The organism is Pontibacter sp. GD13, from assembly GCF_058216355.1.
Genome location: NZ_JBYZMQ010000016.1, coordinates 1 through 47,054 on the forward strand (window position 1 = coordinate 1; position 47,054 = coordinate 47,054).

42 protein-coding genes are annotated in these 47,054 nt (G+C 50.7%); 18 read left to right on the forward strand and 24 right to left on the reverse strand.

The features are described from left to right. Positions 1–165 precede the first annotated feature (165 nt). The 3 genes from AC4BAN_RS16385 to lepB form a co-directional block, all read right to left on the reverse strand. Positions 166–708, reverse strand: coding sequence for an STM3941 family protein (locus tag AC4BAN_RS16385; protein WP_490565496.1), 543 nt, complete (start codon positions 706–708; stop codon positions 166–168). Positions 709–843: 135 nt separating this feature from the next. After that, positions 844–1,437, reverse strand: a complete 594-nt coding sequence (locus AC4BAN_RS16390) for a hypothetical protein (RefSeq protein ID WP_490565497.1) — start codon at positions 1,435–1,437, stop codon at positions 844–846. A gap of 954 nt (positions 1,438–2,391) precedes the next feature. Next, a complete protein-coding gene (gene lepB / locus AC4BAN_RS16395) occupies positions 2,392–3,489 on the reverse strand; it encodes a signal peptidase I (RefSeq protein WP_490565498.1) in 1,098 nt (365 codons plus the stop codon). A gap of 248 nt (positions 3,490–3,737) precedes the next feature. On the opposite strand from lepB, the gene AC4BAN_RS16400 reads away from it, so the two are divergent. Then, positions 3,738–4,352, forward strand: coding sequence for a putative quinol monooxygenase (locus AC4BAN_RS16400; protein WP_490565499.1), 615 nt, complete (start codon positions 3,738–3,740; stop codon positions 4,350–4,352). Between the two features lie 78 nt (positions 4,353–4,430). On the opposite strand, the gene AC4BAN_RS16405 is transcribed toward AC4BAN_RS16400, so the two are convergent. From AC4BAN_RS16405 to AC4BAN_RS16415, 3 genes are all read right to left on the reverse strand, one after another. Further along, on the reverse strand, positions 4,431–5,693 hold the full coding sequence (locus AC4BAN_RS16405) for an APC family permease (RefSeq protein ID WP_490565500.1): 1,263 nt from the start codon (positions 5,691–5,693) through the stop codon (positions 4,431–4,433). Between the two features lie 344 nt (positions 5,694–6,037). Then, positions 6,038–6,283 carry a hypothetical protein gene (locus tag AC4BAN_RS16410; RefSeq protein ID WP_490565501.1) on the reverse strand — a complete coding sequence of 82 codons (246 nt, stop codon included), beginning with the start codon at positions 6,281–6,283 and terminating at the stop codon, positions 6,038–6,040. A 15-nt stretch (positions 6,284–6,298) separates the two neighbouring features. Next, positions 6,299–6,430 (reverse strand): hypothetical protein, encoded by a 132-nt coding sequence (locus AC4BAN_RS16415; protein ID WP_490565502.1) that lies wholly within the window; start codon positions 6,428–6,430, stop codon positions 6,299–6,301. A 213-nt stretch (positions 6,431–6,643) separates the two neighbouring features. On the opposite strand from AC4BAN_RS16415, the gene AC4BAN_RS16420 reads away from it, so the two are divergent. After that, positions 6,644–7,618, forward strand: coding sequence for a zinc dependent phospholipase C family protein (locus AC4BAN_RS16420; protein WP_490565503.1), 975 nt, complete (start codon positions 6,644–6,646; stop codon positions 7,616–7,618). A gap of 9 nt (positions 7,619–7,627) precedes the next feature. Here the strand turns inward: AC4BAN_RS16420 and AC4BAN_RS16425 are convergent, their stop codons facing one another. Beyond that, positions 7,628–8,605: a GNAT family N-acetyltransferase gene (locus AC4BAN_RS16425; protein ID WP_490565504.1), complete on the reverse strand. Its 978-nt coding sequence runs from the start codon at positions 8,603–8,605 to the stop codon at positions 7,628–7,630. Beyond that, entirely contained in the window at positions 8,602–9,525 is a 924-nt protein-coding gene (locus AC4BAN_RS16430) for an ion channel (protein WP_490565505.1), read from the reverse strand. The genes AC4BAN_RS16425 and AC4BAN_RS16430 overlap by 4 nt, the downstream gene beginning before the upstream one ends. Before the next feature lie 198 nt (positions 9,526–9,723). Here AC4BAN_RS16430 and AC4BAN_RS16435 point away from each other — a divergent pair, with 198 nt between their 5' ends. Further along, the gene (locus AC4BAN_RS16435; protein WP_490565506.1) at positions 9,724–11,268 is read left to right on the forward strand and encodes a serine hydrolase; all 1,545 of its coding nucleotides are present in this window, start codon (positions 9,724–9,726) and stop codon (positions 11,266–11,268) included. 130 nt (positions 11,269–11,398) lie between these two features. On the opposite strand, the gene ettA is transcribed toward AC4BAN_RS16435, so the two are convergent. After that, on the reverse strand, positions 11,399–13,069 hold the full coding sequence (gene ettA, locus AC4BAN_RS16440) for an energy-dependent translational throttle protein EttA (RefSeq protein ID WP_490565507.1): 1,671 nt from the start codon (positions 13,067–13,069) through the stop codon (positions 11,399–11,401). Between the two features lie 317 nt (positions 13,070–13,386). On the opposite strand from ettA, the gene AC4BAN_RS16445 reads away from it, so the two are divergent. From AC4BAN_RS16445 to AC4BAN_RS16455, 3 genes are all read left to right on the forward strand, one after another. Beyond that, entirely contained in the window at positions 13,387–14,700 is a 1,314-nt protein-coding gene (locus AC4BAN_RS16445; protein WP_490565508.1) for a DUF349 domain-containing protein, read from the forward strand. Positions 14,701–14,980: 280 nt separating this feature from the next. Further along, the gene (locus AC4BAN_RS16450) at positions 14,981–15,202 is read left to right on the forward strand and encodes a DUF2795 domain-containing protein (RefSeq protein ID WP_025608825.1); all 222 of its coding nucleotides are present in this window, start codon (positions 14,981–14,983) and stop codon (positions 15,200–15,202) included. A 96-nt stretch (positions 15,203–15,298) separates the two neighbouring features. Continuing rightward, a complete protein-coding gene (locus AC4BAN_RS16455) occupies positions 15,299–16,024 on the forward strand; it encodes an ABC transporter ATP-binding protein (protein WP_490565509.1) in 726 nt (241 codons plus the stop codon). Positions 16,025–16,039: 15 nt separating this feature from the next. On the opposite strand, the gene AC4BAN_RS16460 is transcribed toward AC4BAN_RS16455, so the two are convergent. Further along, positions 16,040–16,726 (reverse strand): 2-C-methyl-D-erythritol 4-phosphate cytidylyltransferase, encoded by a 687-nt coding sequence (locus AC4BAN_RS16460; protein ID WP_490565510.1) that lies wholly within the window; start codon positions 16,724–16,726, stop codon positions 16,040–16,042. A 99-nt stretch (positions 16,727–16,825) separates the two neighbouring features. Continuing rightward, positions 16,826–17,872 (reverse strand): tRNA preQ1(34) S-adenosylmethionine ribosyltransferase-isomerase QueA, encoded by a 1,047-nt coding sequence (queA, locus tag AC4BAN_RS16465; protein WP_490565511.1) that lies wholly within the window; start codon positions 17,870–17,872, stop codon positions 16,826–16,828. A 198-nt stretch (positions 17,873–18,070) separates the two neighbouring features. Between queA and AC4BAN_RS16470 the strand changes: the two genes are divergently transcribed. The 5 genes from AC4BAN_RS16470 to uvrA all read left to right on the forward strand — a co-directional run bounded on the left by AC4BAN_RS16470 (position 18,071) and on the right by uvrA (position 25,695). Further along, positions 18,071–19,318, forward strand: coding sequence for an ABC transporter permease (locus tag AC4BAN_RS16470; protein WP_490565512.1), 1,248 nt, complete (start codon positions 18,071–18,073; stop codon positions 19,316–19,318). 207 nt (positions 19,319–19,525) lie between these two features. Further along, positions 19,526–20,380 (forward strand): LOG family protein, encoded by an 855-nt coding sequence (locus AC4BAN_RS16475; protein ID WP_490565513.1) that lies wholly within the window; start codon positions 19,526–19,528, stop codon positions 20,378–20,380. Positions 20,381–20,716: 336 nt separating this feature from the next. Beyond that, complete coding sequence (locus AC4BAN_RS16480) at positions 20,717–22,108, forward strand: hypothetical protein (RefSeq protein WP_490565514.1); 1,392 nt, start codon at positions 20,717–20,719, stop codon at positions 22,106–22,108. Positions 22,109–22,279: 171 nt separating this feature from the next. Continuing rightward, entirely contained in the window at positions 22,280–22,657 is a 378-nt protein-coding gene (locus tag AC4BAN_RS16485; protein WP_490565515.1) for a YidH family protein, read from the forward strand. Between the two features lie 113 nt (positions 22,658–22,770). Further along, complete coding sequence (gene uvrA / locus AC4BAN_RS16490; protein ID WP_490565516.1) at positions 22,771–25,695, forward strand: excinuclease ABC subunit UvrA; 2,925 nt, start codon at positions 22,771–22,773, stop codon at positions 25,693–25,695. 63 nt (positions 25,696–25,758) lie between these two features. Here the strand turns inward: uvrA and AC4BAN_RS16495 are convergent, their stop codons facing one another. Both AC4BAN_RS16495 and AC4BAN_RS16500 read right to left on the reverse strand, forming a co-directional pair. Then, positions 25,759–26,322, reverse strand: a complete 564-nt coding sequence (locus AC4BAN_RS16495) for a DUF4142 domain-containing protein (protein WP_490565517.1) — start codon at positions 26,320–26,322, stop codon at positions 25,759–25,761. 99 nt (positions 26,323–26,421) lie between these two features. After that, entirely contained in the window at positions 26,422–27,003 is a 582-nt protein-coding gene (locus AC4BAN_RS16500) for a DUF4142 domain-containing protein (RefSeq protein WP_490565518.1), read from the reverse strand. Between the two features lie 221 nt (positions 27,004–27,224). Between AC4BAN_RS16500 and AC4BAN_RS16505 the strand changes: the two genes are divergently transcribed. Together AC4BAN_RS16505 and AC4BAN_RS16510 are read left to right on the forward strand one after the other, a co-directional pair. After that, positions 27,225–27,914 (forward strand): ABC transporter ATP-binding protein, encoded by a 690-nt coding sequence (locus tag AC4BAN_RS16505; RefSeq protein ID WP_490565519.1) that lies wholly within the window; start codon positions 27,225–27,227, stop codon positions 27,912–27,914. Positions 27,915–28,006: 92 nt separating this feature from the next. Continuing rightward, entirely contained in the window at positions 28,007–28,837 is an 831-nt protein-coding gene (locus AC4BAN_RS16510; RefSeq protein WP_490565520.1) for a hypothetical protein, read from the forward strand. Between the two features lie 81 nt (positions 28,838–28,918). On the opposite strand, the gene AC4BAN_RS16515 is transcribed toward AC4BAN_RS16510, so the two are convergent. From AC4BAN_RS16515 to rpoN, 3 genes are all read right to left on the reverse strand, one after another. Beyond that, positions 28,919–29,701: an enoyl-CoA hydratase-related protein gene (locus AC4BAN_RS16515; protein WP_490565521.1), complete on the reverse strand. Its 783-nt coding sequence runs from the start codon at positions 29,699–29,701 to the stop codon at positions 28,919–28,921. A gap of 133 nt (positions 29,702–29,834) precedes the next feature. Then, positions 29,835–30,455 carry a hypothetical protein gene (locus tag AC4BAN_RS16520; protein WP_490565522.1) on the reverse strand — a complete coding sequence of 207 codons (621 nt, stop codon included), beginning with the start codon at positions 30,453–30,455 and terminating at the stop codon, positions 29,835–29,837. Positions 30,456–30,530: 75 nt separating this feature from the next. Next, positions 30,531–31,967, reverse strand: a complete 1,437-nt coding sequence (gene rpoN / locus AC4BAN_RS16525; RefSeq protein ID WP_490565523.1) for an RNA polymerase factor sigma-54 — start codon at positions 31,965–31,967, stop codon at positions 30,531–30,533. A 294-nt stretch (positions 31,968–32,261) separates the two neighbouring features. Between rpoN and asnS the strand changes: the two genes are divergently transcribed. The 3 genes from asnS to AC4BAN_RS16540 all read left to right on the forward strand — a co-directional run bounded on the left by asnS (position 32,262) and on the right by AC4BAN_RS16540 (position 37,438). Next, positions 32,262–33,701 carry an asparagine--tRNA ligase gene (gene asnS / locus AC4BAN_RS16530; protein WP_490565524.1) on the forward strand — a complete coding sequence of 480 codons (1,440 nt, stop codon included), beginning with the start codon at positions 32,262–32,264 and terminating at the stop codon, positions 33,699–33,701. Positions 33,702–34,057: 356 nt separating this feature from the next. Next, a complete protein-coding gene (locus tag AC4BAN_RS16535; RefSeq protein ID WP_490565525.1) occupies positions 34,058–35,569 on the forward strand; it encodes an outer membrane protein assembly factor BamB family protein in 1,512 nt (503 codons plus the stop codon). Between the two features lie 294 nt (positions 35,570–35,863). Continuing rightward, on the forward strand, positions 35,864–37,438 hold the full coding sequence (locus AC4BAN_RS16540) for a hypothetical protein (RefSeq protein ID WP_490565526.1): 1,575 nt from the start codon (positions 35,864–35,866) through the stop codon (positions 37,436–37,438). Between the two features lie 68 nt (positions 37,439–37,506). Here the strand turns inward: AC4BAN_RS16540 and AC4BAN_RS16545 are convergent, their stop codons facing one another. Then, positions 37,507–38,001, reverse strand: coding sequence for a DUF4168 domain-containing protein (locus AC4BAN_RS16545; protein ID WP_490565527.1), 495 nt, complete (start codon positions 37,999–38,001; stop codon positions 37,507–37,509). Positions 38,002–38,380: 379 nt separating this feature from the next. On the opposite strand from AC4BAN_RS16545, the gene AC4BAN_RS16550 reads away from it, so the two are divergent. Then, complete coding sequence (locus tag AC4BAN_RS16550; RefSeq protein WP_490565528.1) at positions 38,381–39,685, forward strand: M43 family zinc metalloprotease; 1,305 nt, start codon at positions 38,381–38,383, stop codon at positions 39,683–39,685. Between the two features lie 143 nt (positions 39,686–39,828). Here AC4BAN_RS16550 and AC4BAN_RS16555 read toward each other — a convergent pair whose 3' ends face one another. From AC4BAN_RS16555 to AC4BAN_RS16565, 3 genes are all read right to left on the reverse strand, one after another. Continuing rightward, the gene (locus AC4BAN_RS16555; RefSeq protein WP_490565529.1) at positions 39,829–41,214 is read right to left on the reverse strand and encodes an FAD-dependent oxidoreductase; all 1,386 of its coding nucleotides are present in this window, start codon (positions 41,212–41,214) and stop codon (positions 39,829–39,831) included. 68 nt (positions 41,215–41,282) lie between these two features. After that, positions 41,283–41,870 (reverse strand): alpha-ketoglutarate-dependent dioxygenase AlkB family protein, encoded by a 588-nt coding sequence (locus AC4BAN_RS16560; RefSeq protein ID WP_490565530.1) that lies wholly within the window; start codon positions 41,868–41,870, stop codon positions 41,283–41,285. Between the two features lie 30 nt (positions 41,871–41,900). Next, positions 41,901–43,163, reverse strand: coding sequence for a cation:proton antiporter (locus AC4BAN_RS16565; RefSeq protein ID WP_490565531.1), 1,263 nt, complete (start codon positions 43,161–43,163; stop codon positions 41,901–41,903). A gap of 165 nt (positions 43,164–43,328) precedes the next feature. Between AC4BAN_RS16565 and AC4BAN_RS16570 the strand changes: the two genes are divergently transcribed. Next, on the forward strand, positions 43,329–44,705 hold the full coding sequence (locus tag AC4BAN_RS16570; RefSeq protein WP_490565536.1) for an alanine/glycine:cation symporter family protein: 1,377 nt from the start codon (positions 43,329–43,331) through the stop codon (positions 44,703–44,705). A 48-nt stretch (positions 44,706–44,753) separates the two neighbouring features. Here the strand turns inward: AC4BAN_RS16570 and AC4BAN_RS16575 are convergent, their stop codons facing one another. From AC4BAN_RS16575 to AC4BAN_RS16590, 4 genes are all read right to left on the reverse strand, one after another. Then, the gene (locus AC4BAN_RS16575; protein WP_490565532.1) at positions 44,754–45,278 is read right to left on the reverse strand and encodes a hypothetical protein; all 525 of its coding nucleotides are present in this window, start codon (positions 45,276–45,278) and stop codon (positions 44,754–44,756) included. 94 nt (positions 45,279–45,372) lie between these two features. Beyond that, the gene (locus AC4BAN_RS16580; protein ID WP_490565533.1) at positions 45,373–45,813 is read right to left on the reverse strand and encodes a hypothetical protein; all 441 of its coding nucleotides are present in this window, start codon (positions 45,811–45,813) and stop codon (positions 45,373–45,375) included. A gap of 151 nt (positions 45,814–45,964) precedes the next feature. After that, positions 45,965–46,174, reverse strand: coding sequence for a helix-turn-helix domain-containing protein (locus tag AC4BAN_RS16585; RefSeq protein ID WP_490565534.1), 210 nt, complete (start codon positions 46,172–46,174; stop codon positions 45,965–45,967). A gap of 3 nt (positions 46,175–46,177) precedes the next feature. Beyond that, positions 46,178–46,714 carry a DUF2975 domain-containing protein gene (locus AC4BAN_RS16590; protein WP_490565535.1) on the reverse strand — a complete coding sequence of 179 codons (537 nt, stop codon included), beginning with the start codon at positions 46,712–46,714 and terminating at the stop codon, positions 46,178–46,180. Between the last annotated feature and the right edge of the window lie 340 nt (positions 46,715–47,054).

The following is a 47,054-nucleotide window of genomic DNA, read 5'->3' on the forward strand; positions in this document are numbered from 1 at the left end:
GCCTTTGGTTCTTTTTCTGATCGTTGCTGAGCTTTAGTGGCCTTTGATGCCGCCCAGACCTAAAAAAGCCTGAAAGACACGCCACTTTTAAAGCTCGTAAATTCACAATCACGGTCAACGGACTTGGCCATAAGGCGGCGTAGCTGGCATATGGGTGTGGTTACCTTACGATTTGTTCTTTCTATATTCTGCTATAATCAATTCTTCTAATTCTTCAAAATCACATCTGAGGGTGCTTAAAGCAATAGAAATGGGGGTCCCATATTGATTTAGATTTGCTTTCATAAATACTTTTTGGAGACCCTTCGCCCTGCCAATGTACTTTTCGGGATTATGCACATCAATCAAAAGAAACCTTGTCGACATTACCTGTTCTGTTCTAATCTCTTGGATGTCATTCCACTCTATTAAACCTATACTAGATGCGTTTGAGTTATCAGTTACTCCAATTGAGTTCATAACAAGCCCCATTCTTTTGTCTAAGAGCTTTATGACTCCATAGACTCCTGCTGCTCCAAAAAACAAAACACCCAGAATGCCAACAATTTGAACAAACACAGGACTACTGACTCTAAATTTTAAACCATTGTTGGTAAATCTGTCAGGATTATATATCAACCAAGTTCCCAAAGCAACAAAAACAAGTGCTGCAACCAATAATAGTGCAATCTTTTTTTTGTCTATAGGAACTTCAATTTTATAGCTCATTCTTTAATGCTTCAAATGAAAGGTAACGGTACTCGTGCAGCCGATGGGCGAGGCGGAGCCGAGCAAAAAGGCTGCACTTGGTTACCAGTCTTTTATTTTGTCCCTTCTCTGTTGTTCCTAATTGCTCAGATAACTTTAGGTATTTAACCCCTTGATTGTGTTTTTTACTACCCAAACCAATGGCCCTAAAACCATACATAAATAGATGATACCAGTAGGGTTTACAGCTTTGCTTGTTATTACACCATAAGTTGCCCATACAATTAGTGCTACTATTATAGAGACTACCGCGATAAGGAAGCTTTTATTCTCCATTATTACCTTTTCCCTCTCAATAAATGTAGTTGTACTTTTTCTCTCATTATAGGCCTTTACTCTCCTTAGGCAAGCTGTTATAAATTTATCAAAATCGTCCGAGTCTTTATGATAGCTATGGATTTTGCATACTTCTCCAGATTTAGTCCTGAGTTTGAAAGTGGTAAAGTTTAGTGAAGGTTTGTACTTATAGGATTTCAATTCTGAAAGTTCAAATCTCAATGACTCACGCGGCTTAGCCCAAACAGATGGTTTGTGCTGCACTACTGACACTCCATCTTTTTCTACATCAATCTGTAGAATAGATTTTGCGAATCGTTTAGGCAGAAAATCCCAGTAAACAACTACAAAAATCAACAGCGGACTACCCAATACAAGTCCCCAAGTTGGTCCAAGAAGTACAATTAACAGCACTACCAATACACATATAAGTATAAGTGGAGCGAACCACAACAAAACGAATTTAACTTTTGAGTAACTGTAAACCTTATACATACAAATTATCCTTTTCCAGCTGCCATAATTTCCCTAATACCCTTCAAGTCGCTACTACTGCTCATAGGCTCACCACATTTTCAAAGGCATAGGCTATATTTTTAATTGCTGGTAACGTTTAGTCTAGATGGTGTCTCGTTGGAGGATCGCTGTGCTCAGTAAAATCCTCCAATGGCATCTAGACAGTGTTGGTCGAGGGTGTTTTCCCTTTTTCTCCCGGGTTATGCGGACATTGCCCCGGATTAATGCGAACTTTTTATTTTAGGGAAAGCACCCTGCATGGTTGGGTTATTTTCTCCTTTTAAACTCCATTCTAAGTGGCGCTTTAGCCGCAGGCAATGCCGTTAATGTGCTATTGGCGACGTTGCCGGAGGCGCCGGGCTCCGGGCTGGCCTAAGGCAAGACTAAACTAACTGAATCACTGGCCTCTCTATTGCCGCCAACCGGTTGAAAAAGAGCCGCCTCGGGCCAAGTTCCATACTTGACATTGTCACTTCTCAAGTATAACTTCGCCCCACCGAAGTCTTGCCTGGACGCCACCGTCCGAAAGCACGCGCTTTCTCCCGGCAACGCCCAGGCAAGACTTCGGGTCAGAAACCCCAATTCTTCCTCTGGCTCTTTTTCAACCGGTTGTACGCTTTAGTGGCCTTTGATGCCCCCCTGCCCCTAAAAAGCCTGAAAGACACGCCACTTTAAAACCTGAAAATAACCCAATCACGACCAACTCGTGTATAGCAGGAATAAACTCCTGCTATACACCCAAATCCGGCGGCTAAACGGAATCGGACTAACGAATATACTATATATATTTAATGTAATATAAAACTTTTATAGAAGCGTTATACCAGCCGGTGCTTATCTCCACTCTTGGGATTATTCTATCAGGCTAAAAAGCCTGTTCCAACGCACTTTGTGCAGCCAATCCGCCTCCGGGTCTACTGACATCCAGACAAACACCGCTTTGCCTACCAGGTGGTCTTCAGGCACAAATCCCCAGTAGCGCGAGTCGAGGGAATTGTGGCGGTTGTCGCCCATCATAAAGAAGTAATCCTGTTTAAATGTATAGGTATTCACTTCTTTCCCATCTAAAAACAGTTGGCCGTCGCGCACTGCTGCATTTTCGTTTTGCTCATACTTTAAGATGATGCGCTGGTAAAGCGGAAGGGTTTTGGGGTTCAGGGCAACGGTTTCTCCCTGCTTCGGGATGTAAAGCGGCCCGTAATTATCCCGATTCCATTTATAGGTGTTGGGGGCCTGCGGAAAAACGTCGGCGGCAACCCGGCCTGCCACGGCCTTGCTTTGGTTTGCTTCTTTAATAAAGTCCAGCGCAGCTAACTGCCTGGCTTTTGCAGGAGATGTGAACACCATATAGCCACCTTGTATACTATAAGTCTCTGTAATACCGCGTTGTCTGAAAAAGGCATCGTCCAGCACCCTTTCCGTAACCACAAAATACTCAAACTGCCGCTCTTTGGGGTTTTCTGCGGCTATGCCATTAATGTATACCTGCCCGTCGCGGACACGGAGCGAATCGCCGGGCAAGCCTACGCAACGCTTGATATAGTATGTTTTGAGGTCGGTGGGGTGGTTGTTTTCGGCGGGATAGTGAAAGACCACAGCATCGTTGTGCGCCACCTCAGAGAAGCCCGGTAAACGGAACGACGGCAACTGCAGTGCATCGGAATAGGAGGCCAGACCTGTGCCCCAGATGGTTTGGTGCGTGAGCGGCACCTGCAAGGGCGTAGAAGGCGTTTGGGGACCATAATGCAGCTTGCTCACAAAAAGGTAATCGCCTACCAGCAACGATTTCTCCATAGAGGAGGTGGGAATGGCAAAGGCTTCGAAAGTTGCCCACCGGATGATGGTGGCTGCCACCACGGCAAACAGCACGGCATCGCCCCACTCCCTGCCTGCACTCTTCTTTTCAGCGACTTTGCTCGCGGTGCGTTTCTCCCAGAATTTCAATTTCATAAGCAGTATAGATATTTAGCTATATAATAACGGCAAAGGCCCTATTTAAAGTATGGATTTGATTTAAAGCACTTCAGAATCCTGATGAACCCCAGGCCTGAAAAGTATACTTTGCCCACTGCCCTACACAGCCGCCAGCCCTGCAAGATAACCAATTAAGAAACAGGCCGTTAACTATACTCCAACTATTTAACGGCGCTTCCTGCTGCGGCAAGGGGCGTATATCCCTCATAATTAAGCATATACCTATGATCAGCAAAGGATTACTCGTTCGGTTAGAAGTGCAGCCAGGCAAAGACGCCGAGGTAGAAACGTTTCTGCGGGCTGCATTGCCCATGGTGCAACAGGAGGTAAACACAGTTGCCTGGTTTGCCATCAGGTTCGGGAAAGCGGAGTACGGTATTGTGGATGTGTTTGAGAACGAGGAAGCGCGGGAACAACACCTTACAGGGTCGGTGGCAACCACCCTGGTGCAGCAGGCAAGCACCTTACTTTCAGAACCTCCCAAAATTCAGAAACTCGATGTGCTGGCCAGCAAGATGCCTGCTGGTAAGCTGCCACAAGCCAACACCAAGGCCGTGCTATTAACCTTTAAGGCCAAAGAGGGCCACCAAACGGACGTAGAACAGTTTTTGCGCAAAGCGGAAACCATGGCACAGGCAGAACCCGACACCACGGCCTGGTTCGCCATCAGAACAGCAGACAATATGTACGGCATTTTTGATGTTTTCCCGGATAACGGCGGCAGGTTAAAGCATTTGGTAGGGCAGGTACCCCGCGAGCTGGCATCACATGCGCTTACGCTTTTGGGCAGCATGCCAGACCTGGAACTACCCACTGTGCTGGAGGAAAAGCTGGGCTAATTCCTGCCCGGTAAAAGTATAAAAACGAACGACAACTACAACGCCATTTACTGCTCTGGCAGGCATAAAGAGGGCTATCTATCCGTTCATCTTTTTCAGGATATACGGCCTGCCTAGCAGCGCCACCGCAATCAGCCCGATCATGACCAGCAACGGAATAGGCCTGGTCTGAAACTGTTTATACGACGAGAGCACAATAGCCACCAGGCAGCCGGCAGCACCCACAAGGCTCACCCACTTATACTTCATCTTTTGCCGGTAGGCGATAAAATTCACCGTCCCGAACGTAATCAGAAAGATCAGGCTGGCGGCATCTACCAGCATATCCAGCGAGCCGATGATTGCCAGTGTCGCGGCCAGTCCGGCAATCAGTATAATAGCGTAATAAGGGATATCCGATGCGTTCTCTTTTGCCATTAGCTGGGGCAGGTCGTTCTTTTCCGCCACTGTTTCCATCAGCCTTCCGGTAGAGAAAAGAGTAGCGTTAATGGCTGAGCCCGTAGAAAACGCCGCCGCAATAGTTACCAGCACCAGGCCGGTTACACCGAGCGCCTGCTTTCCGGCTATGGATAAGGCAACCTCCTTCTGCTGCACAATCACATCGGCACCCACCAGCATGGTAGCACCCAAAGCAACCAGTATATAAATAACGATAACAGCGATAACAGCCGAAATGGTGGCTCGTGGCAGGGTTTTCTTCGGATTTTTTATATCGTCGTAATCATAGGACAGCAACTGGAAACCCTCGTAGGCCATAAAAATGGTGGCCGCGCCAACAATGGCCGCATGCCAGGGCTTGGCCTCAATGCCGGCGGTAAGCTGTGCAGGCTCCCAGTGCACGATGCCAAACAAGGCCAGCCCCAGAAGCACAAACAGTTTCCCCCATACAGTGATCACTTCTACCCTGGATGAATCTCCGACACCCCGCATGTTCACTAGCGTGAGCAAGGCAATAATGGCAAAGGCAAGCACGCGCGGAAACCAGCTTCCCCAATTAAACAGGTGCGCCACATAATGGCCAAAAGTAAAGGCATACACCGATATGGTTAAAATATACCCCAGGATCAGGACCCAGGACAGGCTGCCGGCCAGGCCTTTGTGATTGATGTCGTTGAGGAATGTAAAGGCCCCGCCACTTTGTTCATACTTTAAAGATAACTGGCTGTAACTGTGCGCCGAGATAAGGGCAATAAGTCCTGCCAGGATAAAGCTTAGCCAGGCCCACTGCCCCGCGCTGCTGATGATCACGCCCAATACAGAAAATATACCCCCTCCTACCATACCGCCCACGGCCATAGACCAGGTAGCGTTAAAACTCATCTTCCCGCTGTTTTTACTCATGTGTGTTTTTATAAACTCTGTACGTCGTAAGCTATATAACCCAAGTTGCGATTAACCCACCCCTAGCCCCTCCGAGGAGGGGAATTACATGCACGAGTAAAACTCCCCTCCTTGGAGGGGCTAGGGGTGGGTTTACACCTTCAAAGTATCTTATATACCGCAACCTGAGTTATATACTTAGCACAGCACAAGAGGTTAACAAATAGCGGGGGTACAAACACAGCATCAGCAAAGCCGCTGCAGTTTTGTAGTCGTGTGAGAGCGGCTGAGCTTTAAAGAAGTCAGGGGGAGGTGCCCCTGCGGCCACCTCCCCCTGACTGGTGCGCTACTTGCAGCCGTTTGGCTTAGTCGTTAGCGCTTCTGGTTACTGCAAAATAGATCACATACAACCAGCTGAGCAAACCGTGTATAATTGCCCAAAGAATTGACCTGCTCCGCGACCAGGAGGCAACCACCGCAATCACTGCTCCCAGCCCTACCCCGTTGCTGATCACCTTACGGGTTACGCCATCGGAGTCAGTTTGAGCAAAAAGTGGCGTGGCGCTCAACAAGAATATCAGTAACAGGCAGCTTCGTAGCTTTACATTCATAAGTGTTTTTTAAATTTAGATATAGATGGTTTTTTGGGCATCTCCAGCCTCTTTTTTACAGGAGGTAAAGGAGATAGAAAGCAGTATGACCCAAATAATAGATTCTATTTTCATGGCAGGAGCAGCACGTAGCATACTTGTAAACATAACTATTCTTTTTTATTATCCCACATTTCAGAGATTGGTTTTGCTTCGCGATTACGAACGCTACCTTACCGTTCTGTGGCAGGATCAAAACACAGGGAGGTAATGCGGCCCCCTTTGTATTTATAAAATTTAGTACCCCGTCCTCTCCGCGTTTATATCCCGCTGTAGACGCAAAATATAATCTGTGCCTGCTTTATCCCGTACATGGCAAGTATGGCTCCTAAACTTAAAGCTATCCTGCTGCTCAGCATTTTGCTGCTGCCCCTCCCCGGTTTTGGCTGGGGCTTTTTTGCGCACCAGCGCATTAACCGACTGGCCGTGTTTGCTTTGCCCCCTGAAATGGTAGGGTTCTACAAAAAACACATCCGCTACATCACCGAAAACGCCGTAAACCCCGACAAGCGCCGCTATGCTGTTGCCAACGAGGCCCCGCGCCATTACATCGACCTGGACGTGTATGGCGACAGTGCGCTTTATAAACTGCCCCGGTATTGGCAGCAGGCCGTGGAGCTTTATACCGAAGACACCCTGATGGCCTATGGCATTGTGCCCTGGCATATCAACTTTATGAAATACCAGCTCACGCAGGCGTTCAAAGAACGGAACCTGGACAAGATCCTGCGTATGAGCACCGAAATGGGCCATTACGTGGCCGACGCCTGCGTACCGCTGCACACCACACAAAACTACAACGGCCAGTTTACCGGGCAACGCGGCATCCATGCTTTCTGGGAGACACGCCTGCCTGAGCTTTTCTCTGATAACTTCGATTTTTTTGTGGGGCAGGCATTGTACATCGAGCGCCCGCAGGTGAAAGCCTGGCAACTGGTAGCCAGTGCCAACACGGCCCTGGATTCGGTTTTATACCTGGAACGGCAACTGACACAGGAATTTGACGAAGAGAAAAAGTATGGCTTTGAGGTGCGCAACAACCTGACCACCCGCGTTTACTCCCGCCCCTTTTCAACGGCATACAGCAACCGCCTGCACGGCCAGGTAGAGCGGCAGATGCGGCTGGCCATACGTGCCACCGCCAGTTATTGGTACACTGCCTGGGTAGACGCAGGCCAGCCAGACCTCAGCACGTTTCCGAAGGCTTTAACAGCAGCAGAACTGGAGCGCCTGGAAATGGAGAAGAAGGAATACGAAACCGGGCCTCACAAACCCCGCGCGGAGGGCGACCAGTAGCCTCCCCGTTTAACTACCTTGCAGCCGCCGCACCAGCTTCATTCTGAACGCACGCACCAGTTGTATACTTTTCGGCAAGCGGTTATACGTCAGCACAGGAATAGGCATGGTTTGGGCGCCAAAGCTTCTGTAGAAATGCACGATATCGGGTTCACTGTCATCCGGGCTTTCAAAATCGAAGGTGTAGTGCTGGCCGGCATACTGCTTTATCATGTGGTCCAGCATCAGGGTGCGCCCGTTCAGCTTACGCCCATGCGCGGCGGCAGCGTTAAAGAGGTACACCACCCGGTTGCGCCACACAACAAACAGGCAACCGGCATGCTGGCTGCCCTGTGCATCCGAAGTATAAAAAAGGCGGCTCAGGTTACGCTTGTGCAGTTCCTGGTACAGATCGCGCAACATGGCATACGAAGCCTCCGACACGCCCCCGTAAATTTTACCGGCCGTTTCGGTTTTAAAGAAATGGATCAGCGGCTCCAGGTTATCGCTTTGCTGCAGCTGCACGCCCGCCTTCAGGGCTCGCTTCAGGTTTATGTTTCTGTCGCGGGTGTAGTGCTGCCGCAGCTGTTCGTAGGTTGTGTGCAGGTGCAGGTAGAGCGTGTAGGTCTGGCCTGGCTGTAGCGCCGGCGGCAGCTGGTTGGCGGTGTTAAACTGGTAGCCCGCCACATACCGGAACCGCGCCTCCAGCTCCTGTACAAATAGCTGATACACTGCATCCGGAATACATCCATGCTTGCTGTACAGCCCCAGTTGCTGGCAAAATTGTGGTTGCCGCACGTAGCGCATGCCTAGCTTCCGGCCCCACGGCACCGGCATCACCACTTCATACTTGCCTGCATCGTTTAGCTGCACCACTGCCTCCCACGCCGGGGCCACCACATCCAGGTACCACGACAGCGCATACACCTGCCCCTGCTCCGATTGCGTGATCAGCGCATCCCACTGGGGCTTGTCGATTTCTGCATGCCGGAGGTAAACCACGCTCATATGGCTGTATCTGCCGCTACTGGCTCCGTCTCGTGCAGCTTTAGGAGGTTAAAAACTGTTTCGCCGGATGCATCGGTATCATAGGCTCTTTTAAAGCGGGTATTCCACAAGATCTCGCTGTAACGGTAAGAGAAGCGCGAATGGATGTTCTGCCCGAAAGTTTCATCGTAGCCTTTGATCAGAACCAGCAGTTCGGCGTCCTGCTCCTCCAACCCTGCCGGACCAACCCCGTGCAAGGGGCTGTCTACAGTGATGGGGTGAACGATGGTCCAGTTGAGCGGGAAGAAATGGACACTGGACCGCTCCAACTGCAGGTTAAAGTAGCGGCGATGATACGTAACCGGGTCATGCACCATCAGAATAACCTCTGCCTCCATCTCCATCAACACGTTGCTGCGCTTGTTGGCGATCCTGAACTGCAAACTCTCCCCGTCTCCGTAAGGGGCTATCACGGCATTGTTACTGTAGAGTATGCGTGCGGTGGGTTTAGAAAAGCGCCTGTATACCACGCCTGTTATAATGGCAAACCCCACCCAGCCCAACAGCGACTCGAGGGTAACGACCAGGTTGGTAGCCAGGCCATGCGGCGAAAGCACCCCGTAGCCAACCGTGGTAAAGGTTTGTACGCTAAAGAAGTACGCGTTCAAAAACGGGGAAAGCGCCGGGTCAGCCCCATGCAGGTTCTCTACCCCGCACCATACGTAAAGCAAAGCAAACAGGAAGTTAATCAGCAGGTAGAAGCCCAGGATAACCAGGGCCAGTTGCCCCACCGATCTGGTAGTGATGTACTGATACGAGTCGTGCACACTCGCCTGGCTGCCGCGCCTGACAATGTTAAACGTGCCGTCTCTGTTAATCAGCCGTTTGGTACGTCTGTTATACTTTTCCCCTAGTCCAGGGTCTATGGTTTGCCTTGCCATGGTAGGTGGTTAAATCGGGTACAGCAAGATACGAAAGTATAGCCACGCTGTTAGGCCACTTTTTAGCGGAGGCTAAAATAAGCGTCTGTTTAATTTTAGCACGCAAAAACGAAATTTAAGCATACTCTCAGTATCTTGCTACATTACAAACAAGCTATATTCCAGATGATAACTAAAATATCTCTCCATCAGCGATTAATGGCCCTTCTGTTAGTCGTTTCTATTTTCTTGTTCGTGCCCCAGGCACAGGCCCAGACAAAAACCCAGGTCGATTTCGGTAAACTAGATGCCTATTACCAGAAAGCGCTTAGAGACTGGGATGTGCCGGGCATGGCCATCGCCATCGTCAAGAACGACTCGGTGGTATTTGCCAAAGGCTACGGCGTGCTGAACAACAAGTCGGGTGGGCAGGTAGATGCCAACACGCTGTTTGGCATTGCCTCCAATACCAAAGCCTATACCGCGGCGGCCCTGGCCACTTTGGTGGATGCAGGTAAAATTAAATGGACGGACAAGGTGAACCAGTACCTGCCCTACCTGCAACTCTACGACCCGTTCGTGACGGAAAACCTGACCATCGAGGACCTGCTGAGCCATCGGGCAGGCCTTGGAACATTTGCCGGGGACCTGCTTTGGTACAACACCACTTACAGCCGCGAGGAGATCATCAGGCGCATGCGTTACCTGGAGCCGGCCTATGGTTTCAGGGATGGGTATGGCTACTCTAACCTGATGTTTATAACGGCGGGCGCGGTGATAGAAAGCGTTACCGGCAAACCCTGGGAGACCTATATCAAGGAAACTTTCCTGCAGCCGCTGGCCATGAACCGCACCTACACCTCGGTAAACGACCTGAAAGGGGTACAAAACGTTGCCTCGCCGCATGGTTTCGATGACAAAGGCAAGCCTTACGCCACCACCTTCACGGCCTGGGATAGCTGGAACCCGGCAGCGGGTATTTTCACCAGCGTAAACCAGCAGGCCCAATGGATGCGCCTGCAACTGAACCACGGCACGTTTAAAGGGAAACGCATCTTCAGCGAAGAGGCCAGCCGCAACATGTGGACAGCGCACAACCCCTTCCCTGTATCTAAAAGATCAGAGGAGATAACACCCTCCACACACTTTGCCGCTGCGGGGCTGGGCTGGTTCTTAAGCGACTACGAAGGCCGCAAGCTGGTGTACCACGGCGGGGGCCACGAGGGCATGAACAGCCGCACCGTGCTGGTGCCGGAGGAGCATCTGGGCATAGTTATATTTACCAACAGCATGAGCAGCATGATGGCCCCTTTGGCCAACTACACCGTAGATCAGTTCCTGGGTTTGGCCAATGGCCGCGACTGGAGCCAGCTTAGCCTCGACGCCATGGCCAAGGCAAAGCAGGAGCAGGAAGCCACTGCCACTAAAAAGCCGCAGCAGAAGAAGCCGCGTAAGAACACCCCGGCCCGCGCCCTGGCAGCCTATGCGGGCACCTACCACAGCGAACTTTACGGCGATGCCACTATCACGCTCAGAGACGGGAAACTGGAACTGCACCTGGCCCCCGCCCCTACTTTAGGCGGAACACTTAGCTTCTGGCAGCACGATATTTTTAACCTGGACTGGAAAAACGACTACGCCCTGCTGCACCCGACCAACGTGCGGTTTTTAGCTGGCGAGGACGGCGGCATTGCCCAAATGCGTCTGGATTCCGACAACCCGGATTTCCATTTCGAGGAGCTGAAGTTTGTGAAGGTGAAATAGCTGGGGACTAGAGCCCTTTTTCACAGTAAGGCACAAAGCATAAAAAGAGGCCGTTGCAGATTGCAACGGCCTCTTTTTATGCTTCAGCAGGAGCACCGGCACCCCTGTGTTTGGTTATTACTGGCTCAACTTACACCAGTTTTTTATAACGGATACGCTTCGGCTCCACATCGCCCATGCGTTTTTTCTTGTTCTCTTCGTAGTCCGAGTAGTTCCCCTCGAAATAATACACCTGCGACTCGCCTTCAAAAGCCAGGATGTGCGTGCAGATGCGGTCCAGGAACCAGCGGTCGTGTGAGATGATCACGGCGCAACCGGCAAAGTTCTCCAAAGCATCTTCCAAGGCCCGGATCGCGTTCACGTCCAGGTCGTTGGTGGGCTCATCGAGCAGCAGCAGGTTGCCGCCTTCTTTCAGCGTCATGGCCAGGTGCACGCGGTTGCGCTCCCCGCCCGACAGCTTCTCTACCTTCTTCTCCTGGTCGCCCCCCGAAAAGTTGAACTTGCTAACGTAGGCCCGTGACACCACCTGGCGGCCTGCCATGATCATGTGCTCCGTTCCGCCAGTGATCACCTCAAACACCGACTTGGTCGGGTCCAGGTTCACATGCTCCTGATCTACGTAGGATATCTGCACTGTAGAACCTACCACAAACTCGCCGGCATCAGGCTGCTCCTGCCCCGTAATCAGTTTGAACAGGGTTGTTTTACCCGCGCCATTCGGACCGATGATCCCCACAATCCCCCCCTGCGGCAAGGCAAAGTTCAGGTCGTCAAACAGCAGTTTATCGCCATAGGCCTTGCTAACGTGGTGCGCCTCGATCACTTGGCTTCCCAGGCGTGGGCCATCGGGTATAAACAGCTCCAGTTTCTCTTCTTTCTTGGAGGCCTCTTCTCCTGCTAATTTATCATACTGGCTGATACGCGCCTTTGATTTGGCATGACGGGCCTTGGGTGCCATCTTAACCCACTCCAGCTCACGTTGCAGGGTTTTCTGGCGCTTGCTCTCGGTTTTCTCTTCCGAGGCCAGTCGGTTAGACTTTTGCTCCAGCCAGCTGCTGTAATTTCCTTTCCACGGAATGCCTTCGCCACGGTCCAGCTCCAGAATCCAGCCAGCCACATTGTCCAGGAAGTAACGGTCGTGGGTAACGGCGATCACCGTGCCTTTGTATTGCTTCAGGTGCTGCTCCAGCCAGTCCACCGACTCGGCATCGAGGTGGTTGGTCGGCTCATCCAGCAACAGCACGTCGGGCTCCTGCAGCAGCAGGCGGCAAAGGGCCACGCGGCGCTTCTCACCACCCGACAGGTTGCCGATAATGGCATCTTCGGGGGGTGTGCGCAGGGCATCCATGGCGCGCTCCAGGCGGTTGTCCAGCTCCCAGGCATTCAGCTGGTCCAGTTTTTCCTGCACCTCGCCCTGGCGTCCGATCAGCTTGTTCATCTCATCGTCGGTCATCTCCTCGGCGAACTTCATGTTGATCTCGTCGAACTCACGGAGCAGGCTCACTACCTCACTCACGCCTTCCTCAATCACCTCACGCACCGTTTTAGCCGGGTCCAGTTGCGGCTCCTGTTCCAGGTAGCCCACCGTATACCCCGGCGACCACACCACTTCGCCCTGAATCTCCTTGTCTATGCCTGCGATGATCTTGAGCAAGCTTGACTTACCGGAGCCGTTGAGGCCCAGCACGCCAATTTTAGCGCCATAGAAAAACGACAGGTAGATATTTTTAAGTACTTGTTTCTTTGGAGGGTAGATTTTGCTAACCCCCGCCATGGAGAAAATAATCGTTTCGTTACTCATGCTTCAATTTATAATTTTTTCCCTAATTTTTTCCCGGTAGCCTTTGCTTTTCCAAGTGCCTGCCGGCTACAGCGCAGGCCCACAGTACAGTTTAGTGCCGTATTACGCACTCATTTACAAATATCGCAAAAATTCATGTGTTTACGCTTCACAAAATTGCGCCGAAATCATTAAACTTGTAACAAAACTGTATGGGTAAAATGTGCCCAGACTTATTTTAGCACCAGGCAAACGATGCATATGAACCTGCGTATGTTAAAGTTAGTTTAAAATTGACCGCATTACCCTATTTTCGACGCTAAACCCGATCCAGTAACATGGAAAACAACGACCTATTGGAAGAAGCCAAAAAGTATGGCTTTATTCAGGACCAGCAAGTGTGGCTGAAGCCTTTCATGAACTACCCTGCCCGCCAGGTAGGCGACGTGAAAGAGTCTGAAGATGATTCGCTGGTATACTTCGCCAAGCGTTTCGGTATGTTCCAGGACAAAGTTAACAGCCTGTTAGAACGCATCGCAACCTCCGAGAACAAAGGCTCCTTTTTGATGAAGGTGCTGCACATGAAAGAGCTGGTAGGCAGCTACGACGCCCTGGGCGATTTCGAGAAAACCTACCAGGCCTTAAACCAGTCCGAAGAAGAGATCAACGAAACGATCAAACAAAACCGGGAGAAGAACCTAACGATCAAGCTCAGCCTGATTCAGGAGGCTGAAACCCAAAGCGAGAACATCGAGTGGAAAGAGGCGACCGATAAGCTGAAGGAACTGCGTGCTACCTGGATCAAAACCGGCCCCATAGAGAAAGAGCTTACCGAGGAGTTGGAGCTACGCTTCAGAACAACCATAGACGATTTCTTTGAGCGCAAGAAAAACTTCTTCGAAGACAAGAAACGCATGCTCAACCGCACTTACGAGCGGTACCGCGAGCTGATCCAGAAATCGTATGCCCTGCAGAATTCGGAGGAGTGGGAAGAGACCACCGCGAAGCTGAAGCAGCTGCAAACCCAGTGGAAAGAAGTGGGCGGCAACCTGCCCCGTAAAACCACGACCAAGCTGTGGTCTGATTTCCGGCGTGCGCACAACCACTTCTTTGATCGCCTGAAACAGAAGATCAACAACGAGAAAACGGAATCGAAGGACAAGTACTACGAGCAGAACCTGGAGCGCAAGAAAGAGCTGGCCAGCGAGGCGGAAAGGCTTTTGCAGCAAAACAGCCTGAGCGATGCCGTAAGGCGCGCCAAAGAGCTGCAGGCCGAGTGGAAGAAAGCCGGCCCCGTGCATCCGTCCGTTTCCGACATGATCTGGGAGCGCTTTATAAAAGCCTGCGACAAGGTGTTTGAAATGAGCAGCCTGGAGCACTACATCCGCAAGCGCCAGCAGGCGGCCAACGAAACACCCTCCGAAACGGATGGCTTGCAGGCCCGCATCAGTGCGCTGAAAGAATTTATTAAATCAGATAAGACCGAGCTGGAGGTACTGGAGAGCAACCTCGATAAGCTAAGCGAGTCGGCAGGCAGCGACTCGTTCCGGAGCATGCTGCAGGGTAAGATCCGGAACTTTAAGCGCAAGATCAACACCAAGCAGGAACTGATTGAGGTGTTTAAAGGCCAGCTGAGTGCCATTGAGAAATAAGCCCCGGAATATTTTTAAAGAAAGCCGCCGGTAACCTGATTATTGGCGGCTTTTTTGTGGTACACCCCGCATAAAAGCCTGCTCCTGCATCCTTTGTTACAGCGCCGCCGGAATAGCACAAAATATATCTGCCCATTTTGAACATTTGCAGTTTGTTTGCGTTGTTTTGGTAAAAACAGACAAAAAAGCAATTATTTGTTGCTAAAAATTTTTGTTTTTAGTTTTATTTATACTTTTGCAAACTATTTGAATTAGCCAATAAGTTAAAGGAGAAAATACTATGTACTGGACACTTGAATTAGCTTCATACCTGGAGGATGCGCCCTGGCCAGCCACCAAAGATGAGCTTATCGATTTTTCAATCCGCTCTGGCGCCCCCATGGAAGTTGTAGAAAACCTGCAGGCGCTTGAAGATGATGGACAGCCTTACGAGAACATCGAAGAGATCTGGCCTGATTACCCTACCAAAGAGGATTTCATGTTTAACGAAGACGAGTACTAAGAATTAATGCGGCACGCTGGGGCTGCTAGCATACCTGGTTAAGAACGGCCAGATATACGGCACCACCCCACATGCACCATGCTAATTTAAAAGAACTTGATCGTTGAAGCAAAGAACTTGGTTGCGGGTTATGGCCAGAGGGTCCTGATTCGCAACCTTTCTTTTTCTATCCCCTCCCCTGCATTCGTGGCCGTCATCGGCCATAATGGAGCCGGAAAAACAACGCTTTTTAAGGCGTTTCAGCAAAAGCTGCCCTACCAGGGGCAACTGCTCGTTAAAGGGCAGGACCTGAAAGAGCTGCCTAACCCCGCTGAAAGCGGAACCTTATCCTATCTCCCTCAAAAAAACACCATCAATTTCCCGATCAGGGTGCACGACCTGGTGGTGATGGGCCTGTTCCGGAAGAAGCGGTTTTTTGAAGACTACAGTGCTGCAGATTATGCGCAGGCGGCCCAGATACTGGCGCAGTTGCAGTTGGCCCACCTCATCGACCATGATTTTACTACCCTGTCCGGCGGTGAGCAGCAATTGGTTTGGCTGGCGCAGCTTATACTGCAGGATGCCGACATTGTGCTACTGGATGAACCCACGCAGCAACTGGATGTGTACTATAAAAATCAGGTGTTCAGCCTGTTGCAGGAATGGACCCTCCGAAATGGAAAAACCGTGCTCTGCATCACCCACGACCTCTATAACCTGGTGCCCCTGCACGGCTATTTGTTAAACCTTTCCAAACCCAACCCTGAACTGGAGACCATTACACCGGAAACAGTACATGCAAACCAGGCTTTTCTAGAAGCTGAGCGGCAGCCGGTGCTCTAGCAACCACAAACAACCCTAACCCAGCATCTCCCCTTGGGCGAAGGCCTGGCCAAGAATCAGGTCTTCTGGAGTGGTGATTTTGATGTTGCGGTAACTACCCTCCACTAGCGTTATCTTCTCGCCTGTGTTCTCTACTACGGAGGCATCGTCAGTGAAGCGCTCCTGCTCCGGCTGCTCGTAGGCCTTGCGCAGGATGCTTGCCCGGAAACACTGCGGCGTTTGCACCAGCTTGTAATTCCCCCTAGGCACTGCTTTGCTTCCTTCATCGGTTAACTCCCTGATGGAGTCTTTTGGAGATACCGCCACGACGGCACTGCCATGCAGGGCGGCGGCCTGGAAGGCGGCGCGTATGATTTCCACAGCCACAAAGGGCCTAACCCCATCATGCACTGCCACCAATGCCTCTTTCTGCACGGCATCCAGGCCATTTTTTACAGAACCAAAGCGAGTGGCCGCTCCCGGCACGGTCATATGAAATAGCTTAAAGGCATGCTGCTTACACAACTCCCGCCATGTGGCAAGTTGGTCTTGCGGCAATACCACTACCAGGCGTGTGGCAGGGTTATACTGGTGAAACCGTGCGATGGTATGCATCAGAATGGGTTTGCCCGCCAGCTCAATAAACTGCTTGGGCTTGTCGTGTTGCATGCGGCTACCCGAGCCACCTGCCACAATTATTGCGTATTCCGGGAGTTGCGCCATAGCACAAAGATAATCGTTTTGAGTTCTGCCCATCAAAAAAGCCCCGGCCTGCATGGCCGGGGCTTTTTGTCATGTTCTTGTACTTTCAAAAAGTATCCGTTACAGGATCAGCATTACGTCGCCGTAGCTAAAGAAACGGTATTTCTCTTTCAGGGCTTGCTGGTAGGCTTCCATCACCAGTTCGTAACCTCCAAAGGCGGCAGCCATCATCAGCAGGGTGCTTTCGGGCATGTGGAAGTTGGTAAGCAGGCTGTTTGCTATCTTAAACTCGTATGGAGGAAAAATAAAACGATCCGTCCATCCTTCGTTCGGCTTTAGGCGGCCACTAGCCGACACCGAAGACTCCAGGGCGCGCATGGTGGTGGTACCTATGGCGCATACACGCTTCTTGTGGTCCAGGGCGTTGTTCACCATGTCGGCAGTCTCCGCAGATACCATGAAGTTCTCAGAGTCCATCTTGTGCTTGGTCAGGTCTTCCACATCCACCGGACGGAAAGTGCCAAGCCCTACGTGCAGCGTAATCGGGGTCACATCCACACCTTTGATCTCCAGGCGCTTCATCACCTCTTTGGTGAAATGCAGCCCTGCGGTAGGTGCTGCCACCGCGCCCACGTTCTTGGCATACACTGTCTGATAGCGCTCTCTGTCCTCGGGCTCGGCCTCACGCTTGATGTATTTAGGAAGCGGCGTTTCGCCCAGGTCGTTGATCGTTTTGTAAAACTCCTCGTCCGTGCCGTCAAACAAAAACTTAATGGTACGTCCGCGTGAGGTGGTGTTATCGATTACCTCTGCCACCAGGTCGCTGTCGCCGAAGTATAGCTTGTTGCCCACACGGATCTTACGGGCCGGATCAACCAGCACATCCCACAGGTGAATATCTTTGTTAAGCTCGCGCAGCAGGAAAACCTCTATCTTGGCGCCGGTCTTCTCTTTATTGCCGTAAAGCCGGGCCGGGAAAACCTTCGTGTCGTTCACCACCATCACATCGCCGTCATCAAAATACTCCAGGATATCCTTGAACACGCGGTGCTCAATTTTACCCGTGGAGCGGTGCAGCACCATCATGCGCGACTCGTCGCGGTTTTCGGAAGGGTGTGTGGCCAGAAGTTCTTCGGGAAGCTCGAATTTGAATTCAGATAATTTCATATATCAAATATTACGGTATTTGGGGTCATTTACCTTATGTGTCTTCTGGTAGTAACGCGCGAAACTGAGTACAAGGTTTCGCTACATTCATCTACAAAAAAACAAAAAATCAGACCGCAAATTTACGCAGTTTGGCTGAAATATTCTTACTTTTAAGCAAATTACTTCAGTCTTTACGATCCGTATTAAGATTAACCCATGATATACCTACGCTTGATAGCGGAAAGTTTTCGGTTTGCCTGGCAGGCCCTTCGTGCCAATCTGTTGCGCACCATTCTCTCTTTGCTGGGCGTTACGATCGGTATATTTGCCATTATCTCTGTTTTTACGCTCGTCGACTCGCTGGAGCGGAACGTGCGCGACAGCATGAGCTTTATTGGTGACAAAGTGATTTATGTGCAGAAGTGGCCCTGGGCATTTGGTGGCAACTACCCCTGGTGGAAATATTTTCAGAGGCCCGAGCCGAATATGCGTGAGTTCAGATTGTTGGAACGCAGCCTGACAAATGATGCCGGTACCGCTATTTTTGCCGATAAAGGCAATACTACTTTTAAGCAAGGCAGCAACAGTTTCTCGAAGGCTGGTTTGCTGGGTGTAACTTACGAGTATAATAAAGTAGCCGACGTGCCAGTGGAAGCAGGGCGTTATTTTGTGCCGCAGGAAGTAGATGCAGCCCGAAATGTAGTGATTATAGGCCATGAGATGGCTGAGGCGCTTTTCCCTTATACCGAGCCACTGGGTCAGGAAGTAAAAGTTGCCGGCCAAAAGTTAATGGTTATCGGGGTGATGGAGAAGCAGGGCGAAAGCCTTTTTGGCCTGCCGAACTTTGACCAGATGGGGGTAGTACCTTATGGCACCTTTGCCAAGATGTTTGATGTAGGTCCGGATGGCATTGGTTCCACGATTGCAGTAAAAGGCCGTGAAGAAGACCATGGATTGCTGGAACTGGAGTATGAGATACGCGGCCTGATGCGCAACATCAGGGGCATGCGCCCGCGCGATGAGGATAACTTTGCCCTGAACCGCCCTGAAATGGCCACGCAGGCCATCGGAGGCTTTTTTGAGGTGGTTGGCCTGGCCGGCTGGGTAATAGGGGGCTTCGCCATTCTGGTGGGTGGCTTCGGTATTGCCAACATCATGTTTGTGTCGGTAAAAGAGCGCACCAATATCATCGGCATCCAGAAATCGTTGGGAGCGAAAAATTATTTTATACTTTTCCAGTTCCTTTTCGAGTCAGTTTTCCTGAGCCTAATTGGCGGAGGCATAGGCATTTTGCTGGTGTTTTTGCTCACCCTCATCCCCCAGGACATGATGGCGGTATCACTATCGGTGAACAACATTATACTCGGGCTTGGCGTATCGGCCGTGATAGGAATGCTTTCCGGTATAATTCCGGCGGTTTTGGCCTCGAACCTAGACCCTGTTATCGCGATACGCTCTAAATAGCTGAACCTTGTTTTAAGAACTTAATGCTGGGAGCCAATATATTGCCATTTGTCTCCCATAATTTCAATATATTTACACCCCCGGATTTTTTGCAGTACCCATGCGTACGACAAGCCATCCTTTTTAAATTATTATTTTAGATGATGCGCGCTTTGCACAAAGGCGCTCAGGGGCAGTTGCCTCTGCGATGAAGATGAAGAAAAAATTATGACAAAGCTTAGAAAGACAAGCAAAACGAAGCTCAACGAGCAGGAGCTTAACACGGGCAGTGGCCAGACCATCTTAAAACCTGATGTAAACGAAAACAAAGCAAGATCGGTAAGTGATTTACGTGAGAACGGACAGGCACAGGCCTCGCCCGAGGACAAGAAAATCCGCCAGGCATTTGTAGACAAAGACTGGAACGAGATTAAGATAGCCGACTCCTGGCAGATCTTTAAGGTGATGTCGGAGTTCGTGGAAGGGTTCGAGAAAATGGCCAAGATCGGCCCATGTGTTTCTATCTTCGGCTCGGCCCGCACTAAAAACACGCACAATTATTACGTTATGGCCGAGGAGATTGCCGCCAAGCTGGTACGCCACGGTTACGGCGTAATTACGGGTGGTGGCCCGGGCATTATGGAAGCAGGCAACAAAGGGGCACACTCCGAAGGGGGCAAGTCAGTTGGCCTGAACATTCAGTTGCCTTTCGAGCAGTTCAACAACATCTACATCGACTCTGACAAGCTGATTAACTTCGATTATTTCTTTGTGCGCAAGGTGATGTTCGTGAAGTATGCACAGGGTTTTGTGGTGATGCCCGGCGGCTTTGGCACGCTCGATGAGCTGTTCGAGGCAATCACGCTGATCCAGACCAAGAAGATCGGTGCATTCCCGATCGTGCTGGTGGGCCGCTCTTACTGGGAGGGCCTGTTCAAGTGGATAGAGGAGGTGATGCTGCACGCGGAGAGCAACATCAGTCCCGAGGACCTGGACCTGATCCACATCGTGGATGATGCCTCCGAAGCCGTGAAGGTAATTGACGATTTCTACAACAAGTACCTGCTGTCTCCAAACTTTTAACAGCAGCCGGTTTATTTGTAAGCACAAGGCCCGCTACCCTAGTAGCGGGCCTTGTGCTTTTTATCAATGAATTAACCTTATACTTCTGCCTGCCAAAAAAGCGGCTTTACTTTTAAAGCTATAAAATTTACCGGAATTACATCTCAAGCAGGATAATATGCTAATGCTTCTGCAACGTTTACGTTTTTTCCGCTCTAATTTTTTTTCAGGTAATTTATTCATATATATAGCAATATTATTCCTATATTTACATATAATAATATATATTCTTGATAAGGAACCCCTACACAGCCTATTTTAATGAAAAACAAACACCCCTGACTAGCAAAGCTCCTTTTGCTATTGGTATTCGTTTCTGCCTGCCAGACGCTGGAGCAGGATATTGCTGAGCCTGCTCCTGACCGATCAGGATTAAAGGCGTCGCATACAACCTTAAAGCTGGAACCAAAATTAGCAGCGGCACTACATAAACTAAACGCCATACAGTATAGGGAGTACGCTGTAAACTCCACAGCTCCTTCTTACTCGGCCCCTGACACGGAGGACATTATCAAGGTTCTACAAACATCAGGCACGGCCTATACTTACTCCATGGCGCTACCTACTGCGACAACCCCGAACAGCTTCTCCAACCTGGTACTACAGCAGGTGAAAGGCGGCTACATCGGTTTTATCTTACGGTACGAGGCTACAGGCCCGCTTCCCATCACAGCGAAGGGCAGGCTGGACTTCGGCAGGTTCACGGGCACTGTCTCCCGCTACGACCTGCAGGGAAAGCTTTTCGGTCAACAGCACCTGACAGGAGGCAAACTTGGCGAAGGGCAAAGAGACGCGGGCACCAACAGCGTGCTTGCCGGCAATGCCGTAAACACCACCTATGACTGCATAGAAGACATTAAATCTTACTACGAGTGCACAGGGGGCTTCTCCGGCACATCCTCAAAAACAGGCCTGGAGTTTGAGCAGCCCTGCGACGAGTCGGAGATGGTGCTGGTGATAGAGGTTACGGCAGGAGACTGCGACGAGGGCGGCGGCTCCTTTATCCCGGATGACGGGAGCGGCGATCCCTACTACGGAGGCGGAGGCACCGGCGGCACGCCCACCTACAGCGACCCTGGCACTGGAAGCGGTACTGACCCGGCAACTGGCGAGCCCCTGGACCCGGGCAACGAGCTCATTGGCGTGGCTGAGCCTGTGCAGCCTAGCCTGATAAGGAGTGTTGATAAAGATAAAAGCATAGAGTATAACCCCATTGCAAACTGTATCTATGATAAGTTGATACCTGAAAATATTGCTTATGAAAAGTTTCTGGTAGAGTTTAAGAACAGTACCAAGTATAATGTAACCTTTAAACTGAAAGCTGATCTGACTGATTCTAAAGGCAACCCAGCAAATGGGACAACGAATTACACTATTGGGAACACTAATGTTTCTATCTTTATAAATAGCTCCACTCTTAAAAGGCCCTCCTGGGAGGTTGCCGGAACATTTATACACGAAATGGCACATGCTTATCTGGCGCAGAGGCTGATCTCCAGCGGTGGACCGGGCAATTTAGGGCAGTACACCACCAACACTAATTTCAATGACTTATTTGATTACTATACCAAGTACGTAAAGGTTATAGACAACAAGCACGTATACACCTCAGAGGAAAATAGCATCGCGCAGCACAACCTGATTGCCGATAAGCTCATCACAGACATCGCACTTGGCATCAGAATATAAAAGTCAAAACCTATAAAAAACCCTCAAAGATTATGATGGGTTTTTGAGGTTCTTGTCAATGTTTGTAGTCTTTAAAATAGTCAACCTATTTCAGGACTAGACATATCCACCCCTGATTACGGCCAACACCCTAAGCACCTTAGCGCGTATACTTTGTGAAAGACCTGTGGCATGCACGAAAAAGATGAAATAAAGAGGCTCAAGAAGAAGCTGAAGGTGCAGGAGAAGAAGAACGACGAGATCCGGGACCAGATGGCCATGGAGCGCACCAGCTTCGCCAACGAACGGACGCTTATGGCTTACCTGCGCACTGCCTTATCGGTGGTGGCCGGAGGAGCGATCGTTCTAAAAATAGCCCACAACATTTACCTGAACCTCACGGGCCTGCTTCTGGTCGTTGTTGGGTTCCTGTTGGGTATTTACGGTTTCTATCGGTTCAGGCAAAAGTTAAAGCAGATCTCCAACCACACCCGGCATTATGCCCCCACCAGCCACGAGCACGCGCAGGTGGCTGCTAAAAAAGAAGCGGGCCCCGACTTTGTAGATTAAGCCCGATCGTACTAAACCAATTAATGCCGGATGCTGTTAAGAGTGGTTAGGGTTTTGCCGTGGTAAAACTCTTGTATTTGTGTAAATTGCCATTTCTAAACCACCTATCCTGAATGGATCTTAACCAAGAGCAACAACCTTCTTTAACAGGCACCACGATCAGCGACACAGGCATGCCAGGCACAAACGGCGACGCACAGCAGATTGAAGTATATGGCGCCCGCGAACATAACCTCAAAAATATTTCCATTAAACTGCCACGCTACAAGCTGGTTGTATTTACCGGCATTAGCGGCTCGGGCAAGTCGTCGCTGGCTTTCGACACCATCTACGCCGAGGGGCAGCGCCGTTACATGGAAACCTTCTCGGCCTACGCCCGCTCGTTTATGGGCGGACTGGAGCGGCCCGACGTCGACAAGATCGAAGGTCTCTCCCCTGTTATCTCCATCGAGCAAAAGACCACCAGCCGCAACCCGCGCTCCACGGTGGGCACTATTACCGAGATCTACGACTTTATGCGCCTGCTCTGGGCCCGTACCGCCGATGCGTTCAGTTATGTGACCGGCGATAAAATGGTGCGCCAGAGCGATGACCAGATCGTGAGCCATATCCTGGATAATTTCGACGGCAAGCGCCTGGTAGTGCTGGCCCCGGTGGTGAAAGGCCGTAAAGGACATTACCGCGAGCTGTTTCAGCAGATTCGGAAGATGGGCTTTATCCGCGCCCGCATTGATGGCGAACTGGTAGAGATCACCCCTAAAATGCAGGTGGACCGTTATAAGATACATGACATTGAGATCGTGATAGACAAGGTGGTGGTGAAGGATGAAGACCGCTACCGCCTGTCCAGCTCCATCCAGAACGCACTCACGCACGGCAAGGGCACGGTGCTGATCCTGGATGCGGACGCTGATATAACGCATTTCTTCTCCCGCCACCTCATGGACCCGGCCACGGGCATTGCCTACGATGACCCGGCCCCGAACTCATTCTCGTTTAACTCGCCGTATGGCGCCTGCCCTGTGTGCAATGGCCTGGGCGAGATACAGGAGATAACTGAAGAGTCGGTGATACCGGACAAAAGCCTGAGCATACGCCGGGGCGGCATTGCCCCCCTGGGCGAGTACCGCGATATCTGGATCTTTAAGCAGATAGAGGCACTCTTCAAGCACTTTAAGGTTTCTGTTTCTACACCGATCAAGGATCTGCCAGAGGATGTACTGAAGGTGCTGCTCTATGGCCTGGAAGAAGACCTGGAGGTAACCACCAAAAAAGGCAACTACGTGGTGGAGTTTGAGGGCATCGTTAATTTCCTGAAAAACCAGATGGAGTCCGACTCCGACAATATCCGTGCGTGGGTGGAGGATTTCTCTCAGACCACTACCTGCCCCGAGTGCCACGGCTTCCGTTTAAAAAAGGAATCGCTGCACTTTAAGATAGACGGCAAGAATATCGGGGAGATATCGGTGCTGGACATCAACAAGCTAGCCAACTGGTTCGAGGGCCTGGAAGACAGGATGAGCGAACGCCAGAACGTGATTGCCCGTGAACTGCTGAAGGAGATCCGGAAGCGCATCGGCTTCTTACTGGATGTAGGCCTCGATTACCTGAGCCTGCACCGCCCCGTGCGCACCCTGTCGGGTGGCGAGAGCCAGCGCATACGGCTGGCCACACAGATAGGCACCCAGCTGGTGGGCGTGCTTTACATTATGGATGAGCCCAGCATTGGCCTGCACCAGCGCGACAACGAGCGCCTGATAAATGCCCTGAAAGACCTCCGCGACCTGGGCAACTCTATTATAGTGGTGGAGCACGACAAAGACATGATCATGCAGGCGGATTATGTGGTGGACATTGGCCCTGGCGCTGGCATACACGGCGGCCAGGTGGTTACCGCCGGCACCCCGGCCCAGATGCTGGAGGCAGGCACCACCACCGCCGATTTCCTGAGCAACCGCCGGGGCATTGCCGTGCCGCGCACCAAGCGCCCGGGCACCGGGCAAAAGCTGCGCCTCAAAGGCGCAACGGGCAACAACCTTAAAAACGTAACCCTCGACCTGCCATTAGGTAAAATGATATGTGTTACCGGGGTGTCGGGCAGCGGGAAGTCCTCGCTGATACACGATACGCTGTACCCGATCCTGAACACGCACTTTTTCAGGGCCAAGCGCGATCCGCTTCCTTATAAAAGCATAGAAGGCCTGGAGCACATCGACAAGGTGATAGAAGTGGACCAGTCGCCGATTGGCCGTACGCCGCGCTCTAACCCTGCCACGTACACTGGCGTGTTTACTGATATCCGCAGCCTGTTTGCGCAACTGCCCGAGGCCAAAATAAGGGGCTACTCACCGGGGCGCTTCTCCTTTAACGTTAAGGGGGGCCGCTGCGAGGCCTGCCAGGGTGCCGGCATGCGCACCATCGAAATGAACTTTCTGCCTGATGTGTACGTGCCCTGCGAGGTGTGCAAAGGCAAGCGCTATAACCGCGAAACACTGGAGGTGCGCTTCAAGGGCAAGAGCATTACCGATGTACTGGACATGACCGTGGAGCAGGCCGTAGACTTTTTTGAGAGCCAGCCACGCATCCTGCGCAGAATAAAGACACTTAACGACGTGGGCCTGGGTTACATAACCCTGGGGCAGCAGGCCACCACCCTCTCGGGTGGCGAGGCGCAGCGCGTGAAACTGGCCACAGAGCTCTCGAAGAAAGACACCGGCCAAACGCTTTATATTTTGGATGAACCCACAACCGGACTGCATTTTCAGGACATTGAGCACCTCTCGGATGTGCTGCACAAGTTAACCGACAAGGGTAACACCGTGCTGATTATCGAGCATAACCTTGATTTGATAAAAATAGCGGATTATATCATTGACATTGGCCCCGAGGGTGGCGACGCAGGCGGCAGCATTGTGGCCAAAGGCACCCCGGAGGAGATCGTGAAGGCAGGTAAGGGCTACACCGCTCATTTTCTGAAAGAGGAACTCAAAAACAGCCACTACCGCGAAAACCAGGAAGCCGGGGTAAAACAGGAATAAGCTGTAGCTTTTTGTAAAAGCTGAGAAGGCCGCTGTTCAACTGAAACAACGGCCTTCTCAGCTTTAGTCAATCTTGTCTTCTAAAGCCTCTGCTTTTTGCAGGTGTTGCCGGATGACAGGCAGTTGCCTGGAGGCATACTGCTTTACCCCCATGTTCACGCCGTTCTCTGCCATGTCTTCGTATCTGGCTAACAGCTTTTTGTGCAGGCTAACCATGGCCCTGATATACTCTACGTCAAAGGCGATGCCCTCCTTGGCTGCTACTTCTTCGTAAACCTCCTGGTGCGCCTTTCCCAGTGTCTGGGGCAGCATCAGTTGGGTTTGGTTCGCCATGGCCTGCAGCTCGTCCAGCATCTGCTGGTGGTCGCTTACCATGGCTTCGGCGAAATCCTTTACCTCCGGGCTCACGCCTCGTTCCAGGGCCGTTTGCGAGAGCTGTATCTGCAGCATGCTGGCACTGGTCGCCTCGGCTGCGAACAAGGCATCGTTTTCCATGTTCTTTATGCCCGCCGCCTCAAACTGCTGCACACTTTGCTCTGTAGCCGTTCTTATGCTGTCGTCGGAGCTGCAGGCAGAAAAGGAGGTAGTGGCTGCCAGCGCAAAGGAAATGAGTAAGTTTTTATTCATGGTCATTTGTGTTTAAATACAAAAGCGTCTGCAAGTATAGTTACTTACAGACGCTTTTGTATGTTTTAAAAGATATTTATTATCTCTCCGGTTGCGCTACTACATCTTTTTGTCTACCATGTCTTTTACCTGCTTGGCTCTGTCAAGGTGCTTGCGTAATGTGGTTAGCGTGTTCGAAGCGAAAGTCTTCACCTCAGGTGCTTCCAGGTTGTTGCTCGCGTTCTCAAACATCTCTATATCCTCCTTGTGATCTTCTACCATCAAATCCATATAGGCTTTATCGAAATCAGCGCCTGTCTTGTCGCGCAGCTCGGTAACATGCTCCATATGGTCCTCGCTCATGGTGGCAGGCAATGTTATGTTTTTCTCCGCCGCAAGCGATTTTAGCTTATCGTTCGCTTTGCTATGATCATCCACCATCATCTTGCCAAAGTCCTTCACTTCCTTCATCTGCCCTTTTTGCTGCGCCAGGTTGCCCAGTTCTACCTCCATCATACCTCCCGAGGCTGCCTTTGTCATGAAATCAGAGAGGTCGGTCATCTCATCTTCCATACCTGTGTTTTCTGCCATTTCCTCGTTCATTTCCTGAGCTTCTTCAACGGCTCCATTGTTCTGGTTACAAGAAGCCACCCCTAAAAGCAAGGCCCCTAAAAACATTCCGTTTAACAATAAATTTTTCATAGCTTTAAAGTGATTAATCGTAAGTAATTATTTATAAACTAATTGCGTATACGCCTAAATATTTTATGAGTTTAAGAAGTTGCGTTTGGATTTCGTATCTTAGTTTTTCTACATCCTCTGCACGCAACCAACACCACAAACCATTGGAAAACAAATCTTTATAGTTTTATCATTTGTATTCTATCAGGTTATAACACATAAAGTTTAGTACTGAACAATCTATGAGAAAGATGAAAAGCAGCTTTTGGATGGTCTCCCTTTGTATGTTTCTGGCCTTGTTTGCCGGCAAGACGCAGGCACAGGATCTGTCCCTGGACGAAGCTGCCATTGACACAGCGATAGACAAGTCGCATGACTTTACTTACAAACTGCAGCCTCTGCTCCTCGGGGAGGTGCGTTTCGCTTACGAGAAGGTACGCGCCCCGCAGGTAAGCAACGAGTATGGCATTGGCTTTATATATAAGGCTTTCCTGGATGGGGAGGGCGGATTCCTTGCCTTCGATGCCAAAAATGTGAAAGGGGTAAGTATCAGGATGAGTCAGCGCCACTATCCTTCTAAAAGCAGGAAGGCGCCCTTTGGTTTTTTCCATGGGCCGCTGTTTGGCTACAGGTTTATGGTATTTGAGAGGGGGGCACTCGATCAGGAGGACAGAGCACGGCGCATTGGCCGGTTATACCAGAACGCTGCAGACCTAAGCTACCAGGTTGGCTGGCAGTTTCAGGTAAGCGACCATATCACCCTGGAAGCCGCCGGCTCGCTGGGGGGAAGGGCAAAGTACGCCAAGGCCACAAACGGCGCAGACTTATTAGAGAAAAGGATCATCGGGCACATGGTTATGAAAGATGCCAATTCTGTGCTTGTAGCTGTACCGTTGCCACAGATCAAGCTGTCAGTGGGTTACGCTTTCTAGGTTCTGCACGTTTTAAAAAAATATTTTTTATATATAGTGTTAAACCTTATTAGATAACGTAACTCTAACAGGTATAACCTAAAATAAACCGCATGAAATTACAGCTAACCAAACACTTGCCGTTCGTGCTCCTGCTAGGCGGCGCACTGGCCTTCTCTGCTTGTCAGAAAGAAGAAGTACAAGAAGATATCGACGTAGCCTCGGCGGAGGCTAATACCTCCGCTGACCAGGAGATGAACAATGTGGATGAGTTTGTAGAGGACATGATCAACTCTGAGCCCGAGCTAAACGGACGAGTAGCCGCACCCGAAAGTCTGCCCAGCTGTGCCACGCGCACCTACAATCACGAAACCCATACCCTGACCATCGACTTTGGCAACACCAACTGCCTTTGCCATGACGGCAAGAACCGCCGCGGCAGGATTGTGTCTGTTTTCGAAGGCCGACCACACCACGAAGGCGCTAAAGTTACCACCCGCCTGGTAGACTATTACGTGAATGACATGCGCCACACCGGCATACGCGTGGTAACCTATGTAAACGAAAACAAGCGGAACGTGGTGGTGCGCGAAGCCAGTATCATTACCCCGGAAGGCACTATCTCGTGGAGCGCTGAGCGCGTGATAGAGCGTATTGCCGGCCAAGATACGCCGCGCCTGGCTGATGATGTATACCTGGTAAGGGGAAGATCGGAGGGTGTGAACCGAAGAGGCATCTCCTATACCGCCGTTACGGAACAAGCTCTGAAAAGAGTGATGGCCCCAGGCTGTGCACGCCATTTTGTATCGGGCATCTTACTGATCAAAAACGAGAACGGCCAAACGCTGAAACTCAACTACGACCCAACCGGCACAGAGCCCTGTGACGATCTGGCGGAAGTGACTGTTAACGGCAAAAGAACCAAAACCATTCACCTGCGCTAAGCAAAACCAGGTATAAAGGCAGCGTGGCCCACAGGTTTAACCGGTGGGCCACGCTGCTTTTATACTTTTCTATAGCGGTGTCTAAGCACCTTTAAAGGCCGGCTTTCGCTTCTCGTTAAAGGCTGTTACACCCTCCTTGTAGTCTGCTGAGTTGCCGGCAATTTTCTGGCAGTGTGCCTCATACTCCAGCATCTCGTCCAGGCTGGAGTGAAACGATTTGTTCAGCATCTTCTTCATCAGCCCGATAGCCTTTGTAGGTCCGGAGGCATAGCGCGCTGCCAGCTCGGCCACAGCACCGTCCAGCTCCTCGGGTGCAACCACCCGGTTTACCATCCCCAACTGCAACGCTTCCTCAGCCGATACCTTAGAACCCAGCGTGCTCAGCTCAAAAGCTTTCAGGGAGCCCACCGCGCGCGGCAGGAAGTAAGAAGAACCGGAGTCCAGCACCAGGCCCACATTTACAAACACCTCGATCATACTTGCCGCCGTGGAGGCCACCACCAGGTCGCAGGCCAGGGCCAGCGAGCAGCCCGCACCGGCAGCCACGCCGTTTAGCTTGCAGATAATGGGCTTGGGCAGGTTGCGCATGGCGCGTATGATCGGGTTATAGCGCTTCTCCAGCGACTCCGACAGGTCGCGCTTGCTGGCGCTGGCAATGGCTTTCAGGTCCTGGCCCGAGCAGAAGGCTTTGCCGGCGCCGGTAAGCACCACCACGCGCACCTGCTCATCGCGGCTTACCTGCTTCAGGGCATCCTGCAAATCGTAGCTCTGCTGGTCGTTAAAGGCATTAAAGACATCGGGTCTGTTCAGCGTGATGGTTGCCACGCCATCCTGCACATTATATAGTAAACACTCGTACGTCATGTTCTTCTGTTTTTGTGAGAGAGTCAAAGTTAAGAAATAAGGGGCTTTTGGCAAGGAGTAAATAACCGGCAAGTTTAGCAGCAGAAAAAACCTAACTGACCAAGCGCCTGACCAGTATTTTAACGCTTATACTTTACAGCACAAAAAGCGCCGTGGTAAGGGCCAGCAGCAAACCGCTGCCAAAGCCGGCGTACACCTGTGCCGGCGTGTGCGCGTGCAGTGCCAGCCGTGCAGAGAGCACCGCGCCGGCCACCACCAAAGCTAGTGCAAGGGGCAGCGAGAGCCCGGCATCGGGCATGAGCCTGTTTAGCAGCAGCAGGATGCCCACCGCGCCGCCTATGCCCACGCTGTGCGCACTGATCTTCCAGAACAGCGACACCAGGTAAGTAACAAACACCGAGGCCGCGATGATGCCCATCACAAAATAGAAAACGGCATCAAACACCTCCTCGCGGTACAGTAAAAAGGCAATGACCGTATAGCAGACCCCGGTAAACAGCAAAGGCATGCCGCGCTGCTCACGCCGGTCCATCTCCAGCGAATCCAGCTGGCCCATGCGCACCATGGCAAAGGCACCCAGGCCCGGCAATATAAACGTAGACAGGAAGATCATGCCCAGCACCACCCAGCGCCCCTGCATCGGAAACGTGAGCATGGAGGCCGGCATGTAGTAAAGTATAAAAGCGAAAAGGTAAGTGGGCAGCAGCAGCGGATGAAAAACCACAGACAGCGCTTTAGCCAGGGAACGGTTCAAGTAAGGTGCAGCGTTTAAAATACAGTTTAAAGTATGGCCCTATGGCGGGTATGGTATTGCTTATATGCTTAACGCCTACAGCTCTTTCCGAAGCCTGGCCACGGGTATGTTCAGTTGCTCGCGGTATTTGGCCACAGTGCGGCGGGCAATGTTGTAGCCTTTGTTATTGAGCAGTTTCTCGATCTTCTCATCCGAAAGCGGCTTGCGCTTGCTCTCGCCTTCGATGATCTCTTTCAGGATGTGCTTCACTTCGCGGCTACTGGCATCTTCGCCTGAATCGGTCGCGATGCCTTCCGAGAAAAAGTACTTGAGCGGGTAAATGCCGAACTCCGTCTGCACGGCTTTGCTGTTGGCTACCCGACTGATGGTACTGATGTCCATACCGATCTCTTCGGCAATGTCTTTCAGGATCATCGGGCGCAGCTCGCTTTCATCGCCTTCCAGAAAAAAATTGTGCTGGTATTTGATGATGGCCTCCATGGTGCGCAGCAGCGTGTTCTGGCGCTGCCGGATGGCATCGATAAACCACTTGGCCGCATCCAGTTTCTGCTTCACAAATGTAACCGTCTCCTTCAGCTTCTTGTCCTTTTTGTCCGATTTATCATAGGCATCGAACATATCGGCGTACGAGCGGCTGATGCGCAGGTCGGGGGCGTTGCGGGAGTTGAGCGAGAGCTGCAGCTGTCCGTTGTCGTTGGCCAGCATAAAGTCAGGGATGATGTACTGGATGCGTGTCATGCTGGCGCCGGCCCCTCCTGGTTTCGGGTTCAGTTTGATGATCACGTCTACGGCATTTTTCAGCTCATCCTCCGTTATGTTGAACTTACTCTGTATTTTCTGATAGTGTTTTTTGGTGAACTCGTCGAAGGCATCGTTGATGATGCGCTCCGCCAGTACGGTGGTTTGGTCCTGCTCTCGGCGCACCAGCTGCAGTAACAAGCACTCGGGCAGGTCGCGGGCGCCAATGCCGGCAGGGTCAAAGGTCTGCACCATGTGCAGCACCTGCTCTATCTCCTCCTCGGTGGTTTCGATGTTCTGCGAAAAAGCCAGGTCGTTGGCAATAGCGCTCAGGTCGCGCCGGATGTACCCGTCGTGGTCTATGCTCCCGATCAGCTGCATGCCAATGGCAAACTGCTTGTCGTCCAGGTCCAGGAAGCCGAGTTGGTCCATTAGTGAGTCGGTCAGCGTGGAGGTCATGGCGATGGGCATTTCACGGTCTTCCTCGTCCCCGCCCCGATCGCCCTGCATCTTGTAGCCGCTTATCTCATCGTCGTTTAGGTAGTCGTTTATGTCTACCTCTTCCTCCTTGCTGTACTCCTCTTCGTAGTCGTCTGTCTCGCTGAATTCTTCGGTTTGCTCCTCGCGGCCCTCCTCCAAAGCGGGGTTGATCTCCATCTCCTCCTTTATGCGCATCTCCAACTCAGCAGTAGGTATCTGCAGCAGCTTGATAAATTGTATCTGCTGCGGCGATAGCTTCTGGGATAAAAGTTGTCTTAAATCGAGTCGCTGCATATTTTTTAGTAATTTCAGTGCGTTTCTGCGCACTTCCAAATTTAGGATAATTTTACTCGCATTTACAAAAAAGGTTAAATTATCGTTACTTTGAGGGATTTTGAAAGAGACACAGGTATAACGTATCACGACACACGTATCAAGCCGTCAGATTATATTAGATTGAAGTAGAAGATTTAATGTGCCGGATTTACATATACTTGAAAAGTCGTGCTACATGATACGTGTGTCATGCTACGCTTAATATCAAGGAATCCACAACTTCAACAACAGAGGGCCTTAAAAACCATACATATGCAACGCACAAAAGTTAAAGAGCTGCTACAGGGTGCCGCAGTAGACCAGGAGGTACTACTTAAAGGCTGGGTGCGCACAAAGCGCGGAAACAAGTTCGTGAGTTTCATCGCCGTCAACGATGGGTCCACGATCAACAATCTGCAGGTAGTGGCCGAAGCCGAGCAGTTCAGCGACGAGACCCTGAAAGATGTAACCACCGGCGCGGCCATTGCCGTTACCGGCAAATTGGTCGCCTCGCAGGGCAAGGGCCAGGCCTACGAAATACAGGCCACGCACATAGAGGTACTGGGCAAGGCCGACCCGGAAACATACCCGCTGCAGAAGAAGGCGCACTCGCTGGAGTTCTTACGCGAGATCGCGCACCTGCGCTTCCGCACCAACACCTTCGGCGCCGTGTTCCGCGTGCGCAACTCCCTTTCGTTTGCCGTCCACCAGTTCTTCCGTGAGAAGGGCTTCGTGTACATGCATACGCCCATCATCACGGCTTCTGACGCAGAGGGCGCCGGCGAAATGTTTAAGGTGACCACCCTCGACCTGGACAAGCTGCCACGCACCGAAGAGGGCAACATCAACTTTGAGGAGGATTTCTTCGGACGCGCCACCAACCTGACGGTTTCCGGACAGATGGAAGGCGAGGTGGCGGCCATGGCCTTCAGCGATATTTATACTTTCGGACCTACGTTTAGGGCCGAGAACTCGAACACAACGCGCCACCTGGCGGAGTTCTGGATGATAGAGCCGGAAATGGCTTTCTACGATCTGCAGATGAACGCCGACCTGGCCGAGGAGTTCATTAAGTACATCATCCGCTACGCGATGGAGCACAACCCCGACGATCTGGCGTTTCTGGCCCAGCGCCAAGCCGAGGAAGACAAGAGCAAGCCGCAGAACGAGCGCCAGGAAATGACGCTGCTGGAAAAGCTGGAGCTGGTGGTAGCCAATGATTTTGAGCGCATCACCTACACACAGGCCATCGACATCCTGCTCAACTCAAACCACTACAAGAAAAAGAAATTCCAGTACGACGTGAAGTGGGGTATTGATTTACAGAGTGAGCACGAGCGTTACCTGGTAGAGAAACACTTTAAAAAACCGGTGATCGTAACAGATTACCCGAAGGATATCAAGGCCTTTTACATGCGCCTGAACGACGATGGCAAAACCGTGGCGGCCATGGATATTCTGGCCCCCGGCATTGGTGAGATCGTGGGCGGCTCGCAACGCGAGGAGCGCATGGATATATTGGTGGAACGCATGAAGGCAGTAGGCATTAACCCGGATGACATGTGGTGGTTCCTGGATACACGCCGTTTTGGGGGCTGTCCGCACGCGGGCTTCGGCCTGGGCTTTGAGCGCGTGGTGCAGTTCGTGACCGGCATGGGCAACATCCGCGATGTGATCCCGTTCCCGAGAACGCCGCAAAGCGCGGAGTTTTAAGCCTGCGTGTTTCAAGTTCTTACTTTATACTTTTATACTTTACAAAAGAACCCTGGTCAGGAATGGCCGGGGTTCTTTTGTAAAGCAAATGCCCTAACAGCGACTCAGGCTCCCTACGTGTTATGCCTGCCTAAATGTTTGCCTCCCCTAACACACTTGCATTTCCAGCAGAAAGGCTTTCGACTAAAGCAACCTCTCTACGGTTACTGGCAGGCACACTCCGCACGTTACATTTTGCACTGGTTATCAATCGCTTGTAACTCATACAAATCATAGTTAGTATATTAAGTTGGGTGTCAAACGCGTTACGTCACGGTTTGTACACCATCAATAAAGTCAACTAATAACAACAAGCTATGAAAAATTCTTTTCTCACTATTCTTCAAAAACAACTATCATGCTCCGCCTTGGTGATTGCCAGTCTGCTTACTTCATGCAATACAGCCGCCACGCAGTCTGAAACGGTGCGTACTGACGCTGAATCTCTGGAATCTACCACAGATACCGCTACAACTGCAGCAAGTATGCCAAGCGATCCCGCCCTGGTGGAAAAGCTCTGGAACCAGGTAGCCAGTATGCAGCCAGCCATAAACAGCGGCAACGTGAATGCTTTAAAAAAAGATTGGGAATACACCACCCCATCACCTGTAAGCCACACCCCGCTGGTAGATGATGGAGGTCTGTATTTCGGAGACTGGGGAGGTACGGTTTACAAGCTAGACCAAAGCACGGGACAGCTGATCTGGAAGAAAACAATTGCACAGCCCAACACGATGTGGCCGTGGCATGGGTTAGCGGGCTCGGGTGCTTTAGGCGATGGTAAACTGTTTGAGGCCAGCGTGGAAGGAACCGCCTATGCCTTAGATACTTCTAGCGGTAATATGCTCTGGCAAACTAAAATAACCGACGACCCCGAAGCAGGAAATCTGAGTACGCTTTTATACTATGATGGGCTAGTATATATTGGCCTGCAGTCTGTGGAAGAGCCTATGACCGCTATGAAAAAGGATTTCAAACCTAATTTTCTGGGAAAAGTGGTTGCCCTGGAGGCAGCTACCGGCAAAGTTGCCTGGGAAAGAGTGCTGGTAGAACCTCCGCATAACGGATGTGCCGTGTGGAGTTCGTTTGCCCTTGACCCGGACCTAGGTATGCTCTACTTTACCACGGGCAACAACTACACCGGCGAGGCATCCGACATGTCGGATGCCATTATTGCGGTAGGCGCAAAAACCGGCGAGATAAAGTGGCACAATCAGGTTACAGAGCACGATGTGTGGACGAAAGCAAAGAAAGAAGGCCCGGACTACGACTTTGCTGGCGGGCCGCAAATTTTTATAGCTGACGTGAGCGGGACACCCCGCAAGCTAGTGGGTGCCGGGCAGAAGAGTGGAAGGTACCTTGTGTTTGATGCACGAACGGGTGAGAAAGTATGGGAAACCGTAATCGGATACGGCGGAGTAGATGGTGGCATGCACGCAGAGGCTTCCATAGGCAATGGCACCGTAATAGCCTGGAGCAACAACAACTACAGCCATACCTTGCCGCCAGCTAAACACAAACTTTCTCTGAAGAAACTCGATGCCGCTACCGGTGAGCAGCAGTGGGTGATAGACCAGGCTCAGCCCGCTGCCATCGTGCCGGGTTACCTGGTGAACGACGTCTATTTTCTGGGCTCTTTAGATGGCACCATTCAGGCCTACAACGTGGCGGATGGAAAGGTGATCAAGAATTTTCAGAACCCTGCACCAGTCACTGCTCGCATGGCAGTTAAAGGCAGTCACTTGTACGTTAGCAGTGGCGTACCCGGCATGTTTGACAAATGGGCCTCCAAAGGAGGAAGCGGCATTTATGCCTATTCTATACAGTAACTTTAATTGTGCGGTGTTTTAACACTAGCCAAGTTTAGGGGCGGAGGTGGCAGTCTGATGCCACTGTTTGGCGGTACTCTGGCTACACCAGCAGCACCTGTGTTGTCCGCTACCTGTATGTGCATGCGTGGCACCGGATTCTACTCGCACAGCAACGGCGTGAGCACCTACTTTGAGGCATTCTTACAGGCAAAGCAGCATGAACTACTAATTTTTCTGCTACTTTGCCTGTTCTTTTTTACGCTTTGGCCAAATTTTTGCATCTTAAAAGTATAACCCTCAACCCCTTATATTATGCGTAAATTAATCTTAAGTATACTTCTGGCAGGTATGTCGGCTTTTGCAGCCAATGCCCAGCAGGAGTTTGCCCATATTGAGTTGCCCATGAACCGCGCCGAGGATTTAATTACCCTGGCAGACAAGGATGGCAACGTGGTGATCTACTTCTATCAGAAAGGGGAACTGAATTTTGCGTTACTCTCGCCCGAAGGAAAACAGATCGCCAAACACCAGATCCCTTATCGCTTCTCGCAGGAGCCGCAGCTGCTTGGCACGCGCGTAACCGACGAGGAGTTTATCTTTTATGGCCGTTATGTGAATGGCCGCCGCGAGTATCTGCGCCCTTTTGCCATTAACCGTAAAACCGGCGCCTTCCGCAGCATACAGGATGTGCAGATAGACGTGGAGCGCAACCTGAATTTTGTGGGGGGCTTCGGCGACGAGAACCACTTTTACATGCTCTACACCGATAAGGATGGCACCATGCACCTGTTCCGCGATTCAGATGAAAACGTGGCACACCTGGAGCATAAGGTGTTTAAGTCGGAGGAGATGCCCCGCTCGCGCGAGCGCTATGCCCGGGAGTCTGACCTGATCTATGTGCACCCCGACCTGCAGCATAACGTGTTCACGGGGCATCACCGCAGCAAGATCTACTCGCGCGGCGACCAGATTCACATGATCTTCGACGGCTTTTACCTGAAAGGCAAGGACAGCGACGAAACCACCACCGAGATCCTGACCCTGGACTGGAACAAAGGCACCACGCAGTACCGTACCCTGCCGGCCATTGATCAGCGAAAAGGGCCTAGCTTTAACTCGTTCTTGTACAACAACATCCTGTTCCGCGTGAACCTGGAGAAAGACCAGTTTAAACTTACCGCGTATGATTTCAACACGCTTGCCCCTATTAAGGAGTATAGCTACAGCGGCGATGAGGAGATTGCCATCAAGTCAACGCCTGTGTACCAGCGCGGCGCCAAGGCCCTGTTCTCGCCAGACAATACCGTGATCGAGAAAACATCGAAAGTGATGAAGAGCCTGGCCAACGGTGTGCCGGCCATTACCGTAGACACGTTTGCCGACAGCACCCTGCAGCTCACCATCGGGTCTTATAACGCGCCGGATGAGCGCCGGAACTTTGACCAGGACCGTAACCGGATGGTGCGCACCCCTGATCGCTATATCCAAACCTCGCGCGGGCTGATGCTGATGCCGGGGCGTTGGGTGCCGGCTTATAACATCCCGAGCTACTACCTGAACTCGCCCTATTACAGCCGCTACTTCTACGACCCCTACAACCAGGGCAACAGCCAACCGGCAGGTCCGGGCATCAGCACGTATTTCAGGTCGGTGCTGGATGCGGATAACCTGACCAAGGTAAACACCGGCACAGACAAGGAACAGCTGGTGCTGCAGGACAGGGTGGAGAATTACGAGCAGGAACTGAAGCCGGAACCGGAGCTAAAAACCGTGTACCGATATGGCAACAAACTGCACTACGGTTACTACGACCGCCGCAACAAAACCTTCCGGATCGTGGAGTTTGCCCATGGCCAGCAACCACAGGCCCAGCAAGACGCAGATTAATTTTATAAAGCAGGAGTCCCCGCTATACTACGTGTAGCGGGGACTCCTGCTTTATATAGTGGGCTAGCTTACTGCTGCCCCATCATTTTGTTCAGCCTCTCCTGCAAAGCGGCATCCTGGCGGTAAGCCACCATGATCTGCTCATACTTGTCCAGGGTAATGCCTTCTTTCTGAATAGCGGTTTCCACCTCCTTTTGCAATTCGGGCTGCATGTCCATCATGCGTTTGGTTGATTTCTCGAACGCTGCTTTTTCCTGGACAGTGGCGGTTACCTCCGCCAGCTTTTGCTGCTGGTGCGCCTGGGCCATCTCGTTAAATTTATCCACACCAAGCTTCTCCTCTTCCAGTATCTGCAGCATCTTTTCCTCGCCTTTTCGCTGAATATCCATCAGGCGCGTGCTGGCGTCGGCGAACTGCTTCAGCTCTTTGTCGGTAAAAGTTGGGTGCTGTTGCTGCTGTGCAGGCTGCGGTGTTTGCTGTGCACTGGCAGCGGTACCAAAGGCCAAATTGGCCAGAAGCAATGCAGTTATGGCTGCTCCTTTTAAGCTATGGGCTAAATTCATAAATCTCGGATGATTACATTAAGATGGGAAAATTAGTTGAATGGCGTCTTTAAAGCCATTTTTTAATTATTTGACCCGCGTTGCCATTAACCCACCCGAGGAGGGGAATTCTACTCGTGCATGTAATTCCCCTCCTCGGAGGGGTTAGGGGTGGGTTTACACCTTCAATGCATATTATGTAGCGCAACCTGGGTTTTTTACTATACCTTTTTTAAAGCAAAAAGTTTATAGCTGATCTTCAGGCAAGGTACACTTCTGTGTTTTCTGCAGCGGGGAAGCAGTGAATTGAAATGAAAAAAATATACTTTATCTAGCTAAAATATTAGAAAACTAATTGTATATTACTCCACTAAAATTTATCCACCTTAAACATTTACACATGAAGAAAATTATACTAAGCTTGATCACCTTATTAGTAATGTCAGGCACTGGCGCTTATGCCCAGCAGGGCAAACCCGCCAAAAGCTGTGCTACCATGGATGTGCTGGAAAGACAGATGAAGGAAAATCCGGGTCTGGAAAGAAGAATGGAGGCCATTGAGCGACACACTCAAAAAGTTTTAGCGAATGCTTCTGCTGCCAAAGGTAAGCCCACTCAGCCAACCGATCCTACCAGCCCATCTCCAGAGCCGGCACCAACCGGGGTTATTGTTAAGATACCCGTTGTGTTCCATGTAGTGTACAATACCGCATCTCAGAACGTGTCTGATGCCATGCTGAATGAGCAGCTGCGGGTACTGAACGAGGATTTCAGGAAGCAGAATGCCGATATCAGTAAGCTGCCTTCTATGTTCGGTAGCCTGGATGCAGACACCGAGATTGAGTTCACACTTGGAGGTATCACAAGAACCCCCACTTCGGTAACTTCTTTCTCCTCTAACGATGCGGTGAAGTACACCAGCCAGGGCGGACGCGATGCCTGGGACGCCAGCAAGTATATGAACCTTTGGGTATGTAACCTGGGCAGCGGCTTATTGGGCTATGCACAGTTTCCGGGTGGAAATCCTGCCACTGACGGCGTGGTATGTTTATACAGCTCCCTGCCTGGCGGCACTGCCGGCAACTATAACTTAGGCCGTACTGCCACACACGAAGTTGGCCACTGGATGAACCTGCGCCACATTTGGGGAGACAGACGCTGCGGAAACGACTACGTGGAAGACACACCCACACAGCAAACCTCAAACGGCGGATGCCCTTCTTTCCCACAGCCTACCTGCAACAACACAAGTGACATGTTCATGAACTACATGGATTATACTTATGATGCCTGTATGTATATGTTTACCTACGGCCAGAAGGATAGAATGAGAGCTGTATTTACGACAGGTGGCCCACGCGCTACATTTACCGGCGCACGGTCTGGTGTGTTCGCAGACGCATCTACTACAGCGGCAACCGCAACCTTCGAAATTGCTAAATCAGCTTCTAACACGCTGGTTGTTTATCCGAATCCAGCAAACTCCGAAGCTACCATCGCGATCACAGTAGCTGACAATGCTTCTGCTGTAGCCCTTCAGGTAACCGACATGAGCGGCCGTGTAATACACAGCGAGTTATGGACTGATGCCAAAGGCACTTTCGACTATTCGCTTAAGTTGGATAAAATGGCCCGTGGCATCTACTTTGTTTCTGTGCAGTCAGGTGCCTCAAAAGAAGTAACCAAACTATCTGTAGTAAGATAGAGGCTGCTTAAGCTATACAAAAAAGGGCGATATATGTATCGCCCTTTTTTTATGCCCTTGCAATTTGCCAGTTATAAGGCGATTCTAACCTTCTCTCAAGCTCATTCAGCATGTGCAACGTAAAGTCTGGCTCGACCAATAGATCAACCTTGGGCCTGGTACTTCTTGAGCATTTCCTTCTGCACCAGCTGCTCCTGCAATAGTTGCTGCACCTCGGGCTTTTCGTAATCTTCCACACGCTGTATGTGCCGCATCACCTTTTTCATGATCTTATCCTGCATTTGCCCTGTTTCGAGGGCATAGGAATACGGCAGGTCGGTGAAGGTGACCATGGCATAAAGCGGGATCCATTTATCGGGGTACTGCTCTGATATTTTGCTTTCGATTTCCTTGCGGAGCAGGAAACGCGGGTCTGCCACCTTATCGCGCATCTCAATAAAATTGAGCACGGCCAGGTCGGCGATGGCGTCGGCATTGGGTTTGCGGCGGCGCTCGAAAGCCCTAAACAGCGCCTCCCAGTCTTCTCCGTCAAAATTCTCCAGCATCTGATCCAGCACGGCAATATCCTCGAAACCGGCGTTCATGCCCTGCCCATAAAAGGGCACCACCGCATGGCTGGCATCGCCGATCAGCAAAGACTTGCCCCCGAAACTCCACGGGAAGCATTTGATGGTCACCAGCGAACCTGTCGGGTTGCAAAAGTACTCCTGCGCCAGGTCGGGCATCAGCGGCACGGCATCCGGGAATACCTCCAGAAAAAAGTTTAGCAACTCGGTATCCGTTTTAATAGCGTCAAACGAACGCTCGCCCTCATAAGGAAAGAACAAAGTGCAGGTAAAACTGCCGTCTATGTTTGGCAGGGCGATCATCATATAGTTACCACGGGGCCAAATGTGCAAGGCATTTTTTTCCAGTGCCCAGCCGCCACCTGGGGTAGCCGGAATGGTGAGCTCTTTATAGCCATACTCCAGGTAGCTCTGCTCGTAATTGAAGCGCTCTGTTTTCTGCATCGCCCCCCGCACTACCGAGAAAGCGCCGTCGGAGCCGAAAAGCAGGTCTGGCTGTATGGTCTCCAGCGCATTTGTTTCGGTGTTCAGGAGCTGCACCTCGTTTGTGCGCAGGTTCACGTCTACTGCCTGCCGGTTAAAATGGTAGGTGATATCGTCGTTGGGCTCCGACAGGTTCATGAGCGCCACATTCAGCCCCCCCCTTGACACCGAGTAAATGGCCTGGCCTTCCTTTCCGTAGGGCTGAAAGGTTAAGGCGCCCTGCTCGTCGTGCATCACGCGCCCATGCATGGGAATGGCCACCTTACGCACTTCTTCCTCTATGCCGATGCCTCGCAGTGCGCGCCAGCCCCGGTCACTCAAAGCCAGGTTTATAGAACGTCCGCCATCCACGGTGCTTTTACGCAGGTCGGCGCGACGCTCGTACATGTCGATCTTGTGGCCGCGCCTGGCCAGGTACAAAGACAGCAGTGAGCCAACTAAACCGGCTCCCATTATGGCGATGTTCTTTCTTTCGGTCATAGTTCTGTCAGGTTTTACGCTTTCTGCACGTGTAAAGTAAAGCTTTCCGGAGCGTATTGGCAAGTGCTTTACTGCACCACATGCCGGAAGGTAAGGTTTATGCGTGGTTCTACGGCTCGTGCCGTTTTGGGTACATGGTGCTGCCAGTAATGCTGGGTCTGGCCCCGCATCAGCAACAGGCTGCCGTGTGTTAAACTTACATGCACGGGCTTCAGGTCTTTCCGGATTTTGTGCCTGAAGCTGAACTTGCGTTCACCGCCTAAGCTCACACTGGCAATAACGGGCTGCTGCCCCAGGGCGCGCTCATCGTCGGAGTGCCAGCCCATGCTATCCTGCCCTGTCCGGTAAAGATTGAGCAGCACGCTGTTGTATGCCTGGCCACTGGCCTGCTCCACCCGCTCTTTCAGGGTTTGCAGGGCTGGCAGCCAGATTTGTGGCCGGTTGTGCAGCCCCGAGTAAGTATAGCCTTTGTCGCCGTACCAGGCCGTGAGGCGCGGCATAGGCTGCAGCTTCCCGAACAGCTTTATACTTTCCTGCTTCCAGTCAACTTGCTCCAACAACACCTGCAGGTAAGCGTTACTGTCTGCTGCGCTCAAAAAGTCCGGGGCCAGGTATACTTCTGCGTCAGGCATTTCTATTTTCTGGAGAGTGGGCATGGCTTGCTTGTTTAATAAAGGCTTGCTAAGTTAAAGCAGGATTTCTTTCGGCTGTTCTTTTGCCCGGCTCTTCCGGCGCTTATCCAGGTACCCCATGGCTTTTGAAGCCGTCAGGCCATGGATTATAATGGATATCATCACAATAAAACCAACCACCGACCAGAGTTGATCTGCATCCACGAAATCTATTTTATCCAGGGCGAAAGAAAGGTAGAAAAAGGAGCCGATGCCACGGATGCCAAAGAAACTGATGGCCATTTTCTCGTGCAAAGGCACTTTTACACCTAACATGCCTATCAGGCCTGCCAGCGGCCTGATGACAAACAGGAACAGCAGCCCGATAACGGCCCCCTGCCAGGTTAAGAAATTTAGGAGCCCGTAAATAAGGCTACCTCCGAACACCAGCAACAGCATGACCATGAGGATATGCTCTACCTGGTTCACGAAATCATGCATCTCGGTATGGTACTCGTGCTCCGGTTCAAAGCTGCTTACCGTAATGGCCGTTACAAACACCGCTATAAAGCCATAGCCATGCACAATTTCTGTGAGGCCATACGACACCAGCGTGGCCGATAAAGCCAGGAAACCATCCTGCGCCTTCGGGAAGTTCGACTTACGGGGTAGCTGAAAGATCAGGTAAGCCAGGCCCCTGCCAATCAGGAAGCCCATCAGCGTGCCCGCTGCAATGCGGTACAACAAGTCGCGCCAGAGCCAGTCGCCTAGCCAGCTGCCCTCGGTGCCGGCGGCCACGGCAATTACCACCGCCAGCCAGGTAAACGGGAAAGCCATGCCGTCGTTCATGCCTGCCTCTGCCGTTAGCGAGAACCGCACATCGTCCTCCTCCTTTTCGTCGGGTGGCCCTACCTGCACCTGCTCGGCCAGCACGGGGTCGGTGGGCGCCAGTACCGCCCCCAGTAGTATGGCGGCAGCCGGCGCCAGGCCCAGCACGCCCCACGCCAGCAAAGCCAGTCCGGCAATGCACAGCAGCATGGTGATGCTGACCAGCCGCAGCGGTATCTGCCAGTTTTTCCAGCTAAACTTTCTTCGCAACTTCAGCCCCGACCCCATCAGCGAGATGATCACGATCAGCTCGGTGAGGCGCACCACATAATCCTCTTGCCAGATAGGGTCGGGCAGCGGCAGCTTGATGGGCAGCAGGTACACGATCATCCCTAATACCATAAAAACAATGGGGTACGAGATAAATGTACGCCTTAGCAGCGAGGGCACCCACGCCATAGAGAGGGCCGCCAGGCCAACCAGCGTAATCACGACAATGTAAGTTGACATAGTAAGATCTTAGAGTACAACAGCCCCTGTCAGGATAGCTCGTACGCACTTTTGCGATACAATCCGGCGGGCTTAGCTGCTTTGTACGTGGCTTACGTACTTTATTTTACAATTCGTGCCTAACTTTGTATCGCTCACTAAGTATAAATTTCTGATTTGAAAGCACTGGAAGACTTCTTAACCGCGTTCAGCAATGCCGCCTGGGGCATGCCCCTACTCTTTTTATTGATGGGGGGCGGCTTCTATTTCATGTTCTACTCCGGCTTTTTGCCATTCCGTTACATGGGCCATGCCGTTAACGTGCTGCGCGGCAGGTACGACGACCCCAACGACCCCGGCGACATCAACCACTTCGAGGCCTTATCCAGTGCGCTGGCGGCTACCGTGGGCATGGGCAACATAAGCGGGGTTGCCGTGGCCATTGCGCTGGGTGGCCCCGGCGTGCTTTTCTGGATGTGGGTCAGCGCCTTTGTGGGCATGGCCACCAAGTTCTTTACCTGTACGCTAGCTGTTATGTACCGCGGCCATGATAGCCTCGGGCACCTGGAAGGCGGCCCCATGTATGTGATAACAGAGGGCTTAGGCAAAAAATGGAAACCATTGGCAGCCTTTTTCGCCATAGCAGGCCTGTTCGGCACGCTGCCCATCTTCCAGGCAAACCAGCTCACGCAGGTAATCCGGGAAGTGGTGCTGGTGCCCAACGGCGTTGCCACCACGCAGCCTTTTTACTGGAATCTGGGCATCGGGCTTGTGCTGGTGGTGATCACTTCGATGGTTATTTTTGGGGGCATCAAGCGCATTGGCCATGTGGCCGGCAGGATGGTGCCCAGCATGGTGGTGCTGTACATGCTGGCGGTGTTTTACATTATGGCGGTAAACTATGTAAGCATACCGGCCGCTTTTGCCCTGATCCTGCAGGATGCTTTCTCAGCGAATGCGGTGCTGGGAGGCGCAGTAGGTGCTATTATGGTGGCAGGTGCCCGCAGAGCAGCCTTCTCGAATGAGGCGGGCATCGGCACGGCCGCCATGATGCACGGCGCCGCCAAAACCGACGAACCCATCCGCGAGGGCCTGGTAGCCATGCTCGGCCCGTTCATCGACACGCTGGTGGTATGCACACTCACAGGCCTGGCTATTATCCTGACCAATGCCTGGCAGACCTCCGATGGCAACGGCGTAAGCATGACCGCCCACGCCTTTAACTCTGCCATGCCGGGCATTGGCAGTTATGTGCTGGTAGTGTGTGTGCTGATCTTTGCCTTCACTTCGCTGTTCTCCTACTCCTACTACGGCACCAAGTGCTTCAGTTTTTTATTCGGGGCAAAGTATAAACACTACTATAACTACTTTTATGTACTTACCATCATCTTTGGCGCCGTGGCCTCTATCACAGCTGTAATTGCCTTGATAGATGGCATGTATGCTATGATGGCTATCCCGACTATGGTTTCCGCGCTGCTACTATCGCCTAAGGTAATGCGTGCTGCCAGGGATTATTTTAAGCGGATGAAGGAGTTTAAGGAGGAGCGGGTAAACGTTTAGAGAGCTTTAAGAGGAGCAACGGTCTGGTGTATAAGTAGTTGGTATTATTTAATCGGGTTTATATTCTTTTCCATTGATATAGATTTTTCCACCGAGTTCTTTAACATCATAGCTAATCCATGATTCGTTTTTCTTCTTCCATAGTTCCTTATGTTTTTGTGTTGTCAGTACAGTGTCTGTAGTAGTTCCATCTTGCCTGTACATTATTCTCTCCCATTTTTGAAAAGTATATACATAAATACTATCTCGGCTCAGAAACTCAATGCTATCAATAACCATGGTATTGTTGAGAGTTGTATCTATGATTGACCAATCACGAAGTACGTACTCCTTTTGTTGTTCTCTAGAAATTATCTCGCCGTTTTCGTCATAAATCACAAAATCAGTTGGCATTTTTCTCATATACAAATCAATGTCCTTGGCATTTACAGCCAGTAGCAAAGTATCGATTTCTTTTTGTATCAAAGCAGATATACTTTCTTTCTCGATTTCAGTAATATCTGATGAACTTGGATTGTTACAATTATTGAAACTGATTGAAAAGAATACTAAAATAATAAATTTAAGCCTCATATTTTTCACGAAATTAATGCTAGCATACTGGTATAGCACATGTTAAGGCGTAGCCGAAGTATGGCTTATATGCTTTATTAGTCAATGCCATACTTTAAATTCTCTTCAATTTCAGCACTTTTATTTCCCACGGGTACCTGTCCACTCTTGACACTTGTAAATCCAGTATTAAAAATGAGGCAACTGTTACTCCACCCTTTCTTATCTCTAATGCCTGCTGTTCACCCCTTTTCTTGAGTTTTAGCTTTTCCCTTGGAGTTGTAAATCTTACTGTACCTGGTTCGCTGCAATCATTGACATGAAGTATTCTGAACTTCTGTCTTTCAACTATCCAGTCCACTAAACTACAAGTCTCTATCCCGTATCGGTAATTTATGTCCTGATAAAGCTGAATTGTGTCTGCTTTAAAGTACAAGCTGTCCTTGTTGTTTGTAGTCCATTCCCCAACAAGATCTTTTCTGGAGACTTGACTGAATGCTGCCAAACTAAAAAGAAGCAAAATGCCTGTAATCCAAAATACGCTTTTTTCTATCATTACAGTTTTGGCTAACGGTTAGTATATGAAAAGTAGGCGATTTCGAAGCACGAAACTTTCGGTTAAGCACCAAGTTTGATACTAGCCAAAACCCTTGATTTCATTGCTATTTCGCCTATTTTTTATATACATTGTTAGCGGGTCGTTGTTTTTATTCGTCTTTGACATACTCTAAAATGTCACCTGGCTGGCAATCCAATACATCACATATTGTCTCCAATGTACTAAATCTTACTGCTTTTGCTTTTCCTGTCTTTAAAATGGAAAGATTTGAAAGAGTTAGTCCTACTTTATCTGATAGCTCATTGAGCGACATTTTTCGCTTTGCCATCATCACATCAAGGTTTACAATGATTGGCATAGCTTATACAGTTAAGTCGTTTTCGTTTTGAATGTCTACACCCTTTTTGAAAATAGTCGCAATAATATAAATCACTGCTCCCATTAAAATAAAGGCTTGACTGTCCGCCCAAAATTGGTTTAAGCTGTTGGTGTCAAAACCGTTTTGTGATAAATTTTTAGTTAATTGTCTGGCAATGGCACTAAACAGTCCAATTGCGAGCGTGTAGTAGCTAATTCCCAATATCTGGTCCGATACAAAAGTGTTGAAAGGCTTTGTCAACTCCATTTTGTGCATTAGCCTGATAACTATGTAGAATAGGATGGCTTTTAAAATTGAAATGGATAGAATAAAGCTATAGATACCGAAAAAAGGCCATTTGTTGGCTTTATACATTTCGGTCAAATCCAAAGGTTGATAAAGATTTTGGACAAATTCAGGTCTAATCAGACTGAAAATGAAATTTACAATCAAACCACCGGCTTCAATGCATAAACCCACAAAAATGACCCAAGCCACAATGTGTAAGCCTTTAAATACAAGGTTGTTTCTTTTTGACATATCTTTTAATGAGTTAAAATTGATGTCGCAAAGATAATATTTATTTATTGAAAAACAATAAATAAATATTGAATAAGAAAATATATTTTTTGATATTCAAAATCAATCGGCAAGAAATCATTGATTTTTCAAAACCCTTTGTGAATTATATAGTCTGAAAAAGTTAGTTTCTCTAATACAAGTTGTCTTGTCGATTACTGTGTTTTTTTTAATGCCCGCTAACGAAATAGGCCATAAGACGGTGAAGCTTGTGATGCTTGATTCAGTGTCTTATGGGTGTTGTTGGCCGGGGTTGTTTTTCCCTTTTTTCTCCCGGTACTGCGTGTAAAAATAAGGGAAA

Bases quoted from the DNA above. Each gene is read 5' to 3' on its own strand.
- AC4BAN_RS16385 (WP_490565496.1), bottom strand. From the start codon at position 708: ATGAGCTATAAAATTGAAGTTCCTATAGACAAAAAAAAGATTGCACTA.
- ettA (WP_490565507.1), bottom strand. From the start codon at position 13,069: ATGAGTAACGAAACGATTATTTTCTCCATGGCGGGGGTTAGCAAAATC.
- AC4BAN_RS16565 (WP_490565531.1), bottom strand. From the start codon at position 43,163: ATGTCAACTTACATTGTCGTGATTACGCTGGTTGGCCTGGCGGCCCTC.
- AC4BAN_RS16420 (WP_490565503.1), top strand. From the start codon at position 6,644: ATGGCTCCTAAACTTAAAGCTATCCTGCTGCTCAGCATTTTGCTGCTG.
- AC4BAN_RS16560 (WP_490565530.1), bottom strand. From the start codon at position 41,870: ATGCCCACTCTCCAGAAAATAGAAATGCCTGACGCAGAAGTATACCTG.
- AC4BAN_RS16435 (WP_490565506.1), top strand. From the start codon at position 9,724: ATGGCCCTTCTGTTAGTCGTTTCTATTTTCTTGTTCGTGCCCCAGGCA.
- AC4BAN_RS16555 (WP_490565529.1), bottom strand. From the start codon at position 41,214: ATGACCGAAAGAAAGAACATCGCCATAATGGGAGCCGGTTTAGTTGGC.
- AC4BAN_RS16470 (WP_490565512.1), top strand. From the start codon at position 18,071: ATGATATACCTACGCTTGATAGCGGAAAGTTTTCGGTTTGCCTGGCAG.
- AC4BAN_RS16575 (WP_490565532.1), bottom strand. From the start codon at position 45,278: ATGAGGCTTAAATTTATTATTTTAGTATTCTTTTCAATCAGTTTCAAT.
- AC4BAN_RS16495 (WP_490565517.1), bottom strand. From the start codon at position 26,322: ATGAATAAAAACTTACTCATTTCCTTTGCGCTGGCAGCCACTACCTCC.
- AC4BAN_RS16585 (WP_490565534.1), bottom strand. From the start codon at position 46,174: ATGCCAATCATTGTAAACCTTGATGTGATGATGGCAAAGCGAAAAATG.
- AC4BAN_RS16500 (WP_490565518.1), bottom strand. From the start codon at position 27,003: ATGAAAAATTTATTGTTAAACGGAATGTTTTTAGGGGCCTTGCTTTTA.
- AC4BAN_RS16510 (WP_490565520.1), top strand. From the start codon at position 28,007: ATGAAATTACAGCTAACCAAACACTTGCCGTTCGTGCTCCTGCTAGGC.
- AC4BAN_RS16545 (WP_490565527.1), bottom strand. From the start codon at position 38,001: ATGAATTTAGCCCATAGCTTAAAAGGAGCAGCCATAACTGCATTGCTT.
- AC4BAN_RS16410 (WP_490565501.1), bottom strand. From the start codon at position 6,283: ATGAATGTAAAGCTACGAAGCTGCCTGTTACTGATATTCTTGTTGAGC.
- AC4BAN_RS16590 (WP_490565535.1), bottom strand. From the start codon at position 46,714: ATGTCAAAAAGAAACAACCTTGTATTTAAAGGCTTACACATTGTGGCT.
- AC4BAN_RS16405 (WP_490565500.1), bottom strand. From the start codon at position 5,693: ATGAGTAAAAACAGCGGGAAGATGAGTTTTAACGCTACCTGGTCTATG.
- AC4BAN_RS16505 (WP_490565519.1), top strand. From the start codon at position 27,225: ATGAGAAAGATGAAAAGCAGCTTTTGGATGGTCTCCCTTTGTATGTTT.
- AC4BAN_RS16450 (WP_025608825.1), top strand. From the start codon at position 14,981: ATGTACTGGACACTTGAATTAGCTTCATACCTGGAGGATGCGCCCTGG.
- AC4BAN_RS16515 (WP_490565521.1), bottom strand. From the start codon at position 29,701: ATGACGTACGAGTGTTTACTATATAATGTGCAGGATGGCGTGGCAACC.
- asnS (WP_490565524.1), top strand. From the start codon at position 32,262: ATGCAACGCACAAAAGTTAAAGAGCTGCTACAGGGTGCCGCAGTAGAC.
- AC4BAN_RS16475 (WP_490565513.1), top strand. From the start codon at position 19,526: ATGACAAAGCTTAGAAAGACAAGCAAAACGAAGCTCAACGAGCAGGAG.
- lepB (WP_490565498.1), bottom strand. From the start codon at position 3,489: ATGAAATTGAAATTCTGGGAGAAACGCACCGCGAGCAAAGTCGCTGAA.
- AC4BAN_RS16430 (WP_490565505.1), bottom strand. From the start codon at position 9,525: ATGGCAAGGCAAACCATAGACCCTGGACTAGGGGAAAAGTATAACAGA.
- AC4BAN_RS16460 (WP_490565510.1), bottom strand. From the start codon at position 16,726: ATGGCGCAACTCCCGGAATACGCAATAATTGTGGCAGGTGGCTCGGGT.
- AC4BAN_RS16485 (WP_490565515.1), top strand. From the start codon at position 22,280: ATGCACGAAAAAGATGAAATAAAGAGGCTCAAGAAGAAGCTGAAGGTG.
- rpoN (WP_490565523.1), bottom strand. From the start codon at position 31,967: ATGCAGCGACTCGATTTAAGACAACTTTTATCCCAGAAGCTATCGCCG.
- AC4BAN_RS16580 (WP_490565533.1), bottom strand. From the start codon at position 45,813: ATGATAGAAAAAAGCGTATTTTGGATTACAGGCATTTTGCTTCTTTTT.
- queA (WP_490565511.1), bottom strand. From the start codon at position 17,872: ATGAAATTATCTGAATTCAAATTCGAGCTTCCCGAAGAACTTCTGGCC.
- AC4BAN_RS16415 (WP_490565502.1), bottom strand. From the start codon at position 6,430: ATGTTTACAAGTATGCTACGTGCTGCTCCTGCCATGAAAATAGAATCT.
- AC4BAN_RS16535 (WP_490565525.1), top strand. From the start codon at position 34,058: ATGAAAAATTCTTTTCTCACTATTCTTCAAAAACAACTATCATGCTCC.
- AC4BAN_RS16540 (WP_490565526.1), top strand. From the start codon at position 35,864: ATGCGTAAATTAATCTTAAGTATACTTCTGGCAGGTATGTCGGCTTTT.
- AC4BAN_RS16445 (WP_490565508.1), top strand. From the start codon at position 13,387: ATGGAAAACAACGACCTATTGGAAGAAGCCAAAAAGTATGGCTTTATT.
- uvrA (WP_490565516.1), top strand. From the start codon at position 22,771: ATGGATCTTAACCAAGAGCAACAACCTTCTTTAACAGGCACCACGATC.
- AC4BAN_RS16550 (WP_490565528.1), top strand. From the start codon at position 38,381: ATGAAGAAAATTATACTAAGCTTGATCACCTTATTAGTAATGTCAGGC.
- AC4BAN_RS16400 (WP_490565499.1), top strand. From the start codon at position 3,738: ATGATCAGCAAAGGATTACTCGTTCGGTTAGAAGTGCAGCCAGGCAAA.
- AC4BAN_RS16425 (WP_490565504.1), bottom strand. From the start codon at position 8,605: ATGAGCGTGGTTTACCTCCGGCATGCAGAAATCGACAAGCCCCAGTGG.